Origin of the sequence: Leucobacter aridicollis (assembly GCF_013409595.1) — a bacterium.
GTDB classification, from domain to species: Bacteria; Actinomycetota; Actinomycetes; order Actinomycetales; family Microbacteriaceae; genus Leucobacter; species Leucobacter aridicollis.
Window position 1 is genome coordinate 284,862 of the sequence record NZ_JACCBD010000001.1, and the last position, 57,671, is coordinate 342,532.

Annotated in this window: 49 protein-coding genes and 1 other RNA gene (1 of these 50 only partly in view); 34 read left to right on the forward strand and 16 right to left on the reverse strand. The window is 66.9% G+C overall.

Going from position 1 to position 57,671, the window contains the following annotated elements:
- Positions 1–342 precede the first annotated feature (342 nt).
- Positions 343–2,013 carry a DUF6270 domain-containing protein gene (locus BJ960_RS01265; RefSeq protein ID WP_185985936.1) on the forward strand — a complete coding sequence of 557 codons (1,671 nt, stop codon included), beginning with the start codon at positions 343–345 and terminating at the stop codon, positions 2,011–2,013.
- Positions 2,014–2,156: 143 nt separating this feature from the next.
- Here BJ960_RS01265 and BJ960_RS17105 read toward each other — a convergent pair whose 3' ends face one another.
- From BJ960_RS17105 to BJ960_RS01300, 7 genes are read right to left on the reverse strand one after another with little or no spacing between them, the layout of a single operon-like run.
- Positions 2,157–3,179, reverse strand: a complete 1,023-nt coding sequence (locus BJ960_RS17105; protein WP_185985937.1) for a CDP-glycerol glycerophosphotransferase family protein — start codon at positions 3,177–3,179, stop codon at positions 2,157–2,159.
- 6 nt (positions 3,180–3,185) lie between these two features.
- Complete coding sequence (locus BJ960_RS01275) at positions 3,186–3,905, reverse strand: ABC transporter ATP-binding protein (protein ID WP_185985938.1); 720 nt, start codon at positions 3,903–3,905, stop codon at positions 3,186–3,188.
- Positions 3,906–3,918: 13 nt separating this feature from the next.
- On the reverse strand, positions 3,919–4,851 hold the full coding sequence (locus BJ960_RS01280; protein ID WP_185985939.1) for an ABC transporter permease: 933 nt from the start codon (positions 4,849–4,851) through the stop codon (positions 3,919–3,921).
- A complete protein-coding gene (locus BJ960_RS01285; protein WP_237463729.1) occupies positions 4,852–6,204 on the reverse strand; it encodes a UDP-glucose dehydrogenase family protein in 1,353 nt (450 codons plus the stop codon). It lies immediately after the preceding gene.
- Positions 6,201–7,259 carry a glycosyltransferase family protein gene (locus BJ960_RS01290; protein WP_185985940.1) on the reverse strand — a complete coding sequence of 353 codons (1,059 nt, stop codon included), beginning with the start codon at positions 7,257–7,259 and terminating at the stop codon, positions 6,201–6,203. Before BJ960_RS01290 ends, BJ960_RS01285 begins: the two co-directional genes overlap by 4 nt.
- Positions 7,256–8,257: a glycosyltransferase gene (locus tag BJ960_RS01295; protein ID WP_185985941.1), complete on the reverse strand. Its 1,002-nt coding sequence runs from the start codon at positions 8,255–8,257 to the stop codon at positions 7,256–7,258. The genes BJ960_RS01290 and BJ960_RS01295 overlap by 4 nt, the downstream gene beginning before the upstream one ends.
- Entirely contained in the window at positions 8,257–9,585 is a 1,329-nt protein-coding gene (locus BJ960_RS01300) for a sugar transferase (RefSeq protein WP_185985942.1), read from the reverse strand. The genes BJ960_RS01295 and BJ960_RS01300 overlap by 1 nt, the downstream gene beginning before the upstream one ends.
- A gap of 332 nt (positions 9,586–9,917) precedes the next feature.
- On the opposite strand from BJ960_RS01300, the gene BJ960_RS01305 reads away from it, so the two are divergent.
- The 4 genes from BJ960_RS01305 to BJ960_RS01320 all read left to right on the forward strand — a co-directional run bounded on the left by BJ960_RS01305 (position 9,918) and on the right by BJ960_RS01320 (position 14,726).
- Positions 9,918–11,198, forward strand: a complete 1,281-nt coding sequence (locus tag BJ960_RS01305) for a hypothetical protein (protein ID WP_185985943.1) — start codon at positions 9,918–9,920, stop codon at positions 11,196–11,198.
- A 124-nt stretch (positions 11,199–11,322) separates the two neighbouring features.
- Entirely contained in the window at positions 11,323–12,537 is a 1,215-nt protein-coding gene (locus tag BJ960_RS01310) for an NADP-dependent isocitrate dehydrogenase (RefSeq protein ID WP_121074059.1), read from the forward strand.
- A 257-nt stretch (positions 12,538–12,794) separates the two neighbouring features.
- Positions 12,795–13,670, forward strand: a complete 876-nt coding sequence (locus BJ960_RS01315) for an SDR family NAD(P)-dependent oxidoreductase (protein WP_185985944.1) — start codon at positions 12,795–12,797, stop codon at positions 13,668–13,670.
- Between the two features lie 126 nt (positions 13,671–13,796).
- Entirely contained in the window at positions 13,797–14,726 is a 930-nt protein-coding gene (locus tag BJ960_RS01320; protein WP_185985945.1) for an acetamidase/formamidase family protein, read from the forward strand.
- Positions 14,727–14,958: 232 nt separating this feature from the next.
- Here the strand turns inward: BJ960_RS01320 and BJ960_RS01325 are convergent, their stop codons facing one another.
- Positions 14,959–15,873 (reverse strand): siderophore-interacting protein, encoded by a 915-nt coding sequence (locus BJ960_RS01325; RefSeq protein WP_185985946.1) that lies wholly within the window; start codon positions 15,871–15,873, stop codon positions 14,959–14,961.
- A gap of 189 nt (positions 15,874–16,062) precedes the next feature.
- On the opposite strand from BJ960_RS01325, the gene BJ960_RS01330 reads away from it, so the two are divergent.
- From BJ960_RS01330 to BJ960_RS01345, 4 genes are all read left to right on the forward strand, one after another.
- Positions 16,063–16,905, forward strand: a complete 843-nt coding sequence (locus tag BJ960_RS01330) for an ABC transporter ATP-binding protein (RefSeq protein ID WP_185985947.1) — start codon at positions 16,063–16,065, stop codon at positions 16,903–16,905.
- On the forward strand, positions 16,902–17,978 hold the full coding sequence (locus tag BJ960_RS01335) for an iron-siderophore ABC transporter substrate-binding protein (RefSeq protein WP_185985948.1): 1,077 nt from the start codon (positions 16,902–16,904) through the stop codon (positions 17,976–17,978). The genes BJ960_RS01330 and BJ960_RS01335 overlap by 4 nt, the downstream gene beginning before the upstream one ends.
- Complete coding sequence (locus BJ960_RS01340) at positions 17,978–20,047, forward strand: iron ABC transporter permease (protein ID WP_372430609.1); 2,070 nt, start codon at positions 17,978–17,980, stop codon at positions 20,045–20,047. Before BJ960_RS01335 ends, BJ960_RS01340 begins: the two co-directional genes overlap by 1 nt.
- 141 nt (positions 20,048–20,188) lie before the next feature.
- Positions 20,189–20,980 (forward strand): enoyl-CoA hydratase/isomerase family protein, encoded by a 792-nt coding sequence (locus tag BJ960_RS01345; protein ID WP_185985950.1) that lies wholly within the window; start codon positions 20,189–20,191, stop codon positions 20,978–20,980.
- A 113-nt stretch (positions 20,981–21,093) separates the two neighbouring features.
- Here the strand turns inward: BJ960_RS01345 and BJ960_RS01350 are convergent, their stop codons facing one another.
- Positions 21,094–22,161 (reverse strand): LLM class flavin-dependent oxidoreductase, encoded by a 1,068-nt coding sequence (locus BJ960_RS01350; protein WP_185985951.1) that lies wholly within the window; start codon positions 22,159–22,161, stop codon positions 21,094–21,096.
- A 258-nt stretch (positions 22,162–22,419) separates the two neighbouring features.
- Positions 22,420–22,788, reverse strand: coding sequence for a DUF2568 domain-containing protein (locus tag BJ960_RS16935; RefSeq protein ID WP_185985952.1), 369 nt, complete (start codon positions 22,786–22,788; stop codon positions 22,420–22,422).
- Between the two features lie 197 nt (positions 22,789–22,985).
- Here BJ960_RS16935 and BJ960_RS01360 point away from each other — a divergent pair, with 197 nt between their 5' ends.
- From BJ960_RS01360 to BJ960_RS01405, 10 genes are all read left to right on the forward strand, one after another.
- Entirely contained in the window at positions 22,986–24,554 is a 1,569-nt protein-coding gene (locus BJ960_RS01360; protein ID WP_185985953.1) for an ABC transporter substrate-binding protein, read from the forward strand.
- Positions 24,555–24,605: 51 nt separating this feature from the next.
- Positions 24,606–25,589, forward strand: coding sequence for an ABC transporter permease (locus tag BJ960_RS01365; RefSeq protein ID WP_307814699.1), 984 nt, complete (start codon positions 24,606–24,608; stop codon positions 25,587–25,589).
- A complete protein-coding gene (locus BJ960_RS01370; protein WP_185985954.1) occupies positions 25,586–28,186 on the forward strand; it encodes an ABC transporter ATP-binding protein/permease in 2,601 nt (866 codons plus the stop codon). Before BJ960_RS01365 ends, BJ960_RS01370 begins: the two co-directional genes overlap by 4 nt.
- Positions 28,187–28,231: 45 nt before the next feature.
- Entirely contained in the window at positions 28,232–29,608 is a 1,377-nt protein-coding gene (locus BJ960_RS01375) for a transcriptional regulator (protein WP_307814700.1), read from the forward strand.
- 128 nt (positions 29,609–29,736) lie between these two features.
- Positions 29,737–31,260 (forward strand): aldehyde dehydrogenase, encoded by a 1,524-nt coding sequence (gene adh / locus BJ960_RS01380; protein ID WP_185985955.1) that lies wholly within the window; start codon positions 29,737–29,739, stop codon positions 31,258–31,260.
- A gap of 108 nt (positions 31,261–31,368) precedes the next feature.
- Positions 31,369–32,388: an alcohol dehydrogenase AdhP gene (adhP, locus tag BJ960_RS01385; protein WP_185988094.1), complete on the forward strand. Its 1,020-nt coding sequence runs from the start codon at positions 31,369–31,371 to the stop codon at positions 32,386–32,388.
- Between the two features lie 61 nt (positions 32,389–32,449).
- On the forward strand, positions 32,450–32,956 hold the full coding sequence (locus BJ960_RS01390) for a DUF779 domain-containing protein (RefSeq protein ID WP_185985956.1): 507 nt from the start codon (positions 32,450–32,452) through the stop codon (positions 32,954–32,956).
- A 127-nt stretch (positions 32,957–33,083) separates the two neighbouring features.
- Positions 33,084–33,653, forward strand: coding sequence for a hypothetical protein (locus BJ960_RS01395; protein ID WP_121074002.1), 570 nt, complete (start codon positions 33,084–33,086; stop codon positions 33,651–33,653).
- 60 nt (positions 33,654–33,713) lie between these two features.
- Positions 33,714–35,267, forward strand: a complete 1,554-nt coding sequence (locus BJ960_RS01400) for a flotillin family protein (RefSeq protein WP_185985957.1) — start codon at positions 33,714–33,716, stop codon at positions 35,265–35,267.
- A gap of 43 nt (positions 35,268–35,310) precedes the next feature.
- Positions 35,311–35,940 carry a PH domain-containing protein gene (locus BJ960_RS01405; RefSeq protein WP_185985958.1) on the forward strand — a complete coding sequence of 210 codons (630 nt, stop codon included), beginning with the start codon at positions 35,311–35,313 and terminating at the stop codon, positions 35,938–35,940.
- A 21-nt stretch (positions 35,941–35,961) separates the two neighbouring features.
- Here the strand turns inward: BJ960_RS01405 and BJ960_RS01410 are convergent, their stop codons facing one another.
- Positions 35,962–36,483 (reverse strand): YqaJ viral recombinase family protein, encoded by a 522-nt coding sequence (locus tag BJ960_RS01410; protein WP_237463761.1) that lies wholly within the window; start codon positions 36,481–36,483, stop codon positions 35,962–35,964.
- Between the two features lie 257 nt (positions 36,484–36,740).
- Here BJ960_RS01410 and BJ960_RS01415 point away from each other — a divergent pair, with 257 nt between their 5' ends.
- On the forward strand, positions 36,741–37,463 hold the full coding sequence (locus BJ960_RS01415) for a response regulator transcription factor (protein WP_185985960.1): 723 nt from the start codon (positions 36,741–36,743) through the stop codon (positions 37,461–37,463).
- A gap of 4 nt (positions 37,464–37,467) precedes the next feature.
- Here the strand turns inward: BJ960_RS01415 and BJ960_RS01420 are convergent, their stop codons facing one another.
- Positions 37,468–38,274, reverse strand: coding sequence for an enoyl-CoA hydratase/isomerase family protein (locus BJ960_RS01420; protein WP_185985961.1), 807 nt, complete (start codon positions 38,272–38,274; stop codon positions 37,468–37,470).
- Between the two features lie 364 nt (positions 38,275–38,638).
- Between BJ960_RS01420 and rplJ the strand changes: the two genes are divergently transcribed.
- Both rplJ and rplL read left to right on the forward strand, forming a co-directional pair.
- Complete coding sequence (gene rplJ, locus BJ960_RS01425; RefSeq protein ID WP_119281630.1) at positions 38,639–39,148, forward strand: 50S ribosomal protein L10; 510 nt, start codon at positions 38,639–38,641, stop codon at positions 39,146–39,148.
- Between the two features lie 72 nt (positions 39,149–39,220).
- Complete coding sequence (gene rplL / locus BJ960_RS01430) at positions 39,221–39,601, forward strand: 50S ribosomal protein L7/L12 (protein WP_119281629.1); 381 nt, start codon at positions 39,221–39,223, stop codon at positions 39,599–39,601.
- A 74-nt stretch (positions 39,602–39,675) separates the two neighbouring features.
- On the opposite strand, the gene BJ960_RS01435 is transcribed toward rplL, so the two are convergent.
- Positions 39,676–40,785, reverse strand: a complete 1,110-nt coding sequence (locus BJ960_RS01435) for a baeRF11 domain-containing protein (protein ID WP_121073983.1) — start codon at positions 40,783–40,785, stop codon at positions 39,676–39,678.
- Positions 40,786–40,888: 103 nt separating this feature from the next.
- Between BJ960_RS01435 and BJ960_RS01440 the strand changes: the two genes are divergently transcribed.
- Positions 40,889–41,041, forward strand: coding sequence for a hypothetical protein (locus tag BJ960_RS01440; RefSeq protein ID WP_185985962.1), 153 nt, complete (start codon positions 40,889–40,891; stop codon positions 41,039–41,041).
- A gap of 24 nt (positions 41,042–41,065) precedes the next feature.
- Here BJ960_RS01440 and BJ960_RS01445 read toward each other — a convergent pair whose 3' ends face one another.
- A complete protein-coding gene (locus tag BJ960_RS01445) occupies positions 41,066–41,203 on the reverse strand; it encodes a putative transporter small subunit (protein ID WP_183075275.1) in 138 nt (45 codons plus the stop codon).
- 10 nt (positions 41,204–41,213) lie between these two features.
- On the reverse strand, positions 41,214–42,935 hold the full coding sequence (locus tag BJ960_RS01450; protein ID WP_185985963.1) for a sodium:solute symporter family protein: 1,722 nt from the start codon (positions 42,933–42,935) through the stop codon (positions 41,214–41,216).
- Between the two features lie 564 nt (positions 42,936–43,499).
- Between BJ960_RS01450 and BJ960_RS01455 the strand changes: the two genes are divergently transcribed.
- The 3 genes from BJ960_RS01455 to ffs all read left to right on the forward strand — a co-directional run bounded on the left by BJ960_RS01455 (position 43,500) and on the right by ffs (position 47,515).
- Entirely contained in the window at positions 43,500–45,236 is a 1,737-nt protein-coding gene (locus BJ960_RS01455) for an ABC transporter ATP-binding protein (protein WP_185985964.1), read from the forward strand.
- The gene (locus tag BJ960_RS01460; protein WP_185985965.1) at positions 45,236–47,404 is read left to right on the forward strand and encodes an ABC transporter ATP-binding protein; all 2,169 of its coding nucleotides are present in this window, start codon (positions 45,236–45,238) and stop codon (positions 47,402–47,404) included. The genes BJ960_RS01455 and BJ960_RS01460 overlap by 1 nt, the downstream gene beginning before the upstream one ends.
- Positions 47,405–47,418: 14 nt before the next feature.
- An RNA gene (ffs, locus tag BJ960_RS01465) (signal recognition particle sRNA small type) lies at positions 47,419–47,515 on the forward strand.
- A 231-nt stretch (positions 47,516–47,746) separates the two neighbouring features.
- On the opposite strand, the gene BJ960_RS17110 is transcribed toward ffs, so the two are convergent.
- A complete protein-coding gene (locus tag BJ960_RS17110; protein WP_307814701.1) occupies positions 47,747–48,499 on the reverse strand; it encodes a MarR family winged helix-turn-helix transcriptional regulator in 753 nt (250 codons plus the stop codon).
- A gap of 136 nt (positions 48,500–48,635) precedes the next feature.
- Between BJ960_RS17110 and BJ960_RS01475 the strand changes: the two genes are divergently transcribed.
- The 8 genes from BJ960_RS01475 to BJ960_RS01510 all read left to right on the forward strand — a co-directional run.
- Positions 48,636–49,601, forward strand: coding sequence for a hypothetical protein (locus BJ960_RS01475; RefSeq protein WP_185985966.1), 966 nt, complete (start codon positions 48,636–48,638; stop codon positions 49,599–49,601).
- A gap of 162 nt (positions 49,602–49,763) precedes the next feature.
- Positions 49,764–51,869, forward strand: coding sequence for a phosphate acetyltransferase (gene pta / locus BJ960_RS01480; protein WP_185985967.1), 2,106 nt, complete (start codon positions 49,764–49,766; stop codon positions 51,867–51,869).
- Entirely contained in the window at positions 51,866–53,065 is a 1,200-nt protein-coding gene (locus BJ960_RS01485; RefSeq protein WP_185985968.1) for an acetate/propionate family kinase, read from the forward strand. Before pta ends, BJ960_RS01485 begins: the two co-directional genes overlap by 4 nt.
- Positions 53,066–53,436: 371 nt before the next feature.
- Positions 53,437–54,324, forward strand: coding sequence for an ABC transporter permease (locus BJ960_RS01490; protein WP_307814702.1), 888 nt, complete (start codon positions 53,437–53,439; stop codon positions 54,322–54,324).
- A 3-nt stretch (positions 54,325–54,327) separates the two neighbouring features.
- The gene (locus BJ960_RS01495; protein ID WP_185985969.1) at positions 54,328–55,110 is read left to right on the forward strand and encodes an ABC transporter permease; all 783 of its coding nucleotides are present in this window, start codon (positions 54,328–54,330) and stop codon (positions 55,108–55,110) included.
- A 48-nt stretch (positions 55,111–55,158) separates the two neighbouring features.
- Complete coding sequence (locus tag BJ960_RS01500; protein WP_185985970.1) at positions 55,159–56,214, forward strand: ABC transporter substrate-binding protein; 1,056 nt, start codon at positions 55,159–55,161, stop codon at positions 56,212–56,214.
- A gap of 42 nt (positions 56,215–56,256) precedes the next feature.
- Complete coding sequence (locus BJ960_RS01505) at positions 56,257–57,351, forward strand: ABC transporter ATP-binding protein (protein WP_185985971.1); 1,095 nt, start codon at positions 56,257–56,259, stop codon at positions 57,349–57,351.
- 45 nt (positions 57,352–57,396) lie between these two features.
- Positions 57,397–57,671 carry the beginning of a carbon-nitrogen hydrolase family protein gene (locus BJ960_RS01510; RefSeq protein WP_185985972.1) on the forward strand. The gene runs 526 nt beyond the window's last position, so 275 of the gene's 801 nt are visible here — the first part of the coding sequence; it begins with the start codon at positions 57,397–57,399; the stop codon falls past the right edge of the window.

Consider the following 57,671-nt stretch of genomic DNA (forward strand, 5'->3'; position numbering starts at 1 on the left):
GCTATAGCCGTGGGCAGATCCAGCCCGCGATCTCTGGGCTCTACGTGCTGACGCCGACGGTCGAGCGGGCGTGACAAATACGGAATTGATATCTGCCGATCCTGCATAGTCCAGAACCTGAAAGGCAATGGAATGCAACTGGTGGGTCTGATGTCTCCGAGCGAGCGTGTGGCATAGAAGCCGGGGCGTGTCCTTAGCTAGACTAGAGATAGAAAGTTAATGCAAAATACATAGCTAAATATTTGCAGGGGAACCCTGAGTCTAGTTCGCCGTGTCGCGAATGGCCTCGTTAGATGCGCTTTGGTGTGGGAGTGCTCCTCTGCGCAATCTGGAGAAAAGATCATGAAAACGCCGTCGTCTCGGATGCTTCTGACGCGCATTGATCGGGTTTCGCTAGTCGGTGGGGTTCTGGACTTTGAAGGTTACGCCGTCTTTGAAGGCGTGGCTGTCACTGGCTATGGGCAGATAAAAACATCTATAGTTTTTCACTCCATTGAAACGCAAGTGGAGACTGCGCTCGGGGGCTTTCCGAACGAGGCCTTAAATGGTTTGATGCCAAGTCACGATCACGAAGTGGACTATTCATTCGGTGGTATCACGTCTAGCGGCAGATTTGGGATACCGCTTTTCTCGCTACCAGTTGGTCGGTATCAAGTCTTGGTGAAAGCCGAGCAAGGAGGCTTTGAGGCTCGCGTCGACACTCTTGCCGTTCCCGACCACGAAGAATGGGTCCTTGAAGGGACGCGTCACTATTGCACGCGAGCAGTCGGCGGGAAGTGGGAGATTTTAGTTTTATCAGCGGTGGGCCGCCCGGCCTCCGATGCATACCATGAGCTAGCCGAAATCTCACTGGAGGGCGGCATCCTCTACCTTGAAGGGTATTTCGCTCCCCGCGGAAGAGAGATTTCCTCGTACGAATCGATCGAATTCACATTGTCCGTGGCTCCAGTTTCCGCGACAGGTCCGAACTTAAACATCTCAGCGACAATTCCGCTTGCCATTGGCAGCCGCGAGGACGTCTCAACTAGGAGCGGGGAGCCCTGGCGCAACCAGAGCAAGGGCTACTATGCCACCCCTGCCTACGAGGGGATCGAGCTGCCGACACTGGCCACTGGCGAATATCAGTTGCTTGTGACCGCGCGAATTGGTGATGATCTGCAGACGGTTGTGCTGACGCCGGTATTGAAGGTCGAGGGCACCTACTCCGGCCAAGCTGGTAAGCCCTCAATCGGGGTTATAGGTTCTTGTCTAATTCGTGACAATTTTAGATCGGACCTCGCTCCGGGGTGGCGTGATTTTTACTCTGTTCATGGAACACACTTTCAGATGTCCCTCGTTAGCTTGATGTCCCCAGCTGTAGCCACTTCAGAACATCAGTTTTACGACCTCCATGCACACTCAGCAGAGTGCACGCGGCGTGATTTCACAAAGGAATACCTGGAAGAGATCGCGCAGGGCAAACCTGACATACTGTTGATTGATGCTCGGGCGGATGCTAGACATGGTGTTATTCGGTGTGGTGCTAGCTGGGTGACGAACCACTTACTAATGCTTCGCAAGAGCGAGTATTATTCCTCGATCCGGGCGAATCACTCTATCCACATGCTCGATGATCCTCTCGAGTATTCCGCAGCTTTCCGCCAGGCTTGCGAATTGCTGCGTAGCTTCCTAGCCCGCCGTTCCCCGAAGACTCGAGTAATCTGGGTGAGCGCAAAGGGCGTTGGCCAGTACCGTGGTTTGAGTGGTGCCGGTAGATTCGTGGGCTCAAAGAACCCTGAGATCCTAAATCGCGTCTGGGCAGAGTTAGACAGTATCGCCGTTTCGGTGTTTGGCTGCGATCTAATCGATGCGATGCGCCCAAGCCTTTTCGCTTCGAGCGACTACCCGTTTGGCACAGGGCCAATTCACTACGAAAAGTTCTATTATTCAGTTTTTCGAGAGCGCTTGTTGGCAGCCCTTGACTATGAACAAAGCTGCCAGCTGGTTGTACTCCCGCCTGTGGTAGCTGCTTGAAGCTCTGTGCTAACGGAGCTCTCTTGGGTGGCGCTCGTCTGGTGTGATCTCTGGGGAAACCTGCCTCTAGCTACACGGTCTTCAAGAGTTTGGGCTTGACGCAAAGTGCGCTGAAGGTCTATCGAGAGGTCGAGCGGCGGCTCTCAACCCCGTAAGCCGCGATAGCTGCCTTCGAACGCAGCATAGTCGGGCCGAAAGAGCAGGTACTCAAGTCCAACGTGCTCGCGTTCGAGGTAGATGCTTGAGTAATCGGTGACGACTTGGGCGGCCACGCCGAAGAGTTCGTACGAAGTTATTTCCAGTGTACGTAATGACGAGCTATCGAAGACTTGGGGGCCAAAGCTGGAATAGGAATCGGCATCTTGCGGATGAACTTTCACGACGAGTGCCGCTCCAGTGGTCGACATCAACTCGAATAACTTCGCTGAAACTGTTGAGTGTATGATGCCGAGAGGCACCCCGCTCACCCGCACCTCGCGCCCGCGCCGAGTCACCCGATACGTCGGGGCCCAAACCACGAGAGGCTTCGTCGGGTCGAGCCCAAGCTTCTCAAGTATCGACGTGTCGCCCACGGACCGCCGCATGATCTCGAGGCGCGGCATGTACTCGATGACCTCGGTGTCGGGCGGCAGCTTGTACTCCTTGAGCTGCTGTTCGACCCACTGCGGCGTGATCGAGGCGAGCACGTTTGTCGGTGCGCGAAAAGTTGTGTCTGGTTTGGGGCCGCTGCCGTGCGTGAGATGGACGTGGCGCCGCTTCCTTGAGAAGTCGCGCCCGGGCAGCAGCACGTGCGTGGAGTACGTTTCGCGGCTGCGGCGGTACTCGCCGAGCAGCGCCCGGTAGCTGAGCTCACGGTATTCCAGCTGCGGCGGCACCTCGAGTTCAAGCCGCCGTGCTGCCATGCCAACGGCAATACGCGAGATCTCAGGCGACGGGGTAACGAGTACGATGCGGTCGAACTCCCCACTGTCGCCGAGGAACACTGCCTGCGCCGTCGCGTTCTCTTCGTCAGCGTTCAGCGTGACGATCGCCGCGTGACGGGGGCGCGGCCGAGTCGTGGAGAGCGTGGCCGTCGTAATGAGCGAGCGAACCTCGCGAACAGCACGGCCCCAGCCCCGCGAGACGAGGTGCCCCCGGCGCAGTCGTGCAAGCAAAGTCTCGGCCACGACCGGTTACTTCTTCTTAGGGGCGATGAGTTTGAGTGCCTCGTCGAGCGAGCCGTCGTGGATCATGCGGCCACGCTCGAGCACAATGCCTCGGTCACAGAGCTGCTTGAGCTGACCGGCGCTGTGACTCACGATGAACATCGTCTTGCCCTGCGCCTTGAGCTCCTTGAGTTTCAAGTCGCACTTGGCGCGGAACTCCGCGTCGCCTACCGAGAGTACCTCGTCCACGAGCAGCACGTCGAGCTCCGTGTGAATGGCGACAGAGAAGCCCAGCCGTGCGTACATGCCCGAGGAGTAACGCTTCACCTCGGTATCGATGAAACCGGCGAGCTCCGAGAACTCGACGATCTGGTCGAAGCGCTCGTCGGTCTCCTTCTTCGTCATGCCCAGGATCGATGCGTTCATGTAGATGTTCTCGCGCCCGGTGAGCTCGGGGTGGAAGCCAGCCCCGACCTCGAGCAGGCCCGCGATGCGCCCCCGCACACGGATCCACCCGTCGCTCGGGCGGAGTACGCCCGACAGCAGCTTCAGCGTCGTCGACTTGCCTGAGCCGTTCTTGCCCATGAGCGCGACGGCTTCGCCCGGCCGCACCTCGAAGCTCAGCCCATTGACGGCGGTGAACTCCTCGGCGATCGTGCGGCTCTGCACAGCGTCCATCACCGTTCGTTTGAGCGAGCGCGCGTGACGCAACTTGAACCGCTTCGAGACGTCCTCGAAGACGATCATCGGGTCTTGGTCGTCAGAGATTCTGGGCAAAATCACCCTCCAGTTTGCGGAACACGACCTGGCCGAGCAGCAGCGTGCCGAGGGCGATGCCCACGCCACCGATCGTGTTGGTGAGCGCGAAGTCAGGGATCTGCGGCTCGGAGACAATTGGCGCCCAGAACACCTCGTGGAAGAGCTCGACCGCAACAGTCACGGGGTTCACCATGTAGACCTGATAAACCCACGCGGGAACGACGTTGCGCAGCATCTCGTGCGAGTAGATCACGGGCGACATCCACACGGCGAACATGAGAAACACGTCGATGATGTTCTTCGCGTCGCGGTACGCGACGTTCAGGGCGCCGAACAGCAGCCCGAGGCCGAGCGTGAAGGCGAGCAGGATCGCAAGGGCAACGATGACCTTGACGATCGCAAGCCAGGAGAACGCGAAATTGCCGTACATCATGCTGACAGCCAGCAGCACGACGAGCTGCGGGAGGAAGTGGATGAACGCCGAGCCGACAGAGGAAACCGGGAAGAGCTCGCGCGGCAGGTAGATCTTCTTGATGAGCGCCGCGTTGCCCGTAATCGAGTTTGTCGCTGCCCTCGTCGCCTCGGAGTAGAAGTTGATGAGCACGATTCCGGAGAGCAGGTACAGCGGGAAAAGCTCGAGGCCGCGCGTGAGGCCGAGCACGACGCCCATGATGAAGAAGTACATGAAGAACTGCATCGCGGGCTTCACGTACGACCAGCCCCAGCCCATCACCGAGCCGTAGTAGCGCGTGGAGGTGCCCTTTTTGAGCAGCATCGCCAGTAGATGCGGGTAGCGGAATGTGTCGAGCAGCCAGCGGCTGTCGCCCGGTGCCCGATAGCGCGCGTCGTCGAGCGGCGAGAGCTTCGGGCGCGAAGCAGCGCGCCGCTCACCGCCCTGCACCACGCGCACGGGCTGGGTGTCGTCAAGCGTCATTCAGCGTCTCCCAATTCCACGGTACTTCCATCCGGCGGCTGACCATGCTTCCCGGTCAAGGCAGTTGCGCCCGTCAAACACTGTGCGACTCGCGACGAGCGTTGCCGCGCGGGCGGGGTCGAGCTGTCGGTACTCGGCCCACTCGGTAGCGAGGATGAGGCAGTCCGCGTCGCGGAGCGCGTCGTCGAGGCTCGCCTCAAGGCCCAGCTCAGGATACCGGCCGGCCACGTTCGGCAGCGCTGCCGGGTCGGTCAGGGTCAATATTGAACCAAGTCTGTGCAGCTCGCGGGCGATATCGATCGCGGGTGAGTCACGAATGTCGTCAGACTCTGGCTTGAACGCGGCGCCGAGCACGGTGACGCGGCGGCCTACGACGCTGCCGCCGAAGTGCTCAGCGACAGCCTCAACAATGCGCGCGCGCTGCCCGAGGTTGATCTCGTCGACCTGGGCGAGCAGCGCCGCCGGGGCAGCAGCGCCGAGCTCGGTCGCGCGGGCCGCGAACGCACGGATGTCCTTCGGCAGGCAGCCACCCCCGAAGCCGATGCCGGCGCGAAGGTAGTGCGGGCCGATCCGCTCGTCGTGACCGAGCGCCTCGGCGAGACCAACAACGTCGGCGCCGGCCCGCTCGGCGACATCGGCCATCGCGTTCATGAACGAGATGCGGGTGGCAAGGTACGCGTTCGCGGCACCCTTGACGAGCTCTGCGGTTGGGAGATCAGTCACGACGAGGGGCGTTCCGAGCTCGAGCATCGTGGCGTATGCCTGACGGAGTATGTCGAGGGTGCCAGAAGACTCAGCGGATGCGGGCCGCCCGCTCCCCTCAGCTGCAGACACCCCGATGACGATGCGGTCGGGCGAGAGGCTGTCGGCGATCGCGCGCCCCTCACGAAGAAACTCGGGGTTCCACACGAGCGTCGCGCCCGCGCCCTCAACGAGGCCCGAGAGCCGCGCTGCCGTGCCGACGGGAACCGTCGATTTGCCGGCAACGACCGACCCAGGCTTGAGATGGGGGATGAGTGCCTCGGTCGCGCTGAACAGCGCGCGAAGGTCTGCCGCATCGCTGCCCACGGACTGGGGCGTGCCAACGCACACGAAGTGCAGGTCAGCAGTGGCCGCCGCCCCGATGTCCGTCGAGAACCGCAGCCGGCCTGACGCGAGACCCGCGGCGAGCCGCTCGGGCAGGCTCGGTTCAAAGAAGGGTGCCTCGCCTGAAGCGAGCTGCGCGATGCGCTCGCCAGAAACGTCGATGCCGACGACGTCGTGCCCGAGCGCGGCCATCGCTACCGCGTGCACGGTGCCGAGGTAGCCGCAGCCGATCACCGAGATCCTCAGCGGCGTCGTGGGGCCGCTCATGATGCGCCTCCGTCCGGCAACGTCGCGGCACCGGGCGCCGCGACCTCGGCAGCGGCGCCGAACACATCGGCCCCGACCGGCCCGGCCGCCCCAAGCGCCTTCCGCACCGCCTGAAGTCCCGCCAGCTGCTCCCGCGCGCGGCCCGCCCGCACCGCGCCCATCGCGGCGACGAGATCCTCCCGCCGCGCTGCGAGCTCGCGCACACCGGCCGCGATCTGATCGGCCTCGGGCGCCGTGTAAAGCGCGCTGTCGCCGTAGAAGCCGCGCAGCTCGGGGAAGTCGCTCGTGAGTTGCGGGACGCCGGCGCCAAACGCCTCGTACCCGGCCCGCTGCATCGTGTGCGCGCGGGTTGTGAGCGCGACGACGCCGAGTGCGCCCCGAACGAGCGCGGCGTACTCCGCCTCGCTCACGAATCCGGTGAACGTGACGTTCGGGGGAGCGGCAGAAACGACGTGCGCGGGCGCCTTGCCCGTCAGCTTCCACTCTGTCTCGGGCGTGAGCGCCGCCGCGGTGAGGATCGCGGCCACCGGCTCGTCATTCGCGTAGCTCAGCGGGCACAGCACATAGGCGCCGGGGTGCGCAACCGCCGCAACGGCAGAAGCCCCAGCCGCCGCCGCAACAACCGCGGGCCCCTTAATCACGTCGTGCAGCACGATCGCGGGCACCCCGGCCCGCTCGCACACCTGCCGCAGGTGCGATCCGGTGACGATCGCGGTGCCGCCGATCCTGCGCATGAACCACAGCGATGGGCGTAGCGCCCACGCCCACTTCGGGTCGAGGAAGAAGCCCGTGTGGAGATCGAAGACGAGGCGCTCGGGGTGCCTCCTCCCGCCGACAAGCGCGAGCAGCGCGGGCGCGGGCGGCAGCATGAGCGCGGCGCTCGGGGGCCGCTCTTCGCGCAGGATCCTGCGGGTCGCCCGCACCTGCCTGACGTACCTGCCGAGTAGCCCGAGCCGCGAGGGCAGATAGATGTAACGCGGCTCGAGGCCGAGCGCCGGAGCGAGGTCGGCGGTGCGGCCGTTCTGCCTCGTCCAACTGATGAAGACGCCGGTCACCCGATTGCCCCCGCGAGCTGCGTGCGGTGCGCCGCGGCGGCGAGCAGGTGCTCGCGCGAGAGCTCCTCGACCGCGTGCGGGTCCCCGACCCTTGAGTCCCTGAGTAGCTGCCAGATCTGCAGCTGGTGGTCGTCGACGTGTTCCCCGTGCTGCTTGCGGCGCGGCACGACGACGGGGGAGATGCCCTCGCCGAGCAGTTGCAAGATCGTGCCGACGCCCGAGTGCGTGATCACGACGTCGGCGGCGCGCGCCTCGGCGAGGAGGTCGGCGGTGTCCATGAGCGCGTGCGTATCCCCGGGGAGGCCCGTGCGGGCCGTCTCGCCGAGCTGCCACGTGATGGTGTCGTTCTCGCCGGTGATCTCGAGGACCCTGTCGACGAGCCTGTCGAACCGGTAGGGGCGGATCGTGCCGAGCGTGACGAGGATGCGGAGCGGCCGATCCTCGTGCGGCGCCTCGATCGCGGGCTCCCGCGTGAACCCGCGCATCACCGAGTCCGTCTGCGGCCAGGCCTTCGACGCCCACGCCGCGTGCTGCGTGTAGGTCTCCGCGAGCCGCAGGCCCCGCACGAGCCGCCCGGTGAGCGAGGGCCCATTCGTGCGCGAGACGCTCTCGATGTAGCGGCGAGGGATCCCGTGGGCCTTTGCCCAGAGGAACGCCGACGCGGCGAGTGCGGCCCCCGTTGAGACGACGCCGTCAAAGGACGCCGGATCGAGCGAGTCTGCGAGCACGCGGCGGGCCCGCAGCGTGCCGGCGACGTCGCGGGGCGCGATGTAGTCGACCCAGATGACACGCTCGCCCGCGAGCATGCTGCGGCTCTGCGGTGAGTCGAACGTGACCCACGTAGCCTCAGCGCCGACGCCGGCGGCCCGAGCGAAGGTACTGAGCTGCGTGAGGTGGCCGCCGGTTGAGGCGGCGAGCAGCAGGCGCGGGGCGTCGACGTTGGCGCCTGGAGCGGTGCCGCCGAAGCCGCCGAGTGGGGAGAGAAGTCGCTGTGTCATCAGTACGCACCATCGCCCTTCGCGACCGCCCGGATCGTCCGCCAGAGGATGAGCAGGTCACCGACCAGCGACCAGTTCTCAACGTAGTAGAGGTCGAGACGCACGCTCTCGTCCCAATCGAGGTTTGAACGGCCGCTCACCTGCCAGAGCCCGCTCACGCCGGGGCGCACGAACATGCGCCGGTGCATCCATTCCTCATATCCATCGGCCTCCTGCGGCAGCGGCGGGCGCGGGCCAACGAGCGACATGTCGCCCCTCAGCACGTTGAATAGCTGGGGCAGCTCGTCGAGGCTGTGGCGCCTGATGAACTTGCCGAACTTCGTCACCCGCGGGTCGTCGCGCATCTTGAAAAGCACGCCGTTACCGTCACTCTGGTCAAGGAGTCCGACGAGCTGATGCTCGGCATCGATATGCATGGAGCGGAACTTGTACATTGTGAATGGCCTGCCGCGCAGGCCGAGGCGCTGTTGCGGAAACAACACTGGCCCGGGGCTGTCGACGCGGATGAGTATCAGGATGAGAATGAGGATCGGGCTCGTGATGATGATCCCGATGATCGCTCCGGCGATATCGAGTGCACGCTTCGCGAGGTAGCGCCAGCCCTGGAACTGCGGTGATTCGACGTGAATGAGGGGCAGGCCGGCGACGGGGCGGGTGTGGATGCGCGGACCCGCGACGTCCATAAGCGCTGTCGCGACGATGAGTCGTACGCCCATCGGTTCGAGCTCCCAGCCGAGCCGCTTGAGCCGGCGCGGCGTGAGCGCGTCGGCACTTGTGACGATGAGCGTGTCGGTCTGGAACCGCTCGATCGTGCCGAGCAAATTCTTGTAGGTATCGACGACGGTCACCCCGGGGAGCAGGTCGGACGCCTCCGCGTCGGTCGTGACAACGCCGACGATATCGAAGCCAGCGAGGGTGTTCGACCGGAGCAGCCGTGCGACGTCGCTCGACTTGCGTCGCTCTCCGACGAGCAGGGTGCGGTAGGAGTTCCGCTTGCGCCTGCGCTGCTGGTGGAGCCGCTTGCGCCAGGCCCAGCGGCCGAGGAGTAGAAGCACGATACCTGAACCGCCGGCGACGAGGAGAAAGGAGCGCTGCGGTGCGAAGTCGACGAGGTATAAGCAGAGCGTGAGAAGCCCGAGCGTCGAGAGGCTCGCGGTGAGTACGCTGTTGTACTCCTCTGGCCCAGTGCCGAAGACGGCGGGTCTACGAGAATCGTGCACCCCGAGGGCAAGGATCCAGACCAGCCAGTAGGCGAGGGTGATCGCAGCGCTGCCGAGTGCATAGGCCTCTCCTGTGAAGGGGGCGCCGACGGGGTTGCGGTGGAACATGTGCGATGCAACTACCGCGCCAGTTGCAACTGCGACGGTGACTACCGCGGCGTCAGTCCACACGAGCTTGCGTGAATATCGGAGCTCCCATGAGGGCACCGTTGAGCGGAAACGGGTGCTCGCGGTCGCGCTCAACGATTAACTCCCCCCGCTGAATTACGGGAGGCCCCCAGCCTGCAACCGTCATCGTCCGGTAATAGATGATTCATAATCATATCGAGGGCATGTCGGTATAGTAAAGTTGCTTTTCTCTTTGCCTACGCACTGGCGCTCGGGGGAAAGCTAATTCATATTCTCATCTGGAGGTGAGGGAACTGGCGCTTCGACGCAGCATGCGCGCTCATGCAAGTGATGGCGAAATCGCCGAATCGCCGCGGGTTGTCGCCCGCCGCCGCCGGATGACGTCGAAGGCGCTCACGACCTCCCTCGCTGTCGTGGCGGTGCTGCTCACTACCGGCGGGATCGCCGCGCCACAGGTGCTCTATGCGCGGGAGGCAGCGAACTTCCACGAGCTCGCCGAGCAGGTGAACGCGGAGGCGGAGAATCTCACGCAGCTCGAAATGCAGGCGGGCTCCGAGGAGCTGCTGCTTGAGCTGCGGTCCGCCGAGGTGCACGGACTTCCCGCGAAGCTTACCGCGTTAGTTAAGGGTGAGAGCGGCCCCCTGAGCCCCGAGTTCAAACGCTCGATGACGGAGGCGTCGGCTGCGCTTACCGCCGCCATCGCCGTCGACGCAGTGCCGAAGGAGCACTCGGGGGCCGCGAAGAAGGCCCTCAAGGCCCGCGAAGCCGAGGAGCCTGACCCACAGAACTGGTTCGACGTCGACTCCGAGCTGCTCGCGTTCTACGCGGACATCACCCCCGAGGGCGTCGAACGCGTCGATACGTCCGGGACAGTGACGCTCGAGCGCGTCCAGCAGACGAAACGGCTGCACGCCGAGAACCAGAAGCTCGCCGAGCAGTACGCGGCGACCGTCGACGAGGTCTCGAGTGACAACGCGGCGCTGAAAGGCGCGCTGACTGAGATCCAGGAACTCGCAACTGCTGAGGCGCAACGCGTGGCGAAGCAGATCACCGACGAACTCGCTGCCCGCGACGCTGAGGCTGAGGCTGCGGGGATCGACCCTGAAGTCGAAAAGCTTGAGGAAACGAAGCAGCTGCTCGCGGATGCGACCGAGCTGCAGGCGCGTGCGCAGGCTGCCTTCTTCGTGCTCGACGCTGATGGCAAGGTGACCGGGCTCCCTGACGGGGCGCAGGCGCCCGAGGGCACCATGCGGATTCCTGGCGGACCGGTCGTGCAGCTGCGCTACATCATGCCAAAGCTCCAGAAGGTTATCGGCTCCTATGAGGCCGAGCGGAAGGCCGTCGAGGAGGCTGCAACGGAAGCCGCCCAGGCTGAGGCGACGCAGCCGGAAGACCCGGCGATGCCCGAGCCCGAGACCCCCGCCGAGCCCGGCACGAGTAACCCGCAGCCGCAGCCAGGCACGGGCGGCCAGCCCAGCCCGCCCGTGACTTCGCCGCCCGTCACCGAAACGCCAGATCCGGGCGCCGGTGGAGGCGATACCGGCGGCGGAGATGCTGGCGGAGGCGACAACGCCGACCCGGCCGGCGCCTAGGTTCACCCCTCTCGCACAGCGATCTCGGAGTTCGATCGCCCCAGTATCTTGACGTCGAGATAAATCTAGGCGGCATCGGCTAGACTGGAACGCGGAAATTTGATCGTTGAAACAGGGAGTTACGTTGGCGAAGATCAAGGTTGAAGGCACCGTCGTTGAGCTCGACGGCGACGAGATGACGCGAATCATCTGGCAGTTCATCAAGGATCGGCTGATCCACCCGTACCTCGACGTCACGCTCGAGTACTACGACCTCGGCATGGAGCACCGGGACGCCACCGACGATCAGGTGACGATCGACGCCGCGCACGCCATCCAGAAGCACGGCGTCGGCGTGAAGTGCGCAACGATCACGCCCGACGAGGCGCGCGTTGAAGAGTTCGGCCTGAAGAAGATGTGGAAGAGCCCGAACGGCACCATCCGCAACATCCTCGGCGGCGTCATCTTCCGTGAGCCGATCATCATCTCGAACATTCCCCGCCTCGTGCCGGGCTGGAACAAGCCGATCATCATCGGCCGCCACGCGTTCGGCGACCAGTACCGCGCGACCGACTTCCGCTTCGCCGGCGAGGGCACCCTCACCGTCGAGTTCGCCCCCACCGACGGCGGCGAGCCCCAGAAGTTCGAGGTCTACCAGGCGCCGGGCGACGGCATCGCGCAGGTGCAGTACAACCTCGACGCGTCGATCATCGACTTCGCGCGCGCCTCGCTGAACTACGGCCTCTCGCGCAACTACCCGGTCTACCTCTCGACGAAGAACACCATCCTGAAGGCGTACGACGGCCGCTTCAAGGACATCTTCCAGGAGATCTTCGACACCGAGTTCAAGGAGCAGTTCGAGGCCGCGGGCCTCACCTACGAGCACCGCCTCATCGACGACATGGTCGCGTCGGCCATGAAGTGGGAGGGCGGCTACGTCTGGGCGTGCAAGAACTACGACGGCGACGTGCAGTCGGACACCGTCGCGCAGGGCTTCGGCTCGCTCGGCCTTATGACTTCCGTGCTCGCGACGCCGGACGGGAAGGTCGTTGAGGCGGAAGCGGCTCACGGCACCGTCACCCGTCACTACCGCCAGCACCAGCAGGGCAAGCCGACCTCGACGAACCCGATCGCGTCGATCTTTGCCTGGACCCGTGGGCTCGCGCACCGTGGCAAGCTCGACAACAACCAGGAGCTCATCGACTTCTCGCACACGCTCGAGGACGTCGTCATCAAGACCGTTGAGTCGGGCAAGATGACCAAGGATCTCGCGCTCCTCGTCGGCCCCGAGCAGGGTTACCAGACGACCGAGGAGTTCCTCGCGTCGATCGACGAGAATCTGCAGGCGCGCCTGGGTTAATCCGACAGCCCGCCGATGGCGGTGCGCGGCCGAGGGCCGGTGGAAGGTTTACGCCTTCCACCGGCCCTTAGTCGTTGTGGGGTTAGGCCCCAACGACGTAGTACCCGCCGGTAATCGCGTCGACGAGGATCTGCAGCCTCCTGCCCCCGCCAAACTTTTCAAACCGGCCCAATTTCCCCAGCTATTTGGGGCCTGCAAGAAAAAATGGCGCGAAGGGGATGGACCCGCCGCGCCAGCTTCCGGGCTACCATCGGGGCATGTCAGCGACGACGGACGGGCCCATCACGCCCACGGGCCACAGCGAGCGCGAGCGCGCGCACCGCACCGAGCAGACCACCCGACCGGACGGCGTCGAAGGAGCCAGCGTCGGCAGGCGTACCGCCCTCATTACCGGCGCGAGCTCCGGGCTCGGGGCAGAGTACGCGACCCAGCTCGCCGCCCGAGGCGAGCATCTCGTGCTCGTCGCGCGAGATGGCGAGGCGCTCGAGGCGCTCGCCGCCGACCTGCGGGCGAAATACGGCGTCGACGTCGAGGTGCTCGCGGTCGATCTGCTCGACGCCGACGGGCTCGGCAGGGTCGTCGCCCGGCTCGAAGCCCGGAGCAACCCCGTCGGCACCCTCGTCAACAATGCGGGGTTCGGGTTGCCCCTCGAATTCGAGACGAACGACGTTGAGGCAGAGGCCCGCCACCTCCGGCTCCACAACGAGGTGCCGATGCGGCTCATGCACGCGGCGCTGCAGGGCATGCTCGCGCGTGGGAGCGGCCGGATCCTGAACGTCGCCTCGGTTGCTGCGTTCATTCCGCGGAGCACCTATTCGGCGGTGAAGCAGTGGCTCGTCACGTTCTCGCGGTGGGCGAATGGACGCTACCGATCGCGCGGCGTCACGGTGACGGCCGTGTGCCCCGGCTACACGCACACGAACTTCCACGAGCGACTCGGCCTCCCGCCAGGCGAGGAAGGCATCCCCGGCTGGATGTGGCTGAGCGCGCCCCGCGTGGTGGCGGACTCGCTACGGGATCTCGAGCGCGGAAAAGCCATCTCGATCCCGTCCGCGAAGTACAAACTGCTCGTCGCGGCGGCCCGCGTCGCCCCGCCGGCGCTCGCGGCCCGCATGGGCGAGCGCGGACGATAGCAGCGGTCCCAGGCGGGCGGCCCAAGCGGTCAATTCGGGCCGCGCGCGCTCACTATAGTTGAGTGAGCACTGCGACACGGCGGCCCGTTTCCGCCCGCGGTCGAAACGTACACAAAGGAGCTTCGGGTGAGCTATTTCATCGGCAAGGATCAGGCGCATTCGGGATTCTCAGCGGAGGACGAGCCGGCCCTGCGGATCGATCCCGGCACCGGGGAGCACATCCAGTTCGAGACCTCCGACTACTCGTACGCCGAGACGGCCGCGAAGGGCAGCAGCGACGACCTGACCTCGCTCTTGAACCCGATCACTGGCCCGGTCTACGTGAACGGCGCGGAGCCAGGCGACACCCTCATCGTTGAAATTGTCGACATTGAGCTCGGCGACCTCGGGTGGTCCGGCTACTTCCACGGCGCGGGCGCCCTCGCCGGCGTCATGGGCGACGAGCCGTACATGCGCCAGGTGCCGATCTCGGATGGGATAGTGCACCTCACGGAAACCATCTCGGTGCCCGCCCGCCCGATGGTCGGCTGCTTCGGGACCGCGCCCGCGACGGGCCGAAACTCGTCGATGGCTCCGGTCTATTCGGAGGGCGGAAACCTCGACCTGACGTATGCAGGCATCGGCAGCCGGCTCTACCTCCCGGTGCGGGTCGCAGGGGCGTACCTCGGCCTCGGCGACATCCACGCGGTGATGGCCGAGGGTGAAGCGTCCGACGTCGCCATCGAGGCTGCAGGCACCATCACCGCAACGGTCGCCCTGACGAAGGAGTTCTCGGTCTCCGGCCCCGCGATCGAGACCGCAACCGAGGTCATCTTCGTTGGGCTCGGCGACACGATCCAGGAGTCGCTCGCGAACGGCTACCAGCGCGCCTTCCGGTTCCTCACGACCCAGCACGGCTTCAGCCGCGGCGACGCGTTCACCGTGATGAGCGCGATGGTGAACTCGGCGCTCGGTGGACCCGCGGGGTCGGCCGAGGTTCCGGCAGGATCTCCGCTCGCGGCCGGGTCGATCACGACCCACCACGTGCCGAAGTCGATCCTCACGCCCCGCGGCTAGTCCCGGCCACTTGACCGGCCGGCTCCGTGCACCCCGACGCTAGGCTCCGGCCGAACCCGCATCGATCCTCCGAGACCGCACGTGGCCCTGCGACAGGGAGTGCGGTTTCGGAGGTCGCGTGCGGTCTCAGCCGAAACCTAGGCCACTGGACAAGCCCACGCCGCCTACGAGGGCGGCCTGGCCGGGGCCGGTGGCGCTGCGTCCAGCGGCCCGACCCGCCGCCGGTGAGCGGCTAGCCCTCCGCCCGACCGATCCGCCAGTAGCCCATGAACGCGACGGCCTTGCGGTCGATTCCGAGGTCGCGCACGAGATGGCGGCGCATGCGGGTGACGACGCCCGCCTCGCCAGCGAGCCAGGCGTAGTCCTCGCCGACGACGTGCTCGGGGACGTCCCACAGCACCTCGTCTGGGTCGGCCGCCTCAGCGTCCTCGAGCGCGTCGGTCTGCGCGACAGCCCCGGCGAGCCGCCTGGCCCCCCACTCGGCGATGGCCGGTTCGAGGAAGGTGCCGTGCGGGGCGCCGTCACGGCCCAGCCAGGTCACGGTGACTCCGCTCGGGTGTGAGATGTTGAGTCGGTCGCCGGCCTCGGGCACCTCGATGAACGCCTCGCCCGAGAAGTCGTCGGGGAGCGATTCGAGGATCGCGCAGATCGCCGGAGCCGCGGTCTCGTCGCCTGCGAGGAGCACGCGCCTGGCCGGGCCCGGGTTCCATTCGATCCCGCCCGCGGGTGAGGCCGCCCGCGAGTCGGGGCCGACGATGATGAGCTCGTCGCCGGGAGCGGCGGCCTGCGCCCACGCCGACGCGGGACCCTCGGTGCCGTGCAGCACGAAGTCGACGTCGATCTCCGCGAGCTCGGGGCGAACCGCGCGGATCGTGTAGGTGCGGATCGGGTTGCGCTCCTCGTCCGGCAACTCCCGCCACCGGCGGTACCAATCGAGCATCGCGGGGCTCGGGCCGTCGAAGAGCCCGAGCTCCGGGAACGTGCCGTCGGCGCGGGGGAGCAGCAGCTTGATGCGTTGGTCGAGCCCGTCGATACCGAAGTGCTGGAGGTCGTCGCCGCCGAACGTGATCCGCGTGAAATGCGGGGTGAGCTGCGTGATTCGCAGCACCCTGGTGAGGAAGGCGTCGTAGGGCTGGCGATCGGTCATGCGGGTGGGCTCCTTGATGGTGGCGGGTGAGCTGCTGGTGGGGTGCGGTGGGTGGTGGGTCGGTCGGTCCGATCTGGCTCCTGACGGGGGCGGGGATCGGTGTTGCGCGCCTGGCGTGACCTGAAAGAACGACGCGAATCCCCACCCACTCTATTCATCAGATCATACTTAGGCTAGGCTTACTCAACTGTGAAAGCATCAATTCTTTGCGGCACAGATCTGTGCCTCGGCTACCGCGGTACCGAGGTCGTGCACTGCGCGAACCTGACGCTTCGACCCGGCAGGGTGACGGCCCTCGTCGGCCCGAACGGCAGCGGCAAGTCCACGCTATTGCGCGCGATCGCGCGGCTGCACGACACGAACTCCGGCGATGTGACGCTCGCCGCGTCGGACGCCGAGCCCCGGCGGGCGAGCGCGCTGAGCGCGAAAGAGTTCGCTCGCGAGGTCGCGATGCTCTCCCAGTCGCGCCCCCACCCGTCCGGGCTCTCGGTGCGCGACATCGTCACTTACGGTCGCCACCCGCATCGCGGGCGGTTCGCGGGCCTCCGCGATCAGGATCGCGCCGCCGTCGACACCGCCCTCGAGCTCACCGGGCTCACCCAGATGGCCGACCGCTCCGCCGATCAGCTCTCCGGCGGCGAACTGCAGCGCGTCTGGCTCGGCACCGCGCTCGCGCAGGACACCGGGGTGTTGCTCCTGGATGAGCCGACGAACCACCTCGACCTCAAGCACCAGATGGACACTCTCGATCTCATCTGCGACCTCGCCGCCCGGGGCACGGCCGTCGGCGTCGTGCTCCATGACCTCGACCAGGCCGCGGGCGTCGCGGACGAGGTCGTGCTGCTGGCCGGCGGGACCGTGCTCGCCGCCGGCGCCCCCGAAGACGTGCTCACCGGCGAGCACCTCTCCGCGGTGTACGGACTTCCCATCGACACGACAGTCGACGAGGAAACGAAACGCGTTCGGGTGTTCCCGCGCGCACGCCACCGGCAGCGCCCGCGCCGCCTTGAACCGGAAGTCTGCACCGCATGAGCACCACCCCCTCGACCACCCGCCGACGCGCGTCCCGCCTCGCGGCGATCGCCGCACCCGCCGCCGCACTCGCGCTCGCGCTTTCGGGGTGCGGCACGACCGCCGCTCCGACGGGCGAAGCGGAGACCGCCCCAGCCTCGGCGATCGCCGGTTGCGAGAACGATTCGACCGCGACGAGCACTGGCGCCGTCGAACTCACGGACTCGTTTGGCCGCACCGTGAGCCTTGACGCGCCCGCGAAGCGCGTCGCCGTGCTCGAGTGGCAGCAGATCGAAGACGTGATCACTCTGTGCGTCGCGCCCGTCGCAGTCGCCGACGCGGAGGGCTTCACCACGTGGGACACCGCGGTCGAACTCCCCGAGGGCGCGACCGACGTCGGCTCCAGGCAGGAACCAAACCTCGACGCGCTGTTCGGCACGAACCCCGATCTCGTGATCGTCGAGGCCTACACCGCCGACGACGAGATCATCGGCAAGCTCGAAAAGTACGGCGTTCCGGTGCTCGCAACCAAGGGCGCCGACGCCGCGGATCCGATCGGGAACATGAAGGACACGTTCTCGCTCATCGCCGACGCGACCGGCCGCGAGGCGCGCGCCGCAGAGGTCCTCGACGAGTTCGACGCGCACCTCGCCGACGCGAAGGGGAGCCTCGCCGACGCCGGCCTGAAGACGACCGACTTTGTCTACTTCGACGGCTGGATCGACGGCGGCAACGTCTCGCTGCGCCCGTTCGGTCAGGGATCGCTCATCGGCGAGATCGGCGAGGAACTCGGGCTCACGAACGCGTGGACCGGCGAGGTCGACCCCGCCTACGGGCTCGGCCAGACCGACATCGAGGGCATGAACGCCGTCGGCGATGCGACGCTGCTGCACACTGCGACCGAGGAGAAGTCCGAGGACGAGTTCGCGACTGCGCTTGAGACGAACCCGGTCTGGGCCGCGCTGCCCGCCGTCGCCGACGGCCGCCTCTACGCGTTCCCGACGGGCATCTGGACCTTCGGCGGCCCACGCTCAGCGCAGCAGATCATCGACGCGTACGTGTCTGTGCTCGCTGAGCCCGGCGCGGGCGAGTGATCCGCACCGCCCCCGAGCCCGTCGTCGCGGTCGCAGGTGGCCGCTCCCGTGCGCTCGGGGGCGGCGCCGCGATCGCGCTCACGGCGGTCGTGCTCGCGCTTGTCGCGGCCTGGCACCTCTCGCAGGGGACGTCGGGCGTCGGCGCTGGCGAGCTGCTGCAGGTGCTCACCGGCGGCGGCACCGACGACGCCCGCAACGTGCTGTGGGGGTCTCGGCTCCCGCGCCTCGCGGCCGGCGTTGCGGTCGGGGTCGCGCTCGGCGTCGCCGGCGTGCTCATGCAGACGCTGGCCCGCAACCCGCTCGCGTCGCCCGACACCCTGGGTGTCACGGCGGGGTCGTACCTCGCGGTCACCGCGGTCGCCGCGTTCGGGATCGCCGTGCCACTGTGGGCCTCCGGGCTCCTTGCGTTCGCCGGGGGGCTGGCCGCCGCCGGCATCGTGCTCGGCCTCGCGGGTGGCGCGGGCACCTCGAGCACGCGGCTCGTCCTCGCTGGCTCCGCGCTCGCCCTCGCCTTTCAGGCGCTCACCTCCGCGCTCCTGATCCTCTTCCAAGAGGAGACGAAGGGGCTGCTCGCGTGGGGGAGCGGGAGCCTGGCGCAACTGAACCTCGACGCGGCGCTCCGGGCTCTGCCGCTCATCGCGGTCGCCGTCGCGGCGGCCCTCCTGCTGTCGCACCGCCTCGACGTGTTCAGCCTTGGTGACGACCTCGCGAAGAGCCTCGGCGTTCCGCTCGGGTCGACGCGGGTCTCCGGGATCCTGCTCGCCGTCGCGCTCTCGGCGACCGCGGTGACACTCGCCGGCCCGATCGGCTTCGTCGGTCTGTGCGCGCCGGTGCTGGCGCGCCTCCTCGCCCGCTGGGTGCCAGCGCTCGAGCGGCACGCGTTCAGGCTGCCCGCGGCCGGGCTCATCGGCGCGGTGCTCGTGCTCGGCGCCGACGCTGTGCTGCGCGCCGTGCTCGGTGCGGCAGAGGCGGTCTCGGTGCCGACCGGAGTCGCGACGACGCTCGCCGGAGCGATCGTGCTCGTCGTCCTCGCGCGGGGCCTCCGCGGCGGTTCGACGCAGGCCGCTCGCGTGCGGGCGGCCGCGCGGAGCGCACGCAGGTTCTGGATCACGCTCGCCGTGCTCACCGCGGCGCTCGTCGCGGTCGTGGTCATCGGCGCGCTCGCAGGCAACACGCTGCTGCGCACGGGCGACGTTGCGCTGTGGCTGCAGGGCGCCGCGCCGCCGCAGATTGCGCTCGCCCTCGACGAGCGGGCGCCGCGCGTGCTCGCGGCGGTCCTCGCGGGCGCTGCGCTCGCGCTCGCTGGCGGCATCACGCAATCGATCAGCCGCAACCCGCTCGCCGATCCTGGACTGCTGGGCATCACGGGCGGCGCCGGCCTCGGCGCGGTGCTCGTCGTGACGGGCGGGCTCGCGGGCACGGTCGGGATCACGCTGGCGGCGACCGTGGGATCCCTCCTCGCGTTCGCCCTCGTCTACGGCCTGAGCTGGCGCGGGGGTCTGAGCGCCGACAGGCTGGTGCTCATCGGCATCGGAGTCTCGGCCGGCGCGACCGCGCTCACGACGTTCTTCCTGCTGCGTGCGGACCCGTGGAATACCCCGGCGATCTACACCTGGCTTTCCGGCACCACGTACGGGCGCAGCTTCGGGCAGGTGCTGCCCGTGCTCATTGTGCTCGCGGTCGCGCTGCCGCTCGTGCTCGCCGCACGCCGCGAGGTCGACCTCATTGCGCTCGACGAAGACACGCCGCGCGCGCTCGGTGTGCGGCTCGAGCGCACCCGCCTCGGCCTGCTCGCGCTCGCCGCAGTGCTCGCTGCGGCCAGCGTCACGGCGGTTGGCGTCGTCGGCTTCGTCGGGCTTCTCGCCCCGCACGCGGCACGGGCGCTCGTCGGGGCACGGACGGCCCGGTTCCTGCCGACGGCTGCGGTGCTCGGCGCCGTGCTCGTTGGGTTTGCCGACGCCGTCGGTCGCACGGTGATTGCGCCAGCGCAGCTCCCGGCCGGGCTCATGGTCGCGCTCCTGGGAGCGCCGTACTTCGTGTGGCTACTCTGGCGCACGCGGGACGCGTGAGTGGGCCCGGCCGAGGGGACGCTTGCAGGGGTGCAGTATGGGCTTCGATTGTTGCGTAATTGTTGACGGGTGTCGTTCGCTCACGTAGCCTGGCCGGGTGTCTTCGCGGCAGAGTGGCCGCGTGAAAGGGAGTGCTGATTCATGACCGACCTGCCCGTGTTTGAGACCATCCGGCTCGAGCTTGACGCTGACCTGCTGACGGCGACGCTGTCGCGGCCGAGCCGAGCGAACGCGGTGAGCCGGCAGATGCTTCGGGAGCTCATCGCGCTGGCTGACTGGCTCGACGGTAATGAGGCGGTGCGGTTCCTGATCCTCACCGGCGAGGGCCCGGTGTTCGCTGCCGGGCAGGATCTGCGCGAGATGCGCGAGCCGCTGGCCGACGAGTCGCAGACCCGGGCGGCGATGCGGGCGCTGCAACGCCTGGCCCAGGAGATGATGCACAAGCTCGAGGGCCTCGAGCAGATCGCGTTTGCCGTGATTCAGGGGTCGGCGTACGGTGCCGGGATTGCGATCGCCATGACCGCCGACTTCCGGCTCATGGCCGACGATGCGGTGCTGAACCTCCCCGAGACGAACCTCGGAATGTTCCTTACCTACGGCGCGACCCCGAGACTCGTATCGGTGATGGGGGCGAGCGCCGCAAAGGAGTTTGTGATGTTTGCGCGTGACATGCCCGCGAGCGACGCCCTGCGACACGGCCTCGTGAGCGCGGTCGCCCCGCGGGGTGAACTCATGGACGCGGCGCTGGCTCAGGTGAACGAACTCCGCGAGAAGGACTTCCGCTCGCTGCGCATCACGAAGCGGATCGCACAGGCCGCCGCGGCCGTGAACGTCGGCGACATTCTCGTCAGTGAGCCCGAACTCTGTGAGGGAGCGCTCTCTGACGGCACGACGCTCGAGCTCGTCGACAGGTTCTTCGCGAACAAACAGTAGACCGTGCCTCCCTCGATGTCGTGTCGCGCGGAGGCTCTTGCAACAGCCGCCGTGGCCTCCCCGCCCGCGAGCCCGGGGAGGCCACGGCTTCGCCGTGCGTCGAGGCGTCCGCGCTACTCGCCGAGGAGCTCCCGCACGCGCGGAATGACGTCTCGCCCGTAGAGCTCGATACTCGTCATGAGCTGCTCGTGCGGCATCGTGCCGTTCGCGTACTTCAGGTCAAAACGGTCGGCGTCGAGCGTGCGCACGGTGTTCGCGATCTTCCGCGCGACGGTCTCGGGTGAGCCGACGTAGAGCGATCCGGACTCGACCTCGGCGTCGAACTCGGCTCGGGACGCCTCGGGCCAGCCGCGCTCGCGGCCAATCCGGTTGCGGTTCGCCGCAAAGTGCTCCCACAGCTCCTCACGCGCGAGCTCGTCGGTCGCGGCGACGTGGCCGGGCGAGTGCACGCCGAGCGGCATCGGGTCGCGCTCGAGCTCCTGCTGGGCGCTGCGGTAGAGATCCGCGAACGGGAGGAACCGGGCCGGGTCGCCGCCGATGATCGCGAGCATCATCGGGATGCCAACCTGGACCGTGCGCACGACAGACTGCGGGCTGCCGCCGACGCCGATCCAAGCGGGTACACCACCGGGGTGCTCGGTCTTCGGGTGCACCTCCTGATTCACCAGTGGGGTGCGGTGCTTCCCCGCCCAGGTGACTGGCCCCTCGCTCCGAAGCTTCGCGAACAGGTCGAGCTTCTCGGCAAAGAGGGTGTCGTAATCGTTGAGGTCGTAGCCGAAGAGCGGGAACGATTCAGTGAAGGATCCGCGCCCGAGGATCACCTCGGCGCGGCCACCGCTCACGCCGTCGAGCGTTGCAAATCGTTCGTAGACGCGGACGGGGTCGTCGCTCGAGAGCACTGTGACGCCCGTGCCCAGCAGGATTCGCTCGGTCGCGCCCGCGATCGCGCCGAGCACGATCTCTGGGGAGGAGATCGCGAAGTCGTCGCGGTGATGCTCCCCGAGCGTGATCGCGTCGACGCCGAGGGAGTCTGCGAGCTTCGCCTGCTCGACAACGTCGCGGAGCACCTGCGCGGGGTGGGTGCGGCTGCCGTCAGGCTGCTGGGTAATGTCGCCGAACGTGTCGAGCCCCAGGGCAACCTTGCGTACCGCTGTGCCCTCGCTGTGCTGTGATGTGGTCATGCCCGATACAACAGCCGTGTTGAGGCGAGTATTCCGGGGCACTGGCGCGACCTCGGTCGCACCTCGGCCGCACCTCGGTCGCACCTCGGCCGCACCGTATGTGATCTGCTCAAGGTCTGCTCCGCCGGCTCATTCGGCTGCATGCGGAACGCAGATCCCAGATCCTGTGAGTGGAGGTGATGGGGAGGAGAAAGCGGAGGTGAGCCTCCCAAGGCGCTCCCTGGGAGTGAAGGTCGGCGGGAGAGGCGGCCGCCCGCGCTACTTGGTGCGGATCGAGGTGACGAAGCCGAGGGTCGCGCCAGCGATGCCGAAGACCACCGCGACGATCCAGTTGACGCCGAGCCCGAGCAGGGCGCCGACGCCAGCCGCGAGCAGCAGCAGCTCGATGAGCGCACGTCCGAAGCGGTCGGTCGCGAGCACAGGCTTGGGCGAGAGGAAGAGCGCCCAGAGCAGCAGGCTCAGCGCGAGCAGTCCGAGGCCCGTGAAGATGCCGGGGAACGGCATCTCCCAGCTCATGAAGCCCCACACCGTGATCGCGACGATCGCGATGAGGTGGAAGAGTCCGCGCACCGCCTGCTGAATCGTGTGCGAGCGGGCCTGCGAAGCTGAGGGAGTAGGGCTAGTCACTCGGTCAAGTCTACCCGGCCCTCTCCGAGTGCGAGCGCGCGGTCGGAACGTCCGAAAAAGCGCCAGCATGCACCTGCCTGTGGTTCACCCGAGCCCCGGCAATGTGGTCCACCGGTCAGGCGAATCGTAGCCTGGTGAAATAGACCAGCTCGGGGGTGTGCGGCACGTGCCGCTCCACCGGCTGCCGAGAGGAACCAATGACCACGACTTCACGGCGCGCAGTCGTCGCGCTCGCGCTCGCCGCAACACTGGGGCTCGCTGGCTGCGCCCCGGCCGCACAGGGTGACGGCGCCGAGCCCAACCCGACCGCGGGCGGCACGCTCACGTACGGCCGGCTCGCGAGCGCGAACGATCTCGACCTGCACACGCAGATCACCGCGAACAACGCCTTCGCGATCGACAAGATCTTCGAATCGCTCGTCTCGTTCGACGAGCACGGCAAGATCGTCGACTGGCTCGCGAAGAGCCACGAGATCTCGGAGGACGGCCTGACCTACACGTTCACGCTGCGCGACGGCCTCAAGTACTCGGATGGTACCGACGTGAATGCCACGGACGTGAAGTTCTCGCTCGAGCGCAACCTCGCGAAGGAGGGGCCGCTGATGCTCACCGCCCCGATCTCGGAGATCGCGGCGGACGACGACGCCGGCACCGTCGTGATCACCCTCAGCGAGGCGTACACGCCGTTCCTCTCCGAGCTCACGAGCTTCTCCGCCGGCGTCATGCCCAAGGATTTCGGCGGCAAGACCGAGGACGACTTCTTCACGGCACCGATCGGCACCGGCCCGTTCGCGATCGGCGAATGGGATCCGGCCGGTGACCTGAACCTCGTGAAGAACGAGCATTACTGGCAGGACGGCAAGCCGCTCCTTGACGGCCTCGACTACGTCTTCGTGGCAGACGACAACCAGCTGCTGCAGCGCCTGAACGCCGGCCAGATCGATGCCATCGAGCAGGTGCCGGCGGCGAACGCCGAGTCCGTGGAGAAGGGCGACACGACCAAGCTGCTGAAGAGCGACTCGTGGGCGATCGAGCAGATCTTCTTCAACACCCAGAAGCCCGAGTTCGCGGACGCGCACGTGCGCCGCGCGATCGCGCAGGCGCTCGACCTGCCCGGCATCACGCAGGCGACGACGTTCGGCACCGCCCGCGCGGCGTCCTCGCTCATTCCGCCGGCGATCGAATACAGCGCGGCCGATGCATTCGACGCGGAGCCGGTGCTCGCGTACGACGTCGACTCAGCCAGGCAGGAGCTCGCCAAGTCAGCCTTCACGGACGGCTTCGAGGCGACCATGCTCATTCCGAGCGGCAATTCCGCCCGCGCGCAAATTGCCCAGGTCGTCCAGGAATCGCTTGCTCCGCTCGGCATCGACGTGCAGATCGAGGCCATCGACCTTGCCTCGTTCCGCGAGCGCTTCAAGGCGTTCGACTACGACTTCATGATCAACTCGGGTCAGTCTGACGCGCCCGACCCCAACGGGCTCGTCACTTTCCAGGCCGACCCCGAGGGCTTCAGCAACTCGTTCTGGACGCACTACACGAACCCCGAGGTCACGAAGCTCATGCACGAGGGCCGCACTACAGCCGACGGCCCCGAGCGCGAGCAGATCTACACCGGCATCCAGCGGATCCTCGCGAGTGACGTCCCGTACATCCCCGTCTACTACTCGCCGAACCTGCACGGCACCACGGCGAAGGTGCACGGCCTCGAGTCGCTGCCGAACGGGAGCGTCAGGTTCCAGGACGCGTGGGTCGAGGCGAAGTAGCGAAGAGGGACGCCACCCAGCGCGCCGTCGCCCAGCGGGTAGAGTAATCGCGTGTCAGCGGCTCCGCGATCCCTCATCCGCCCGGTGGTGCGTGTGGTCTTGCGGGTGGGCGGAACGGTGCTGCCTGTCATGCTCGGCGTGGTGACGGCCGTGTTCTTCCTGCTCCGCCTGGTGCCGGGAGATCCGGCCGTGATGATCCTTGGCGACCGTGCGACGCCCCAGGCGCTCGCCGAGCTCCGGGCAGAGCTCGGGCTCGACGCCCCGCTGTGGCGACAGTACGCCGACTTCGTTGGCGGCGTGCTCACGCGCGGCGACACGGGAGATTCGCTCGTGACGGGGGTGCCGACCGCCGAGCTCGTGCTGTCGCGCGCGCCAGTGAGCCTCGGCATCGTCGCGCTCGCGCTCGTGCTTGTGCTCGCGATCGCCGTGCCGCTCGCGCTTGCGGCGGCGAACCGGCCAGGCGGCTGGGTGGATCAGGTCGTGCGCATCGTGCCGACGATCACGCTCGGAATGCCGCTGTTCTGGATCGGCCTCCTGCTCATCATCGTCTTCGCCGTGGGCCTGGGCTGGTTTCCCGTCGGCGGCGTCGGCTCGCCGGGGTCGGCCCCGCTGGAGCCGCTGCGCTCGCTGGTGCTCCCCGCCCTCGCGGTCGCGCTCGGTATGGCGCCGCCGCTCATCCGGTCGCTCCGCGCGCAGCTGCTCGAGGTGACCGAGGCCGAGTTCGTGACGACGCTGCGGGCCGCGCGTATCCCGGAGCGTCAGATCCGGTGGCGCCACGTGCTGCGCGGCGCGGCCCTCCCCACACTGAACCTCCTGAGCGTGAACCTCGCCTATCTCATCGGCGGGACGCTCGTCGTCGAGAAGGTGTTCGGCATCAACGGCCTCGGGACGCTCCTGTTTCAGTCAATCTCGAGCCGGGACTTCCCTGTCGTGCAGGCCGTCGCGTTGTACTGCGCGATCCTCGTCGTGCTCGTGACGCTGGTGGCGCGGCTCGCGTCTGCGCTCATCGATCCGCGGCTGCGGGGTGCACGATGAACGGGGTGCGGCGCGCGCTCGGGTCGCCGACGCTCGTCGCCGGCGCGCTGCTCCTCGCCGCGATCGCGCTCGTCGCAGTGTTCGCCCCCGCGCTCGCGCCGTACTCGCCGACGGCTCAGGATCTGTCGGCCGGACTGCTGCCCCCGTCGGCCGCGCACCCGTTCGGTACGGACCAGCTCGGCCGCGACGTGTTCTCCCGGGTGCTCTTCGCCGCCCGCACCGACCTCGGAATCGCCGCCCTCGCCGCCGTCGCCCCGTTCATCGTTGGTGTCACGCTCGGCCTCGTCTCCGGTTACTTCGGGCGCACCACCGACTGGGTGATCTCGCGCGTCACCGACACCGTGATCGCGTTCCCGTTCTACGTCCTCGTCATCGCGATCGTCTTCGCGGTCGGGGCGGGCGCCCCTGGCATCGTCGCCGCCTTCGCCCTCGTCGGCTGGGTCGGGTACGCACGGGTGATCCGCGCGCTGACCGCGTCGATGCGCGACCTCGGCTGGGTGCGCGCGGCTCGCGGCGCCGGGCTCTCGCACACCCGGATCCTCGTGAAACATCTGCTGCCGAACGTGCTGCCGCAGGCCATCGTGCTCCTTGCGACGGAGATCGTGCTCATCATGGTTGCGATCGTCACCCTTGGCTTCCTCGGGCTTGGCATCCAGCCGCCGACCCCCGACTGGGGCACCATGATCGCCGACGGGCAGGCGTTCGTGACGAGCCACTGGTGGCTCTCCGCGCTGCCGGGACTCGCCGTTGTAGTGACGGGCATCGCGTTGTCGCTCCTCGGTGACGGCATCGGCGACGCCCTCCGGGTGACGTCGGACCGGCCGCGGCGCGGGATATCCAGGGTCTCTCGGGCCTCCCGCGGGCCACGCCCCGCAGACCCAGCTCTGAAGCCTGGCGCGCTGACGGTCCACGGCCTCACCCTCGAGTTGGCAGCTGTTGTCGCTTCGCGGCCCGCAGACCGGCACCAACTGCCAACTCGCGCGCTTGTTGGCGGGGATGGCGGGGCCGAGGCTGGGGCCGGGGGCCGGGCCGGGGCCGGGGATGGCGGGGCTGGGGAAGCCGGGGCCGGGGGGATCAGCTTCGAACTCGCGCCGGGCGAGGCCCTCGGCATCGTCGGCGAATCAGGATCGGGCAAGAGCCTCACCCTCCGCGCCATCGCCGGCCTCCTCCCGAACGGAGTAGCGCAGACCGCGGGCGAGATCGCGTTCGGGGGCGCCATCGGAATGGTGTTCCAGGACCCGCTCAGCGCGCTCGACCCGCTCACCCGCGTCGGCACTCAGCTGCGCGAGGCCTGCGTCGCCGCGGGCGAGCCCGATGCCGCGGCGCGGGTGCGCGAGCTGCTCACCGAGGTCCGGCTCGACGAGCCCGAGCGCATCGCCCGCGCGTACCCGCACGAGCTCTCCGGTGGCCAGCGCCAGCGCATCGTGATCGCGATGGCGCTCGCGGGCCGGCCAGCCGTGCTGCTTGCCGACGAGCCGACCACGGCGCTCGACGCGACCGTGCAGCGCGAGGTGCTTGCCCTCCTCGCCACGCTCCGCCGAGAGCGCGGCCTCACCCTCGTGTTCGTGAGCCACGACGTCGCGGTGGTCGCGGCGATGTGCGAGCGGATCGCGGTGATGCGCGGCGGCCGCATCGTCGAGGCGGGCGCGACCGCGGCGGTGCTGACGGCGCCCGACCACCCCTACACGCGCGAGCTGCTTGCGGCGATTCCGCGTTTCCCGCGCGCGGCGGGCCAGGCCGAGGATGCCGGAGCCGCCGGTCGACAGGCCGCGGACGCACCGGCGGACCGAGACGGCGACGACACCGCCCCGGGCTCGCCGGGCGTCACTGCGTCGGCCGGCGCTCCGCGGCTCGCGGTGCGGGACCTGCGCGTGCACTATGGCCGCCGCGAGGCGGTACACGGGGTCTCGTTTGAGGTGCGCGGCGCGCTGGGGCTGATCGGTGAGTCCGGGTCGGGCAAGACGACGATCGCGCGCGCGATCGCGGGGGAGCTGCCGATCGCGGGCGGGACGGTGAGCTTCGCGGGCGAGCGGACCGGGATCCAGCTCATCCCGCAGGATCCGACGTCGTCGCTCAACCCGCGCCGCACCGTCGGCGCAACGCTGGCCGAGGCGCTCCGCGCACACGACCGCCGCGCGCGTGGGGCCGGTGACGGTGCAGGCGGTCGGCGCAGTTCACGCGGCGACCGCGTCGCGGCGTCGCTCGCGGAGGTCGGACTCATGCCGGAGCTTGCGCGCCGCTACCCCCACGAGCTGTCGGGCGGACAGCGGCAGCGCATCGCGATCGCCCGGGCGCTCGCGGCCGAGCCGACGGTGCTCATCGCCGACGAGGCAACCAGCGCGCTCGACGTGTCCGTGCAGGCGGCGATCCTCTCCCTGCTCGCGCGGCTCCGCCGGGAGCGAGGTCTTGCTCTCCTCGTGATCTCGCACGACCTCGCCGTCGTGAACGCGCTGTGCGACGACGTCGTGGTGCTGCGGGGCGGCGAGGCCGTCGAACAGGGGCCCCGGACGCTCGTTGAGCCGCGGGATCCCTACACTCGCGAGCTGCTCGACGCCGTCGTACAGCTGCCTGTCGGCTCCGGTGATGGCTCCTTCTAGCCGGATCCTGTACCCTCGGAGCACCTGAGCCAAGGGAGATCCCAGGTGCGCAACAATCGACACGCACTGCAGCGCGGCGAATCGGTCCGACAGCGCCGCCTGCTGCTTGAGCGCGCGCACGAGCGGTTCGTCGCTGACTCCTCGCTCGCCGACGACGCTGACTCGCGGCGCATGTTCGCAGCGCAGAGCGACCTCCGCCACGTCGTGCTCGACTCGTGGGTGCGGTCGAAGCGGCGCTCGATCGATCCGAACGCGACGCCCGGCGCGCGGCCGCTGTCGCCCGCCGAGCTCGAAGAACTGCAGCGCCTCCACCCGATCGCCCGGGTGCTTCCCGTCGTCAACAGGCTCCTCCTCGACGAGGCCACACAGGCCGGGTTCGTGGTCGCCATCGGCGACGCTGCGGGCAGGCTGTTGTGGGTTGACGGCGACCGGCGGCTCCGGTCCGAGGCGGAGGACATGGGGTTCGCCGCCGGCGCCGACTGGTCCGAGAACGCCGTTGGCACCTCGGCGCCGGGCTCGGCGTTGCTGCTCGGCGACTCGATTCAGGTGCTCGGCGCCGAACACTACAACCGCGCGGTACACCAGTGGAGCTGCACCGCTGTCCCCGTGCACGAGCCCGAGAGCGGCGCGATCATCGGGGTGATCGACGTGACCGGAAATGACGCGGCGGCCTCGCCGCACATCCTGCCGCTCGTCGAAGCGACGCGGGCCGCGGTCGAGGCTGAGCTCAAGCTTGTCGCGATGCGCGCCACACTCGAGCGCAGCCACGAGCGCGCGGGTCCGCGCGGCCTGCCGCCGGCGGCCCACGCCACGCCAGCGCGGGAGCCGCGGCAGGCGACGCCGCGGCTCATGCTCCTCGGGCGGGACCCGGCACTGCTGGAACACGGCGGTGGTTTCGCGGGCGTGAGCAGGCGCCACGCCGAGATCCTCACGGCGCTCGCCGAGGCCCCGAACGGGCTGTCGGCGGCGGCGCTCGCCGAGCAGGTCTACGGCGAGCCAGGGGCCGAACAGCGCCTCAGGCCGGAAGTCGTTCGGCTGCGCAAGTGGCTGAGCCAGCACGGCGTCGGGTTCGAGCTGCTGTCGCGCCCGTATCGCCTGAGCGGCCCGCTCCGCCTCGACGCGCTCGAGGCGCTCGAGGCGCTCGAGCGCGGCGCCCACCGGCTCGCCCTTGCCGCGTACGAGGGACCCCTGCTGCCGTCGTCGGACGCGCCGGTCGTTGAGCAGCTCCGCCACGAGGTTGACTCGACGCTGCGCGAGTCGATGCTGCAGACAGCCGCAGCCCCGCTGCTGTTCGAGTATGCCCAGAACTGGGCCGTCGACGACGCGCAGGTGTGGGAGGCGTTGCTGCACGCGCTGCCGCCGCTCTCGCCGAAGCGCACCCGCGTCGTCGCGCGGCTCGAGACAATCGCCGCCGAGGGCTGACCGAGGTTGCGCCGGCCCGGGCTGCCGCGCAACCTAGATGCAACGTTCGCAGACCTACGCTGACACCACGAAGCGCGGGCACCGCCCGCCTCGGAACTTCGACAACGACGTCAGAGAGAGGTAGCACCATGACTGTCTACGCATTCCCAGGACAGCCCGATTCGCTCGTCACCTTCAAGGGCCGCTACGAGCACTACATCGGCGGCGAATGGGTCCCGCCGGTGAAGGGACAATACTTCGAGAACATCACGCCGGTCACCGGCAAGGCATTCTGCGAGGTCGCCCGCGGCACTGCCGAGGACATCGAGGTGGCGCTCGACGCGGCGCACCGCGCAGCGCCCGCGTGGGGCAAGACGAGCCCCGCTGAGCGCGCCGTGATCCTGAACAAGATCGCCGACCGCATGGAGGCGAACCTCGAGATGATCGCCGTCGCCGAGACGTGGGACAACGGCAAGGCCGTGCGCGAGACGCTGAACGCCGACATTCCGCTCGCGATCGACCACTTCCGCTACTTCGCCGGCGCGATCCGCGCGCAGGAGGGCGGACTCTCGCAGATCGACGACGACACCGTCGCCTACCACTTCCACGAGCCGCTCGGCGTTGTCGGCCAGATCATCCCGTGGAACTTCCCCATCCTCATGGCGGTGTGGAAGCTCGCGCCGGCGCTCGCCGCAGGCAACGCCGTGGTGCTGAAGCCCGCCGAGCAGACGCCGGCCTCGATCCTTGTACTGTTCGAGCTCATCGGCGACCTGCTGCCACCCGGCGTCGTGAACATCGTGAATGGCTTCGGAGCGGAGGCGGGCAAGCCGCTCGCGTCGAACAAGCGCATCCGTAAGATCGCGTTCACCGGCGAGACGACCACGGGCCGACTCATCATGCAGTACGCGTCCGAGAACATCATTCCGGTGACGCTCGAGCTCGGCGGCAAGAGCCCGAACATCTTCTTCGACGACGTCGCGGCGAAGGACGACGCCTACTTCGACAAGGCGAAGGAGGGGTTCACGATGTTCGCCCTCAACCAGGGCGAGGTGTGCACCTGCCCGTCGCGCGCGCTCATTCAGGAGTCGTTCGCCGACGACTTCCTCGACGCAGTGGTGGCCCGCACCGAGCTCATCACGCGCGGCAACCCGCTCGACACCGACACGATGATGGGCGCGCAGGCGTCGAACGACCAGTTCGAGAAGATCAAGTCGTACCTCGACATCGGCCGCCAGGAGGGCGCGCAGGTGCTCACCGGCGGCGGCGTCGACGACCTCGGCGGTGACCTCGCTGGTGGCTTCTACATCCAGCCCACGATCTTCCGCGGCGACAACTCGATGCGGATCTTCCAGGAGGAGATCTTCGGCCCGGTCGTCTCGGCGACGACGTTCACCGACTTCGACGACGCGATCCGCATCGCGAACGACACGCTCTACGGCCTCGGCGCGGGCGTCTGGAGCCGCGACGGCAACACCGCGTACCGGGCGGGCCGGGCGATCGAGGCGGGTCGCGTCTGGGTGAACAACTATCACGCCTACCCGGCGCACGCGGCGTTCGGCGGGTACAAGTCGAGCGGCATCGGGCGCGAGAACCACCTCATGATGCTCGACCACTACCAGCAGACGAAGAACCTGCTCGTGAGCTACAGCGAGAACGCGCAGGGCTTCTTCTAGGCCGTACCCCGGCCGACGCACTCGCGTCACACCAACCACACCGCACTACTCCATAAGGGCTGCACCGTCGCAGCCCGCGAAAGGAACATCACAATGACCACCACGACAATGCGCGCGGCCTCGGTGCCCGCCTTCGGTTCAGCGCTCGACGTTGGCGATCAGCGCGTGCCGACCCCAGGCCCCGGCCAGGCGCTCGTGCGCGTGCTCACCACCGGCGTCTGCCACACCGACCTGCACGCCGTCGAGGGCGACTGGCCGGTGAAGCCGAGCCCGCCGTTCATCCCGGGCCACGAGGGCGTCGGGCTCGTCGAGGCCGTTGGCGAGGGCGTCACGAACGTCGCAGTTGGCGACCTCGTCGGCAATGCCTGGCTGTGGTCCGCGTGCGGCCACTGCGAGTACTGCCGCACCGGCTGGGAGACCCTCTGCGAGCAGCAGCAGAACGGCGGGTACTCGGTCGACGGCTCGTTCGCCGAGTACATGCTCGTCGACGCGACGTACGCGGCGATCGTGCCCGCCGGTTCAGACCCTGTCGAGGTCGCCCCGGTCCTGTGCGCTGGCGTCACCGTCTACAAGGGCCTGAAGGTGACCGGCGTGCTCCCCGGGCAGTGGGTCGTGATCTCGGGCATCGGTGGCCTCGGCCACATCGCGGTGCAGTACGCCGTGGCGATGGGGATGCGCGTTGCCGCCGTCGATATTGCCGACGACAAGCTCGCCCTCGCTCAGCAGCACGGCGCCGAGGTGACGGTGAACGCGCTAAATGAGGATCCGGTGGAGGCCATCCAGCGCGAGACCGGTGGTGCGCACGGTGTGCTCGTGACGGCCGTGCACCCGTCGGCGTTCGGGCAGGCGATCGGTATGACGAGGCGTGGCGGCACGATCGTCTTCAACGGGCTGCCGCCAGGGGACTTTCCTGCGCCGATCTTCGACATCGTGCTTAAGGGGCTGACGATCAGGGGGTCGATCGTTGGCACTAGGCAGGACATGATTGAGGCGCTCGATTTCTATGCCCGTGGGCTCATCCACCCGACGGTCTCGGAACGCCCGCTCGACGACGTCAACGACGTGCTCGACGAGATGCGCGCCGGCAAGATTGATGGCCGCGTGGTGCTCAGGCTCGCAGACGCCTGATCCGTGGGTCCCGGGCGGTCAGCCGCCCGGGACCGCTCCGGTGGTACGGAAGGAGAGGACAATGGTTTCGGAAGGAACGCCCGAGCCGGCAGCGACGCCCGCGACGGATGACGCGTGTGATCTTGGGGACCCGGCCGCGCTCGCGTCGGAGGACACCGCCGCGATTCCCGGCGTCGTCGACGCACGCCCAGAGGTCGCGGGCGAGCGCGCGAGCAGGCTCGCGTTCACCCCCGCCGCGATCGAGCTCATCGAGCGGCTCTGGGCGATGCACGGCCCGCTCATGTTTCACCAGTCGGGTGGCTGCTGCGACGGCAGCGCCCCCATGTGTTACCAGGACGGCGAGTTCAAGACCGGCGGGCAGGACGTGAAGCTCGGCACACTCGAGCTGCCGCCGACCGCGGGGGAGCCGCACCCGCGCGAGATCGGCTTTTGGATGTCGCGCGAGCAGTTCGCGGTGTGGGCGCATACGCACCTCACGATCGACGCCGTGCCCGGGCGGGGATCCGGTTTCTCGCTTGAGGCGCCCGAGGGGCAGCGGTTCCTCATCAGGTCGCGACTCCTCACGTAGCGGGGGCACCTGAATTGCCGTCAGTGAGTCGGCCTCGCTCCCGCGGGGCCGACTCAGCGTTCTTCCAGGTAGCGCGTGGCCTTGCTACGCTGGAGGGGATCCTGACGACTGTTACACGAGGAGCGCTATGGGAGCGATCATGGACTGGCTGAATGGCCTGCTCGACGGGTCGCTGATCGCGGGCGGCATCTTCCTCATCATCGGCGTTGTCGGCGGTGTCTTGCTGCTGCTCTCACTCGTGCTCGACGGCATCTTCGACGCGTTCGACTTCGGCGACGGCCCGCTGAGCCTCACGACCATCGCCGCGTTCACCGCAATCTTCGGCTTCACCGCGTTCGCGCTCGTGGGCGCTGGTCTGCCCACCCCGCTCGCGGGGCTCCTCGGCGCGCTCGCGGGTGTGCTCGGCGGCGCAGCGGCCTGGTGGCTGAGCAAGCTCATCAGAAGCGCCGAGTCCTCCACCGCCGTGAGCGGTGACGATCTCGTCGGTTCCGTCGCCGGCGTCGTGCTTGCCATTCCGGCCGGCGGCCTCGGCGAGGTCGCGCTGGTGCGCCACGGCGAGCGGGTCTCGCTCTCCGCGACCGCGGACACGGCAATCGCGCGCGGCACGCAGGTGCGCATCGCCCAGACCATCACCGCGACATCGGTGCGGGTCGAACCCCTCACGGCCACCGCAGACCCGAGCGCGCTGCCCAACTAACTCGCCCGCACCGGCCTAACGGTCGGCTCCACTCACAACTGAACTTCCCCGGGAGGGAACATGTTCTTCATCACCCCAGCAATCGTCGGCGTGTTCGGCGCCGTGGTTGCCCTCGTGCTCATCGCGCTCGTCATCATCAAGCGCTACCGCATCGCAAAGCCCGACGAGGCGATCATCGTCACCGGTGGCAAGGGGAAGGAAGTCAAGGCGGCAGACGGGTCGACGATCCGTGACATGTCGGGCCAGAAGGTGGTGACGGGCGGCGGCGTCTTCGTGCTGCCGTTCGTGCAGAAATCGTTCACGATCTCGCTTCGCTCGCGCCGCCTCTCGATCACCACCGAGGCGCAGACGACCGACGGCATCACCATGCAGGCACAGGCCGTCGCCGTGGTGAAGGTCGGGGGCACGCAGGAGATGATCCGGGCCGCCGCGCAGCGATTCCTCTCGAACTCCGACGAGATCGACGAGTCGACCCAGGAGGTGCTGTCGGGCTCGCTCCGTTCGATTATCGGCGGCCTAACAGTGCTGCAGATCATTCGCGACCGCGCGGTCGTCGCGCAGAGCGTGCTCGAAGCGGCCGAGGAGGCCCTCACGAAGCAGGGCCTCGTCGTCGATACGCTGCAGATCCAGGAGATCCGGGACGGCGCTGACTACATCGCGAACATCGGCCGGCCGGAAGCGGCCAAGGTGCGTCAGGCGGCGGACATCGCGGAGACGAACGCCTACCAGGCGTCGGAGGAAGCGAAGATCGCGGCCGAGAAGGTGCTGCTCGACCGCAACCGAGAGCTGAAGCTCCGCCAGGCTGAGATCCAGGCCGAGACCGACAAGGCGAACGCGCAGGCCCAGGCCGCGGATCCGCTCGAGCAGGCGATCCAGCAGCAGGCGATCGTTGAGCAGCAGCAGATCACCGCGCAGCGCGAGGTCGCGCTGCGCACCGAGAAGCTCAACGCCGACGTGCGCGCCGTGGCCGAGGCGGAGGCCTACAAGGTCGAGGCGCTCGCGAAGGCGGAGGCGGCAGCTGCCGTCTCCGCGGCCGACGGCCGCGCTCAGGCGGTCGAGCGCGAGGGCCTCGCGGCCCGCGCCGCCCGTATCGCGGCATCTGAGGCCGTCGCGGCCGAGGGCCGGGCAGAGGCAGAAGCGATCCAGGCGAAGGGTACTGCCGAGGCGATCGCGGTCGAGGCCCGCGCTCGCGCGCTCGAGACCCAGTCGCAGGCGGTGCTCGCCCAGGAGCTCATCCACAGGCTCCCGGAGATCGCGGGCGAGTACGCGCAGGCGATCGCCGGCATCGACAGCATGACCGTCGTCTCGGCGGACGGCACGTCGCGGGTCGCGGGCGACGCGATGGGCAACCTCAAGGGCCTCCTCGAGATGGCGCGCGAGACCGTCGGCGTCGACCTCGTCGGCATGCTCAACGGCGTCGTCACCGGAAGCGCCGCGGGCGCAGCGGCAGGCCGCGCCGCGTCGACCTCGACCGCGGACGAGCGTGCGTTCACCGTCGCCGAGCACGGCGCCGACACCGACGATGTCGTCCCAGCCGCGGACGTGACAGTCCCGGCAGACGAGCCTCTGGTTGGTGACGGGGCAGCCGACGCCGACGACGCAGCGACTCGCTAGCGCTTCGGCGCGAAGGCGCAGGCTGACAGGGCAGAATAGGGGCATGCGGCGTACCCGAAACACTCAGGAGACCACGGTGCTCCCCTCACAAGGGGCAGACCCGGTGTTCGGGGGACCAGCCGAGCCGGGTGCTCCCGCCGGAACGCACCCGGCCCACCCCGCGGCCGCCGGCCCGCAGGCGGGTGCGGCGCCGCAGCAGCCCGAGGAGATCGTGGTGCGGGTGCGGAGGCACGGCAGGCACCTGACGCTTCCCGTGCTGCTGCTGTTCCTGGTGGCCGGGTTCGGCGGGTTCTTTATTGGCACGTTCCCTGAGCCGTGGATGAACCTTGCCGCCGCGGGCGGCGCGGCGGCGCTCATCGCCTTCGGCGTGATCGGCCCGGTCCTGGGCTGGCTCGCTCGGCGCGCGGTGGTGACGACGAGGCGCGTGATCCTGCACCACGGCTTCTTCGTGCGGCACCGCAGTGAGATCTCGCTCGCGCGTGTGCGCGAGGTCCGCTCGAAGCAGAACCCGATCCAGCGCATGTGGGGATCGGGTGATATTGATCTGCTCGTCGGGGCGGAGGCCACTCGGATCCCGGACGCCCCTGGGGTGAAGCTCCTGCACGTCGCGCTGCAGGAGCTCTCCGAGCGCAGCTATGACGAGCAGGTGCGCGCGACGGCGTTCGGGCTGTAGCGGGCGGCGGCCCGAGCCGCCCTAGGTGGTGCGCGCGATGAGCACGTCGATGAGTTCGCTCGCAAGCTTCACGAGGCGCTCGATCTCAGACTCGTCGCGATCGATCCACCGGCATTCGGGGTCGCCGACCGGAACGAAGTTCTCGTGTCGCTCCCACACCATGAGCGTGCGCTCGGCGCCGAGCACGTACTGCTGCCACCAGATCTGTCGCAGGTAGTTGCGGGGGATGCCTCGCCACTCCTTGTTCGTCGTCTTGATCTCGGCAAGCTCGAGGGTGCCGGTCTCGCGCTCGACGACACCGTCGGGCGTGGCAAGGTGCCGCAGGTCAGTCGCCGCGTGGAACAGCGCGGAGCTCGGGCGAATGCCGTGCTCGCGCTCGACCCAGGCCGCAATCTCGGGCTCGCGGGCCTTACCGTGCTCCGTGTAGGCGTTGCCGATGAAGCTGCTGCCGTACATTTTCTCGCGCGCGGCGGTCTCAATCGAGCGCGGCGTTGAGAGCTTCGCGACGTCGGTCGCGGTAATGCCGCGGGCCCGTGCGCGCATCCAGGCCGCCCGGTCGGAGCCGTCGGTGACGATGCGGGAGAGGTGTGCACCGGAGCGGGCCGCTGGGCTGTCGGATGCAGAGATAAGCACCGAATCATTCTCGCACGACGCCCGCTGGTTCGCTGGAGGCGTGCCGCCGAGACATCCAAATTGCGTGCGTGCGGTAATGCGGGTTCGCATGTCGGTGCATGAGTATACATCTGTTTGCCAAAGTTCGCCCCCAGCCCGCCCCCAGACGCGCCAGGCACTATATATGTATGACTGCCGAGACGCTCACGAGACAAGATGGAACCATGGTGCGCGCCCTCGTCGTAGATGATGAGGAGTCGATAACCCAACTCATTGCGATGGCGCTTCGCTACGAGGGATGGGAGGTGCGCTCTGCCGCATCCGGAGAAGAAGCGCTTCAAGCGGTCGCAGAGTTTCAGCCAGATGTGGCGGTCTTCGACATCATGCTCCCCGACTTCGACGGGATGCAGCTCCTGTCACGGGTTCGCGCGAACGGTGAGATTTTCCCCGTCCTCTTCCTGACGGCCCTCGACTCCGTCGAGGAACGCGTCGCCGGCCTCACCGCGGGCGGCGACGACTACGTCGTGAAGCCCTTCAGCCTCGAGGAGCTCCTCGCCAGGCTGCGTGGCCTGGTGCGGCGTTCGCAGCTGCGGCTCGCCTCGCAGCCCAACCCGATCCTTCGCGTCGGTGACCTCGAGCTCAACGAAGACAGCTACGAGGTCTCGCGCGACGGTGAGCTCATGCAGCTGACCAACACCGAGTTTGAGCTGCTCCGCTACCTCATGCGCAACTCTGGCCGCGTGCTGTCGAAGGCCCAGATCCTCGACCGGGTGTGGAGCTACGACTTCGACGGGAAGCCGACTGTCGTCGAGCTGTACATCTCGTACCTCAGGCGCAAGATCGACGCGGGTCGCCCCGCGATGATTCACACAGTCCGCGGTGCTGGCTACATGCTGAAGCCGGCCGAGTAGCGCGCTAGCGGCCGACAAAGACGGGCTGCCGCTTCTCGAGAAACGCGGAGGCGGCCTCGACCGCGTCGCGGGTGCGCCCGCTCGAAATGTTCCTGCGAGCCTCGCGTGCGATCGCGAGCGCGAATTCCGGGGTCGTGTCCGTGAGGTTCGCCTTTACGTTGCGCAGCGCGATCGGAGGTTTTGCCGCGAGCCGCTCGGCCAGGGCGCTCGCGGCGGCGTCGAGTTCGTCGTCGGGCACGACCTGAGTAACGAGGCCAATCCGCAGCGCTTCGCGCGCGCCCACCTTGTCGTTGAGAAAGAACAGCTCCTTCGCTTTCGCCTCGCCGAGCAGGCGCGTGAGCAGCCACGTTCCGCCAAAGTCGCCCGAGAGCCCGGCGTCGAGGAACGCGGTGCGGAAGACTGCGGTATCCGAGGCCACGCGCAGGTCGCACGCAGCGGCGATCGAGAGCCCAGCCCCCGCGCAACCGCCGCGGACGGCGGCAATGGTGATGAGCGGGCTCTCGCGCAGGAGCACGGAAATCTGCGTCGCCCCGAGCAGTTCGCGCACGCTCGCTTCGAGCGAGGCGTCATCTTTCGTGAATCCGCCGGCCGAGAACTTGTCGAGATCCCCGCCGACGCTGAAGTGCGCGCCCGCCCCGGTGAGGATCAGCACACGAACCTCGCCGGATTCGACGAGGTGCTCCAGCGCGGAGCGCGTCTCGCTCACCAGCTCATCGCTGAATGAGTTTCGCTTGTCGGGGCGGTTGAGTGTCAGCGTGGCAACGGCGCCCGCGATCTCAATCGTTGCGGCGTGACTTGTCGGTGCGTGCATGAGGAAGCTCCTTTGCTTCGGACGGTGGCGGGTGAACTCGCGCTGCCCTCACCCTCGCCTGATTTCCTGGGAGTACGGTCCACGCGGGCCCCGGTTTCCGTCGCTCGCGCGGATGTGCTATTCTTCTAGCTGGCCCAAGACCGCCGGTAGAGTTCGCAAGAACTCCGGAACGCTCGCAGGATCCAGAGATGGAAAGCGCGGGGACCAGCGCAGGTACAGAACTCCTTGACATGCGAACCTCGTTCCATGAATTTGAAGCTCCGTGCGTGCGCGCCGGAGCTTTTTCCATTTCTGGGAGCTGCTTCGTGCGGCACGGCCACCCGTGAGGCATTCGCCTCACGGCTACGACAATCAAGGGAGCGCCATGGCTACGAAGGACGCTACGGTCGCCGATCTTCAGAAGCAGTTTGAAGAGTCGGGCGCCGTTCTGCTGACTGAGTACCGCGGTCTCACGGTTGCTCAGTTGCAGGAACTCCGCAACAGCATCCGCGAGCACGCGACGTACGCTGTGGCGAAGAACACGCTGACCAAGATTGCGGCCAACAAGGCCGGAATCACTGCGTTTGACGACGAGCTCGCTGGCCCGTCGGCACTCGCATTCGTGCACGGTGACACTGTCGCCGTCGCGAAGGCGCTGCGTGACTTCGCCAAGGCAAACCCTCTTTTGGTGATCAAGGCTGGCTACTTCGATGGCAAGCCTCTGACCGCCGCTGAGGTAGGCAAGCTTGCCGATCTCGAGAGCCGCGAGGTGCTGCTGGCTAAGGCTGCCGGCGCCATGAAGGCTTCGCTGATCGGTGCTGCACAGCTGTTCAACGCTCTGCCCGCCAAGGCCGCTCGCGGCTTCGGTGCGCTGCAGGAGAAGCAGAACGCTTAAGGATCGGCATCCGCCGACCGCAAACAATCTGTTCCTGCGCGATGTGCAGGGCAAACATCAAGGAGAATCATCATGGCTAAGCTTTCGACTGAAGAGCTGCTTGAGCAGTTCAAGGGCCTGACCCTCATCGAGCTCTCGGAGTTCGTCAAGGCGTTCGAGGAAGAGTTCGACGTTTCGGCTGCTGCTCCGGTTGCAGTTGCTGCTGCTCCGGCTGCTGGCGCAGCTGAGGCTGTCGAGGAGAAGGACGAGTTCGACGTCGTCCTCGAGTCGGCTGGCGACAAGAAGATCCAGGTCATCAAGGTTGTGCGCGAGCTCACCGGCCTGGGCCTCGGCGAGGCTAAGGCTCTCGTCGAAGAGGCACCGAAGACCGTTCTCGAGGCTGCCAAGAAGGACGCAGCTGAAGAGGCAAAGGCTAAGCTCGAGGAAGCTGGCGCTGGCGTAAAGCTTGCGTAAGTTTTCGCTCTAGCGAACTGAAGGTGGGCCGTCCCGAATGGGGCGGCCCACCTTTGTGTGTGTGGGAGTGTGCGCTAGACGCTGAAGCGCACCTCCGCCCCGAGCTGCGACCCGCCGGGCACCTCGCTGCCGCGCAGCGCGAGGACGCGCCCGCCGCTCGCGAGCACCTTCGAAGCGAGCTGGTCGACGAGGCTGTACCCCGGGGTGCTGTCGGCGACGAGTCCGCCGACCTGGTCGTCGAGTGTGCCCTCGGGGTGGGCATCCATGTCGACGTAGAGCGTTGAGATGGCGCCGGCAACCGCCGCACGCGAGATGTCCGACAGGTCAGTGACCGCACGCCCGGCCGACTGGAGAGTGCCGAACGCCTCCTGCCGCTCAGCGAGCTCGTCGGCGTAGTACGCGTCGAGAATCTCGCGCGCGGCCGCATCGATCTCGGCGGCGCTGAGGTTGTCGGGATTGCCGGAGATGCCTGCATCGAGCAGCTTCGCGTTCCGCGTGACAGACCTGAACACGCTATCGAGGGGCTGTGCTGCCGCGAGGATGAGCGGGCCGCGGGTGCTTCGCAGCACCGGCGCGATGGCGCGATCGACCGCGCGAGCGTAGCCGAGCAGGCGTGCGTCGTGGCCCTCGGGGCCGTGCAGCCGTCGACGGTGGGAGTCGACGCCCGGATCCTCGACGTTGAACGTATCGAGCAGGTCGCTCGGCAGCTCAGGGACGGGGAGCTCGGTACCACGGTGGTCTGGCCCGATAACAATGAGCCTGACGTCCTTCTGGCTGAGCGCGAGCACCGTCGCGTCGTGGGCGAACGTGATCGTGCGCAGCAGCGGCACGACGCGGAAGTGGTTCCCCGCGAACCACTCGGACTCGAGCTCGTTCGGGAGCCGGTAGGCGACCGTGCGCTCCGGGCTCGCGAACACGACGAGACTGTGCGACAGGTACCGCCAGAGCTGGGCGTCCTCGAGGAGGGCCCTGAGCCCCGCCTCGGTTGCAGCGATTTCCGCAGCGTCGCCGCCGTGCGCGGTGTGTTCGGCGACGGCCTCACTCACGAGGTTTCCGAAGCTTATTCGGTTCGCCTCGGCGTCGGTCGGCACCGGTGACGTTCGCAGCACGATGGTGATGAGGTTCGGGCGCTCGGTCGCTGCGAGCTGCTCGATCTCAGAACGGAGCGGAATATCGGTGTGCATGGGCGATCCCCCTTCAGCGTCGACGTGGGACTGCGGGTTCGCGCCCCACCTTGAGCATCCCGGCGGGAGACTCCCGCGGGATCCTTAGCCCCTACCTTGCCCGATGAAGCGTAAAAAGGGAATGATGCAGTTGTGCAACGCGCGTGCACGCGCGAAGGGAACGGCTCGAGCTCCCTATGCGCCGCTGCGCGCGATCGCGGCGGCGAGATCCTCAGAGGGGATCGAGGAGACGGTGCAGCAGCTCGACCTGCTGTAGCTGCCGCACCGCCTCGGAGCGGAGCTAGATAATCTGGCGCCCCTCGCGCTTCGCCTCGCGCGAGTCCTTAATGAAGGCCCGCACGATGACGAACAGCGTGCCCGTCACGATGACGGGCCAGACGAGCACGTAGGCGGTCAAGAGAACAACTTCCCAGTTCATTGGTACTCCTTTACTGCTTAGTGGACTGCGCGGTCGCCGAGACGGCGTCGGGCTGTTCCGCAGCCTGGCCGTCGGGAGAGCTGGCCTTCGCCGCGATCTCCTCGACAGGGTCGAAGTCGCCCGTGCGCAGCTTGATGAGGTCGAAATCGAACCGCTTGTTCGAGCCGAGCGTGATGAGCGTGCACAGGATCGTCGAGACCGAGTAGGCCACCAGCGAGCCCGAGAGCACCGGGTAGGTGTGCAGGAAGCCGATCGCGAACGGTGCCGCCGCCACGGTCGCGATCCCGCCGACCCAGAAGGCGACGCGCTTGCCGAAGAAGCCGAACGCCATGAGCCCGAGCACCACGCCGATCCCGATCGTGGCGAGCACGTCGAAGGCGATCGCGACCCAGCCGGTCATCGGGAGCCACTCGAATCGGACCGGCAGGAACGCTGCAAGCGCGACGACGACCGAGACGCTGAACGCGACGTTCGTCACCCGGTTCCAGTAGAAGCTCGCGATCACCGGGAACACCAGGGCGCCCCAGAGCGCACCGACGAAGACGAGCAGATCGAGGATGTTGAGCTGCGACCCAGCGAAGTACATCCCGGCGGTCATCGCGATGACCATCGTGACGCGGCCAACGAGCACCATCGTGCGCGGGTTCGGCTTGCCCTTCGCGATGTTCTGGCCGTAGATGTCAGCCATCACGATCGACGAGAGCGCCGTGAGGTCGGCGTCCGCCGTCGAAGACAGCGAGCCGATAATCATGATGAAGAACAGCGCGAGCAGCGCCGGCGGCAGGTACGTCGCAGCCATCTGCGGGATGAGGTTGTTCACATCGCCGCCGATCGGCTCGATGCCGGCGTAGAGCGCGATGACGCCGAGCATGCCGACGCCGATGATCGTGGCGCCGTAGCCGAAGGTCGCCGTGACGAAGGTCTTCTTGATGAGATCCTCGCGCACCGCGAACAGCCGCTGCGCGATGGTCTGGTTGCCGATCGCGTACGCGAGCACGGCCGCGATGTAGGGCGCACCCTGATTGAAGAACGCGTCGGAGGAGAAGAAGTTCGACTGCTGCGGGGTGAGGTTGTCGGCGCCAGCGACGAAGAGATCCGGGCCGCCGGCCGCGAAGAACACGACGGGGATGATGATGATCACCGCGCCCAGCATGAAGAGGACCTGCATGAAGTCGGTGAGCACCGACGCCCTGAATCCCGACCAGAGGGTGTAGAGCAGCACGCCGGCGCCGATCGCGAGGACGCCCTGGCCGAACGTGAATGGCGAGAGCATCGAGATGAGCGCGCCGCCCGCGATGAGATTCGAGGTCAGGCTGATGATGGAGCCGAGCACGTTCGAGCCCGCGAGCATGAGCTGGCTCGAGCGGCCGTGGCGCGCAAACATGACCTCTGCGATGGTGTGTGCGCGGGGTGCGACCTGCCTGATCCTCCGACCGAACGGATAGATGAGCAGGATCATCAGGGCTCCCCAGAGCCCGTAGTGGATCGGGCCGGAGAGCCCGTAGGTGTACCCGGAGGTCGCGGAGGCGTACATCGACGCGGCCCAAATCCACGTCGCGGTCATCGACGCGGCAGAGATGCCGAAGCCGACGCGTCCGCCGCCAGTCATGTAGCCGTCGGCGTTCTCCCGCTTCTTGCTGATGCGGAGGGAAATGATGAGACTCGCTCCAAAGAATGCGAGAAAGAGGGCGACAACGATGGGGCCCGAGAGTTGCTGGAGCTGTTCGTGCAAGGGTGCTTCCTTTCAGATTGCGGATCGGCCGAGGCCGGTGGACCGAATGTGGAAGAAAGCAGCTACGTGGGGAAGCGGAAGAGGTAGAAGGGGGATGCCTGGGTCGTGCGCTCGTGAATCTGTGCTGCGCCACAGCGGTTCGGGGCGGAGATAGGGCGTGTCCTTTCAAGTAGGCGCACGCGTACGCAGCCCCGCCGAAACGGGTAGCGCGGTGCGTGCGGGGTCACCGAAGCGACCACCGTGACGGTGGGCGACGAGTGCCTGGCGGTGCAGCACACAGATCTGTTCGTTCAGACCGGCGCATGCGAACTACCTGACCTATCAAGTAGTACATGAGATCACGGAGAACGTCTAGCCCCGCCCGGTTTCACCGCGCTTTGGCCTCGCCATTACTGCACTTCCGCTACTGCAGTTCTGCTACTGCATCGCTATGAGATTCGCTGCAAACCCTGGTGGGTTAGAAATGTCCGAGTAGTCTTGTACCATTAGCCGGTTAGCTGTGCGTGGTCGGGGGCATGCAGGCTCGCTCAGAAGATCATTTGTCGTCGCATAAGAAGGAAGCCCATGGCCCTCATTTCTTTGACCCTAAAACACGCGAAGAAGTACTGGACGTTTATCGTCGCCGTGCTCGTGCTGCAACTCCTCTCAACGATCGCAACCCTGTGGCTGCCCAGCCTGAACGCGCAGATCATTGACAAGGGTATTGCCGTCGGCGATACCGACTTCATCTGGCGGACCGGCGGCATCATGCTGCTCGCCGCGTTCGGGCAGGTGCTCGTCGCGGTCGGGGCCGTGTACTTCGGCGCGCGCTCCGCGATGGGGATCGGCCGCGACCTCCGCCGCGAGGTGTACCGCAAGGTCGACTCGCTCTCGACGCTCGAAGCAACCAAGTTCGGCGCTGGCACCCTCATCACCCGCGGCACGAACGACGTGCAGCAGATCCAGATGCTCGTGCTCATGACCCTGAACTTCATGGTCTCCGCGCCGATCATGATGATCGGCGGCATCATCATGGCGCTGCGCGAAGACGCGGGCCTCGCCTGGCTCGTGTGGGCGTCGGTCGCGGTGCTCGCCGTGATCGTGAGCCTGCTCGTCTGGCGGCTCCTGCCCCTGTTCCGCGTGATGCAGGACAAGGTCGACGCGATCAACGGCGTGCTGCGCGAGCAGATCATGGGCATCAGGGTGGTGCGCGCATTCGTGCGCGAGCCCTTCGAGACCAAGCGCTACGACGTCGCAAACCGCGAGATTACCGATGTTTCGCTGAAGGTCGGCAACATCTTCGTGATGATGTTCCCCATCATCATGATGGTGCTGCACCTCGCGACCGGAGCGGTGCTCTGGTTCGGCGGCTACCGGGTGGAAGCCGGCGACATTCAGGTCGGCTCGCTGACCGCGTTCCTGCAGTACCTCATGCAGATCCTGATGGCGGTCATGATGGGCGTCTTCATGACCATGATGATCCCGCGCGCCGTCGTGTGCGCCGAGCGCATTCGCGAGCTGCTCGATACCGAGTCTTCGCAGACGTTCCCCGACCGCGAGACGGTTGCGACGCCGGCGGCCGGCCGGATCGAGTTCGATAACGTCACGTTCGGGTTCCCCGGCGCTGAGACGCCCGTGATCAACAGCGCGAGTTTCGTCGCCGAGCCCGGAAAGACGACAGCGATCATCGGATCGACCGGCGCGGGAAAGACCGTGCTCCTGAACCTCATGCTGCGCCTGTACGACCCGCAGCAGGGCTCGGTGACGATTGACGGCGCCCCCGTCGACAAGCTCACGCGGGCGCAGCTCGCCGAGTCGATCAGCCTCGTGCCGCAGCGGCCATACCTGTTCGGCGGCACCATCGCCACGAACCTGCGCTTCGGGCGCACGGACGCGAGCGATGACGAACTCTGGGAGGCGCTGCGCGTCGCACAGGGCGAGGACTTCGTGCGCGAGAAGGAGCTCGGGCTCGACGAGCCGGTGTCCCAGGGCGGCACCAACGTCTCCGGTGGCCAGCGACAGCGCCTGTCCATCGCGCGCGCCCTCGTGGCCAAGCCGCTCGTCTACCTGTTCGACGACTCGTTCTCAGCGCTCGACGTCGCGACGGACGCCCGGCTCCGCGCGGCGCTGCCGGACGCGACCGAGGGCGCGACGACGATCATCGTCGCGCAGCGCGTCTCGACGATCACCGAAGCAGACCAGATCCTCGTCATGGAAGGCGGTGAGATCGTCGGGCGCGGTACGCACGACGAGTTGCTCACCGACAACGAGGTCTACCAAGAAATCGTCCGCTCGCAGCTCGAGGAAGCGGAGGCCGCGTAATGGCAAAGCGAGAGAAGGCCGTCAAGGCCAAGAACACCCCGGTCGAAGAAGTAGAGGAGGACTGGGAGAACTTCGAGCCCGGAAACGGCGGCGATATGTTCGGCGAGGGCGCCCCGCCGCGCAAGGCGAAGGCATTCTGGCCCTCGGCGAAGCGCCTCGTCGGGCTGCTCGCGCCCGAGAAGGGCAAGTTCGGCTTCGTTGTCGTGCTCGTCATCGGCTCGGTCATCCTGTCCGTGATTGCGCCCAAGGTGCTCGGTCGCGCGACCGACGTCATCTTTAACGGCGTGCTCGGCAAGCAGCTCCCCGCGGGGGTGCCGCTCGATCAGATCGTCGCCCAGCTCCGCGCAGAGGGCAACACCCAGTTCGCAGACATGCTCCAAGGGGCCGACGTCGTACCCGGGCAGGGCATCGACTTCGGGCTGCTCGGCATGCTCATCCTTGTGGTGCTCGGGCTGTACCTCGTCTCCTCCCTCCTGATGTGGCTGCAGGGGTTCATCCTCAACCGCCTGGTCATGCGCGTCGTCTACAAGCTCCGCGCCGACATCGAGGCGAAGATCAACCGCATGCCGCTGTCGTACTTCGACGGCAGGCAGCGCGGCGACGTGCTCTCGCGCGTCACGAACGACGTCGACAATATCCAGCAGGCACTGCAGCAGGCGTTCTCGCAGCTCGTGCAGTCGTTCCTCATGATCGTCGGCATCATGGCGATGATGTTCGTCGTCTCATGGCAGCTCGCACTGATCGCGCTCATCGCGCTGCCGCTGTCCGGCGTCATCGTCGGCATTGTCGGCGTGCGCGCGCAGAAGCTGTTCGCGGCCCAGTGGAAGCACACGGGCGAGCTCAACGGGCACATCGAGGAGTCCTTCACGGGCCACGAGCTCGTGCGCATCTTCAACCGCGATGCCGCGATGACCGAGGAATTCGACCGCCGCAACGAGGGCCTCTTCGGGGCGTCGTTTAAGGCGCAGGCGCTTTCCGGAGCGATCATGCCGTCGATGAACTTCGTGCAGTCACTCATCTACGTGCTCATTGCGGTCGTCGGCGCGCTGCGCGTGACGAGCGGCACCATGACGCTCGGCGACGTGACCGCGTTCATCCAGTACTCCCGCGAATTCGCCCAGCCAGTCGGCGAGATCGCGAGCATGGCGAACATGCTGCAGTCGGGCGTTGCCTCGGCAGAGCGCACGTTCGAGCTGATCGACGCCGAGGAGCAGGAGCCCGAGAACGCCGAGCTCGACCTCCCCGACCGTACCGACGGTCACGTCCGATTCGAGGGGGTCTCGTTCAGTTACGACCCCGAGAAGCCCCTCATCGAGGACCTCTCGCTCGAGGCGCGCCCAGGGCACACGATCGCTATTGTCGGCCCGACGGGCGCGGGTAAGACGACCCTCGTGAACCTCATCATGCGGTTCTACGAGATCGACGGTGGCAGGATCCTGCTCGATGACGCCGACATCACCAAGCTGTCGCGCGAGGAGCTCCGCTCCCACGTCGGCATGGTGTTGCAGGACGCGTGGCTGTTCGACGGCACCATCCGCGAGAACATCCGCTACGGCAGACTCGACGCGACCGATGAGGAAGTCGTCGAGGCGGCGAAGGCCACGATGGTCGACCGCTTCGTCAGGCAGCTCCCTGAGGGCTACGACACCGTGATCTCGGAGAACGGTTCGTCGCTGTCGGCGGGCGAGCGGCAGCTGCTCACCATCGCGCGCGCGTTCATCGCGAACCCGTCACTGCTCATCCTCGACGAGGCGACCTCGTCGGTCGACACGCGCACCGAGGTGCTCGTGCAGCAGGCGATGCGCGCGCTCCGCACTGACCGCACGTCGTTCGTGATCGCCCACAGGTTGTCGACTATCCGCGACGCCGACACGATCCTCATGATGGAGGCTGGACGCATCGTCGAACAGGGCTCGCATGTGGAGCTGCTCGAGAAGCGCGGCGCCTACTACGACCTTTACCAGTCGCAGTTTGCGGGCGAGGTCGACGAGGAACACGCCGAGGAGCTGCTGACCGGCGAGCCAGTTGCCGCGACCGGCGCGATCCCGGTGCCCGGTGCTGGTGCTGCCGTTGAGCCTGGTGCTGGTGCTGAGCCTGGTGCTGGTGGACCCGGCGCGGCCGGAGCGTCTGACGCGGCCGCCGATGGTGGCGCGAAGGGTGCTTCGTAATCCGCTAGACTAGTTGGTGCCCCTCACGTGGCGATATCTTTGTGAACTCCCCCAGGCCGGAAACGGAGCAAGGGTAGCGGAGCTCTATCGGGTGCGTGGGGGGCGCTTTCGCGTCTGGACGCTGCTCTGGTCGTCCCGGCCTGGCCTGGCTCCAGCCCGGCCAACACGCCGCGCCCCAGGTCCCACCGCAAGAGAGCCCCTTTCTCGCCTCAACACACGAAAATCACCGTGAATAAGGTGTGATCTCGCGAGAAAGCTGTGGTCTGGCGGGTCGCTGATCGCTGATCGCTTGCCCTCCCCGTGGGCGGGCGGCTATCGACGCCCATAGGCGTCCGCACCTTGTCAGGGTGCGGGCCAGGCGTCCGCGAGTTTCCCGATCAAGCGCAGCAATTCGGAACGTTCGCTCTCGTCCAGCGCTGCGAGGGCCGTCGCGGCTTCGTCGCGCTGGCGATTCCTCATGCCGTGGACGAGCTGTTCTCCGGCCTCTGTGAGCCGTACCCGCGTGCGCCGCGCGTCAGCGGGATCGGCTTCGCGCTCAGCGTGCCCAAGCGCCACGGCCTGCTGCACGAGGCGGGAGGCGCGCGGTTGATCCACACCGATGTGGTCCGCGAGTTCGCTAATCGAAAGCGGTTCGGGGGAGTGCGCGAGGACGCCGAGCATTCGCATGAGCGCCGCACCTCCCGCGCGACCGGCGCGTCCACCCGGGCCGCGTCCGCCGCCGTGGCCGTCGCGGTCCCAGGCTCCCCGGGACGGGGTGCCCCCTGGGTGGTGCCCGTCACGTCCGGCGCCGCGAAACCGCCAGTGCTCTCCGTGGCCAAACTCGCTGCCTTCCCCATGCTCTCCGCGGCGCCCAGGCCCATCGAATGCACCGTACGGGCCAGCTCCGCCGCGGTCGGTGGGGCCGCCATGTCCATCGAAGCCGCCGCGTTCACCGAACCCACCTGGCCCGCCGTGGCCGCCTGGCCCGCCATGACCACCGGGGCCGCGTCGGCCTCTGCGCCCGCGCATCTTAGCGAGTGCCTCGATGAGTGCGTCTGCGTCGGCCGCAGTGGGCTGGCCCGGCTGTTGGGGTTGTGAGTTCGGCGAGGAAGTCATAAAAAAAGTTTACATGTCTCTTGACATGGAATGAAATGCATGTCACTATACATATGCATGCAAAGTGACATGGAAAGTTGCGGCTCACGAACGAGGCATGCGGAGCGGGTCAGATCCCGCACGAAAGGACTTCACCATGAGTAACACTCAAGACTTCAACAACACAGGCATCAACGACACCGATGCACAGACCACCGCCACCGCCAACCAGACACCTGATGCTGGCCCGGTTCGCTCAATGCGCTACTGGCTGCGGGCGGTCGACACACTCATTGCGCGCGAGCTCGACGCCAGGTTTGCCGAGGCGGGCGCCTCGCGCCGAGACCTTCGCGTACTGACCCTGCTCGCGTCGGGTGAGCAGCTGTCCGAGAAGAAGCGCGCACGCCTCGAACGGCACAGCAAGCGCCTCTGGGCCCTCGCCGACCGCGGCTGGATCACCCGGGAGGCTCCGAACGGGGAGGCAGCTTCGTCCACAGGTTGGGTTCTCACCGACGCCGGACAGGCAGCGCGTGAGCGTCTTCAGCAGATCGCGCAGGACGTTCAGGATCGGGTCGACGGCTCCGTCTCTCATGCAGACCTCATGACCACGACCGACTCACTGCAAGCAATTGCGAAGGAACTCGGCTGGACCGAGGAGATGCGCATGCACCGCAGCGGACGCCGAGACGGTTGGGCCAACGGGCGAGGCCACAGGCGCGGTTACGGACACGGCCGCGGGCACGATGTCGATGGACACCGTGGCCACGGTCACGGCTACGCCAACCGCGGTGGTTTCGGCGGTGACTGGCACAGCCGGCCAGACTCCCTGCGCGGGCGAGAGTTCCAGGGGTGCCGCGAGCACCTCGGCCGGGACGCACGCTACGATCGCAGCGCCGACGCTGAGCGCGGCTACGGCCGAGCACGCGACTACGGTCGCGGTCAGGATCGCGGCTTCGGCCACGGCCACGGCACCGGCCATCGCGGTTGCGGCCCTGCGTTCGGCCACGCCACCGGCTTCGACCACGGACACCGCGAGGGTGGCCAGCGATCCGAGCGTCACCATGGGCGCGGGTTCGAACGCGGGTTCGCCGCGGGCTTCACGGCTGCGCGTTCGCGCGGCTAACGTGACACCCCGGTGGGGCGCTCCGATGGCCACACCGCATGATCACCCCTAACCGGGCCGGTCTCCCCGACAGGGGAGGCCGGCCCTTCGGCGTATCCGCGGGTAAGCTGCAGCTTTCACATCCGCCGCGCGCTGGGAAGGGGCGGCGAATACACTGAGGGTGTGGCAGTAAGTATCTATCTCACGTCCCCCGAAGGTCGCACGGGCAAGAGCGCGGTGGCGCTCGGCGTGCTGGATGCGCTGAAGGCTGACGTTCCGCGCGTGGGCGTTTTCCGCCCCGTCATCCGGTCTCGCGATGAGCGCGACCGCGTGCTTGAGCTTTTGCGCGGCAGGGCGACCGCCACGGCGTCGTACGACGACTGCATTGGCACCACGTACGAGGAGCTTTCGCGCGATTCCGAGGAGGCGATGGCGAGTATCGTGAGCGCCTACCGCGCGCTCCGCGAGCAGTGCGATGCGATCGTCGTCGTCGGGTCCGACTATACGGATGTTGCGGCCCCGACGGAGCTCGCGACGAACGCGAGGATTGCCGCGAACCTCGACTCTCCGGTGCTGCTGGTGGTTGGCGGGCGTGACATGGCCGATCAGGAAGTGCTTGGGCAGTCGAGCGCGCGCTCGGCGATCGAGCTCGCCAAGGTTGTCGAGCTGAGCGTTGCGGAACTTCACGACGAGCATGCGAGCGTGCTCGCGACGCTCATCAACCGGGCCGACGGAGACGCGCTTGATGCGATTGTTGGCGCGGTCTCGGCGGTCGTGCCGGAGGGGAGCGCGGTGTGGGCGATCCCAGAGGAGCCGATGCTCGTCGCCCCGCCAGTCGCCGAGGTGATGCGTGCCGTTGACGGTCAGCTGGTCCGCGGCAGTGAAGAGCTCTTGAGCCGCGAAGTGAGCCAGATTGTGGTTGCGGGCATGTCGATGACGAACGTGCTGCCGCGATTGCTTGAGGGCGCCGTGGTGATCATTGCAGCGGACCGCGCTGAGACGCTCCTCGCGGTCTCCATCGCGCACGAGGCCGAAGGGTTCCCGACGCTCGGCGCCGTCGTGCTCAACGGCGACTTCGAGATGTCGTCAGACGTCGAGCGACTGCTCGACGGCGTGGGGGCGGTGCTCCCGGTGATCCGGACCCCGCACGGGACCTTCGAAACCGCCCAGCGCGTGGTGCACGCGCGCGGGCTCCTCACCGAGGAATCGCCGGTGAAGTTCGATACCGCGCTCGCGCTTTTCGACGCGCACGTTGATACCGCGGACCTCCGCGAGCGACTGCGGTTGCACCGTGGGAGCGTGCGCACGCCCGCGATGTTCGCGTACGACCTCTTCGCCAGGGCTGCGCAGGCCAACGCCCACATCGTGCTGCCTGAGGGCCACGATGACCGGATCCTGCGCGCGACGAGCACGCTCCTCGCCCGCGGCGTCGCCCGGCTCACGTTGCTCGGCGAGGAGAGTGTCATCCGCAAGCGCGGAGCGGAGCTCGGTCTCGCGATCGACGGCGCCACGGTTATCGATCCGGCGACGTCGCCGCTCCTCGAGGAATTCGCTGCGGAGTACGCGAAGCTTCGCGCACACAAGGGCGTCACGCTCGAGGACGCGCGGGATCGCATGGTCGACGTCAGCTACTTCGGAACCATGCTTGTGCACCTCGGCCTCGCCGACGGCATGGTCTCGGGTGCCGCGAACACGACTGCGCATACGATCCGCCCGAGCCTGGAGTTCATCAAGACGAAGCCGGGCGTATCCGTGGTGTCGAGCGTGTTCTTCATGGCGCTCGCGGATCGGGTCCTCGTGTACGGTGACTGCGCGGTGAACCCGGACCCGAACGCCGCGCAGCTCGCCGACATTGCCGCCTCATCGGCTGAGACCGCCGCGCAGTTCGGCGTGGATCCGCGCATTGCGATGCTGTCGTATTCGACGGGCGAATCAGGATCGGGCGCCGAGGTTGACAAGGTCCGTGAGGCAACCGCCCTGGTTCGGGCAGCCCACCCAGACCTGCTCGTCGAGGGGCCGCTCCAGTACGACGCGGCAATTGATCCCGAGACGGGCGCGTCGAAGCTCCCTGGTTCGCAGGTTGCTGGGCACGCGACGGTGTTCATATTCCCCGATCTGAATACGGGCAACAACACGTACAAGGCGGTGCAGCGCTCGGCGGGGGCCATCGCGGTCGGGCCCGTGCTCCAGGGGCTCAACAAGCCAGTCAACGACCTCTCACGTGGGGCGACGGTCCAGGACATTCTGAACACCGTTGCCATTACGGCCGTGCAGGCGGGTGAGCGATGAACGCGGTGCTCGTGGTGAACTCGGGTTCATCGTCAATCAAGTACCAGGTGATCGACGAGCAGAGCGGCGACCGGCTTGCGCAGGGGCTTGTCGAGCGCATCGGCGAGAGCGGGCGAGGCCGCGTCGTCTATAAGGGGGCGGCCGGAGAGTCGGCGACGGAGCAGGACATTCCCGACCACTCAGCAGGCTTTGCCGCGATCGTCGAAGAGTTTAGGGCAGCGGGGACGCCAATCGACGAGCTCGGCATCGTCGCGGTTGGGCACCGGGTCGTGCACGGTGGCAGCGACTTCATCGCCCCGACCCTCATTGATGACGCGGTGGCGGCGCGAATCCTCGAACTCGCCGAGCTTGCCCCGCTGCACAACCCGGGGCACTATGCCGCCATCGTTGCAGCGCGCGCCGTGTTCCCGGAGCTGCCGCACGTCGCTGTCTTCGATACCGCGTTTCACCAGACCATGCCTGCCCGCGCATACACCTACGCCCTCGACACGCAACTCGCGGCTGACCACGGCATCAGGCGGTACGGGTTCCACGGGATCTCGCACCAGGTCGTCTCCCGGAGAGCGGCGACCCACGTCGACAAGCCGCTCGAGTCGCTGAAGCAGATCGTGCTCCACCTCGGAAACGGCGCATCCATCTGCGCCATCGACGGTGGCCAGTCGGTCGACACCTCCATGGGGCTGACGCCGCTTGAGGGGCTCGTCATGGGAACGCGATCCGGAAACATCGACGCCGGGGCCATCTTCCACCTCCTGCGCCGCGGCGTCAGCGTCGACCAGGTCGACCAGGAGCTCAACAAGCGCGCAGGTTTTCTCGGCATGACAGGCTCGAACGATTTCCGTGACGTGCGCGCCGCGGCCGCGAGCGGCGACGAGGCGGCGATCCTCGCGATCGACGTGTACGTTCACCGCGCGCGGCACTACCTTGGCGCATACCTCGCGGTGCTCGGCGGAACCGATACCGTCGTGTTTACCGCAGGACTCGGGGAGAACGGCCCAGACCTGCGCGCGCTCATCTGCGCCGGGTTCGAATGGTGCGGGCTGAAGCTCGACGCCTCCCGCAACGAGGCCGCGGGGAGTGGCGCCCGGGTCATTAGCGCCGATGACTCGGCGATCACCGTCCTCGTCGTTCCGACAGATGAGGAAGCGGAGATCGCGCAGCAGTCGATCGCGCTGGTAGCCGAGGGGATGCGTTAGCCACAGCGGGAGCTGTCCGGGCGGGGTCCGAGTGCCGAGCCGACTTTCAATTACGGCACCCATGCTTGGGCGCTGTGTTCGTCTGCCCTAGCCGGTTCTCTTCAACTCTCAAACGCACACCTCTGTTCTGCCTCGCTACGTCGAGCATGTAGGCGCACTCACGCGCCGGTCGCAAGATGGCGCCGCTCTGATCACGAAGCGTGAGAGCAGCGTGGCCGCTGCATGCTGCTTGCGTGAGCGGGCCCACCGCGATCTTCGAAAGCATTTCCGCGATCTTCCACGGAATCAGCAGCCCAACCGATCCTGTCAGCGCCGCTGACGGGCCACACTTGAAGGACACCAACGATGACTGGCAAGAGCAAAGGAGCGACGTGGCAACGACGACACGGATGATACATCTTGGTCGTAAGGAGCGCCCGAAACGCGGGTCGCTGTTACTTCTGATACCTGGAGTCGCCTCCGTCGTGCTCCTCGGCATTCTGCCCCTATTCATTGTGGCGCGGAATAGCTTCGCTGTCGCAGACGACTACGGCGGGATTGTCGGCGGGTTTACGCTCGAGCACTACGCGAAACTTCTCGACCCGGTCTACTCAAAGACCCTGTTTTTCTCGCTTGGTCTTGGACTACTCAATACCCTCGTTTGCGTCGTGATCGGCTACCTCACGTCGTATTACATCGTGTCGCGCCCTGAGGGAAAGCAAGGCTTCCTCCTCCTGCTCGTGATCATTCCGTTCTGGACCGACTTCCTCGTGCGCACGTTCGCGTGGATCACGATCCTTGGCTCCGGAGGCCCGATCGCAGGCGTGCTGGGGATATTTGGGCTTTCGGGGTTCTCGATGATCCCGAGCAACGCTGCGGTGATTCTTGGCCTGCTGTATTCCTTCCTCCCCACCGCGATCTTCCCGATCTACGCCTCGATGCGCTCCATCGACGGATCGTTGAAGGAAGCCGCGACCGACCTCGGCTGCAGTTGGTGGGGTGTACACCGTCGCGTCATCCTGCCGTTGAGCAGCCCCGGCATTCTCGGCGCTGCGCTGCTGACCTTCATTCCCACGATGGGTGTGTTTGTTATCCCGGTCCTGCTCGGCGGCGGCAAAGACCCACTCGTCGGCAATCTGATCGTCACGCTCTACACCGAGTTCCGCAACCAGCCAATGGGCGCGGCGGTCTCGATGGTCCTGCTCGTGCTGATGGTGCTGTCAATGGCGCTCGTCGGTCTCCTCCTCAAACGGGCCTCAAACAAGAAGAAGGGGGCGTAACCCATGGATCGCATTGTGAACGGCATCGCCCGTGGCGTGTTCGTCTTCCTGTACATTCCGATCATCGCGGTGATTGTGTACTCGTTCAACGCGGCCGGTACAAACACCCGATTCGAGGGGCTCACGCTCCAGTGGTACGCCGACCTGTTCCAGGATGGTGCGCTCATGCAGACACTGCGCACGAGCGCCATCGTTGCTGTGCTCGCCGCCACCGTCGCAACCGCAATCGGCATCATGTTCGCGTTGGGGCTCGCGAGGTACCGCGGACGCGGCAAGGGCGGCTTCATGGCACTCATCGCGTTGCCACTGATCGTGCCTGAGATTGTGCTCGGCGTTGCCCTGCTGAGCGTGTTCAGCGCGACAAAGGTGCCGCTCGGTATCGTAACGCTCGTGCTCGGACACCTTATCGTGTCCTTGCCTCTTGCCACCCTCGTCCTCATGAGCTCCGCGGCGATGCTTGATCCGAGTTTGCCGGAGGCTGCAACCGATCTTGGCTGCACGCCTTGGCAGACCTTCACCCGCGTTTACTTCCCGCTCTTGCGGCCCGCGGTTGTCGCTGCCTGGCTGCTGAGTTTTACGACGTCCTTCTCGAACATTGTCATGTCCACCTTCCTCAGCGGCGTCGGATCGACCACACTGCCGCTGAAGATCTACTCGAGTTTGAAGACCGGGCTCACGCCAAGCATCAACGCCCTCGGTGCACTGCTCATATTGCTTACCCTCGTCATTGTGCTCGCGGTCGGTGTCTCTCAGATGCGCCGCATTCTCGTCGACTCACGGTCCTAGCCGCATCGCCGCGGCCAGACCATACCCCTCTGTGAAAGGAACAAAATCATGAAGAAGAAGACTGTTGCAGCAGCAAGCATCTTCGCCGCGCTCGCACTCACCGGATGTTCGAGTGCGGGCGGAGATGAGGGCGCTGGGTCGCTCAACGTGTACGCGTGGGCGGACGAGATTCCCCAGTCGGTGTTTGACGCGTTTACCGAAGAAACTGGCATCACGGTCAACGTCGACAACTTCGACAGTAACGAGACGATGATCTCGAAGCTTGCCGCGGGAAACTCCGGCTACGACATCGTCGAGCCGAGCCAGTACGCGGTGCAGCAGCTCGTTGGCCAGGAACTCCTCGAACCGCTCGATAAGGCGAAGATCGAGGGGCTCGACCAGATCGCAGAAAAGTTCAAAGACCCATCGTACGATCCGGGGCTCGAGTACTCGGTGCCTTGGGTATGGGGCACGACGGGCCTGCTGTACAACGCCGAGTGCACCGGCGGCGAAGAGATCACGAGCTGGGAATCGCTGTTTGACCCGAAGTGGAAGGGCAAGGTGAACATGCTCGACAACATGCTCGCCGCCTACATTGCTGGCCTGCAGGTGAATGGGTACCCCGCCAACAGTAAGGATGAGCAGGAGATCGCTGCGGCGACGAAGTCGCTCATCGAGCAGAAGGAAATCCTGTCGGGCTACAACTCGAGCAACTACGGCGACCTCGTCGCAAACGGCGACGTCTGCATGTCGGAGGCGTGGGGCGGCACCCAGACCGCGAAGATCGTTGCCGCGAACGAGCAGGTCCACTACGTGCTCCCAGAAGAGGGCGGCAGCCTCTGGGTCGACGGCCTCTCGATCGCGAAGGGCGCTCCGAACCAGGAGGCCGCCTACGAGTTCATTAACTTCCTGCTGCGCCCCGAAATCAGTGCAATGGCGACCAACGATGCAGGTCTTGCGAGCGCGAACACCGCGGCTGCGGAGCACGTGACCGACCAGAGCCTGCTCAGCAACGCGGCGGTGTACGCCTCCGAGGAGCAGGTCGCCGAGGCAGACTTCATCGTTGACCCTGGCCCCGCAATGAAGTTCTACCAGGACGGCTGGACCCGGGTGAAGGCCTCCTAACCGGGCACCCAGATTGAGTTCGAGCGAGAAGCGAAGAGTTTTATGACTACGCAGACCACCACATCCACACCCGCCGTCGAAATCTCCGGCATATCGAAGCAGTTCGGTGACCACCTCGCCGTCCAGCCGCTCGACCTGGAGATCGGCGACAATGAGTTCTTCTCAATCCTCGGTCCCTCGGGCTGCGGGAAGACGACGCTGATGCGTATGATCACCGGATTCGAGACCCCCAGCTCGGGCAGAGTGCGTCTTGGCGGAGTTGATGTCACGGACGTGCCGACGCGCAACCGCGACCTCAACATGCTGTTCCAGAGCTACGCGCTCTTCCCCCACCTCACAGTGTTTGAGAACGTTGCCTTCGAGCTGCGGGTGCGCAAGGTGGCGAAAGCCGAGGCGAACGCCCGGGCGCAGGCCGCACTCGAACTCGTGAAGCTTGCACACCTTGGTGAGCGCAAACCTGACCAGCTTTCAGGCGGCCAGCGGCAGCGGGTCGCGCTCGCGAGAGCCGTCGTTTCGGGGCCAAAGGTGGTGCTGCTCGACGAGCCTCTCGGGGCGCTCGATCAGCAGTTGCGCAAGGAAATGCAGTTCGAGCTTAAGCGGATGCAGCGCGAGGTCGGCATCACCTTTATCTATGTCACACACGACCAAGAAGAAGCGCTGACGATGTCTGACCGCATCGCGGTCATGTCGGAGGGAGTTGTGCAGCAAGTCGCGAGCCCGGAGGAGATCTACGATCAGCCGCAGACCCGCTTCGTCGCCGGATTTATCGGCAGCTGCAACCTGATCGACGTGACTGTACCCGGCGGTGCGGCAGGGACACAGGTTGCCGCCACGGTCGCAGGGATCGGCACGCTCAACGGGGTCCTCGCCGAGGACGTCACCCGCGAACAGCAGGGCACGATGCTCATCCGCCCCGAGCGGATCGAAATGCGTCGTGGCGGGGAGGGACTTGTCGGACGAGTGGAGTCGCTGACATTCCTCGGTGAGGAGTGGCAAGTTCACGTCAATGTCTCGGGTACGACGCTGAAGGTGTCGCTGTCGAGCCTCGTTCGAGAGATTGAGCTTCCGGGCCTCGCGGTCGGAGAAGAACTCACGGTGAGCTGGCGCCCTGAGGACGCCCGAATCGTCATTAGATAACGCACCAGCCGCGCGGTGTCGCGGCGTGAAGAGAGAAGGTTCTGTATGAAAGTCGCAGTTGCGCAAACGTCTCCCGGCATCGACGTCGATGCAAACTTCGCTACGATTCGCGAGTTCACCGCCCAGGCGGCAGCAGCAGGCGCCGAGCTCATCGTGTTCCCGGAAGAAGCTGCGCTGCTCGCCGATGAATCGATCAAACCCCGTTTCACGGAGATCCTCGAGGGGATGTGGGGGCGATTCGAACAGTTGCTTCGGGAACTCGCGAGCGCTCATTCGATCGCGATCATTGCCGGCGGGTATGAGCCGGATGAGGGTGAGTT

What these genes read in the sequence shown, in the direction of transcription:
- BJ960_RS01265 (WP_185985936.1), top strand. Translation starts at nt 343, where the DNA reads ATGAAAACGCCGTCGTCTCGGATGCTTCTGACGCGCATTGATCGGGTT.
- BJ960_RS01275 (WP_185985938.1), bottom strand. Translation starts at nt 3,905, where the DNA reads ATGATCGTCTTCGAGGACGTCTCGAAGCGGTTCAAGTTGCGTCACGCG.
- BJ960_RS01280 (WP_185985939.1), bottom strand. Translation starts at nt 4,851, where the DNA reads ATGACGCTTGACGACACCCAGCCCGTGCGCGTGGTGCAGGGCGGTGAG.
- BJ960_RS01285 (WP_237463729.1), bottom strand. Translation starts at nt 6,204, where the DNA reads ATGAGCGGCCCCACGACGCCGCTGAGGATCTCGGTGATCGGCTGCGGC.
- BJ960_RS01295 (WP_185985941.1), bottom strand. Translation starts at nt 8,257, where the DNA reads ATGACACAGCGACTTCTCTCCCCACTCGGCGGCTTCGGCGGCACCGCT.
- BJ960_RS01300 (WP_185985942.1), bottom strand. Translation starts at nt 9,585, where the DNA reads ATGTTCCACCGCAACCCCGTCGGCGCCCCCTTCACAGGAGAGGCCTAT.
- BJ960_RS01305 (WP_185985943.1), top strand. Translation starts at nt 9,918, where the DNA reads ATGCGCGCTCATGCAAGTGATGGCGAAATCGCCGAATCGCCGCGGGTT.
- BJ960_RS01315 (WP_185985944.1), top strand. Translation starts at nt 12,795, where the DNA reads ATGTCAGCGACGACGGACGGGCCCATCACGCCCACGGGCCACAGCGAG.
- BJ960_RS01325 (WP_185985946.1), bottom strand. Translation starts at nt 15,873, where the DNA reads ATGACCGATCGCCAGCCCTACGACGCCTTCCTCACCAGGGTGCTGCGA.
- BJ960_RS01335 (WP_185985948.1), top strand. Translation starts at nt 16,902, where the DNA reads ATGAGCACCACCCCCTCGACCACCCGCCGACGCGCGTCCCGCCTCGCG.
- BJ960_RS01345 (WP_185985950.1), top strand. Translation starts at nt 20,189, where the DNA reads ATGACCGACCTGCCCGTGTTTGAGACCATCCGGCTCGAGCTTGACGCT.
- BJ960_RS01350 (WP_185985951.1), bottom strand. Translation starts at nt 22,161, where the DNA reads ATGACCACATCACAGCACAGCGAGGGCACAGCGGTACGCAAGGTTGCC.
- BJ960_RS01360 (WP_185985953.1), top strand. Translation starts at nt 22,986, where the DNA reads ATGACCACGACTTCACGGCGCGCAGTCGTCGCGCTCGCGCTCGCCGCA.
- BJ960_RS01370 (WP_185985954.1), top strand. Translation starts at nt 25,586, where the DNA reads ATGAACGGGGTGCGGCGCGCGCTCGGGTCGCCGACGCTCGTCGCCGGC.
- adh (WP_185985955.1), top strand. Translation starts at nt 29,737, where the DNA reads ATGACTGTCTACGCATTCCCAGGACAGCCCGATTCGCTCGTCACCTTC.
- adhP (WP_185988094.1), top strand. Translation starts at nt 31,369, where the DNA reads ATGCGCGCGGCCTCGGTGCCCGCCTTCGGTTCAGCGCTCGACGTTGGC.
- BJ960_RS01390 (WP_185985956.1), top strand. Translation starts at nt 32,450, where the DNA reads ATGGTTTCGGAAGGAACGCCCGAGCCGGCAGCGACGCCCGCGACGGAT.
- BJ960_RS01395 (WP_121074002.1), top strand. Translation starts at nt 33,084, where the DNA reads ATGGGAGCGATCATGGACTGGCTGAATGGCCTGCTCGACGGGTCGCTG.
- BJ960_RS01400 (WP_185985957.1), top strand. Translation starts at nt 33,714, where the DNA reads ATGTTCTTCATCACCCCAGCAATCGTCGGCGTGTTCGGCGCCGTGGTT.
- BJ960_RS01405 (WP_185985958.1), top strand. Translation starts at nt 35,311, where the DNA reads ATGCGGCGTACCCGAAACACTCAGGAGACCACGGTGCTCCCCTCACAA.
- BJ960_RS01410 (WP_237463761.1), bottom strand. Translation starts at nt 36,483, where the DNA reads ATGCGCGCACGGGCCCGCGGCATTACCGCGACCGACGTCGCGAAGCTC.
- BJ960_RS01415 (WP_185985960.1), top strand. Translation starts at nt 36,741, where the DNA reads ATGACTGCCGAGACGCTCACGAGACAAGATGGAACCATGGTGCGCGCC.
- BJ960_RS01420 (WP_185985961.1), bottom strand. Translation starts at nt 38,274, where the DNA reads ATGCACGCACCGACAAGTCACGCCGCAACGATTGAGATCGCGGGCGCC.
- rplJ (WP_119281630.1), top strand. Translation starts at nt 38,639, where the DNA reads ATGGCTACGAAGGACGCTACGGTCGCCGATCTTCAGAAGCAGTTTGAA.
- rplL (WP_119281629.1), top strand. Translation starts at nt 39,221, where the DNA reads ATGGCTAAGCTTTCGACTGAAGAGCTGCTTGAGCAGTTCAAGGGCCTG.
- BJ960_RS01435 (WP_121073983.1), bottom strand. Translation starts at nt 40,785, where the DNA reads ATGCACACCGATATTCCGCTCCGTTCTGAGATCGAGCAGCTCGCAGCG.
- BJ960_RS01440 (WP_185985962.1), top strand. Translation starts at nt 40,889, where the DNA reads ATGAAGCGTAAAAAGGGAATGATGCAGTTGTGCAACGCGCGTGCACGC.
- BJ960_RS01445 (WP_183075275.1), bottom strand. Translation starts at nt 41,203, where the DNA reads ATGAACTGGGAAGTTGTTCTCTTGACCGCCTACGTGCTCGTCTGGCCC.
- BJ960_RS01455 (WP_185985964.1), top strand. Translation starts at nt 43,500, where the DNA reads ATGGCCCTCATTTCTTTGACCCTAAAACACGCGAAGAAGTACTGGACG.
- BJ960_RS01460 (WP_185985965.1), top strand. Translation starts at nt 45,236, where the DNA reads ATGGCAAAGCGAGAGAAGGCCGTCAAGGCCAAGAACACCCCGGTCGAA.
- BJ960_RS17110 (WP_307814701.1), bottom strand. Translation starts at nt 48,499, where the DNA reads ATGACTTCCTCGCCGAACTCACAACCCCAACAGCCGGGCCAGCCCACT.
- BJ960_RS01475 (WP_185985966.1), top strand. Translation starts at nt 48,636, where the DNA reads ATGAGTAACACTCAAGACTTCAACAACACAGGCATCAACGACACCGAT.
- BJ960_RS01485 (WP_185985968.1), top strand. Translation starts at nt 51,866, where the DNA reads ATGAACGCGGTGCTCGTGGTGAACTCGGGTTCATCGTCAATCAAGTAC.
- BJ960_RS01495 (WP_185985969.1), top strand. Translation starts at nt 54,328, where the DNA reads ATGGATCGCATTGTGAACGGCATCGCCCGTGGCGTGTTCGTCTTCCTG.
- BJ960_RS01500 (WP_185985970.1), top strand. Translation starts at nt 55,159, where the DNA reads ATGAAGAAGAAGACTGTTGCAGCAGCAAGCATCTTCGCCGCGCTCGCA.
- BJ960_RS01505 (WP_185985971.1), top strand. Translation starts at nt 56,257, where the DNA reads ATGACTACGCAGACCACCACATCCACACCCGCCGTCGAAATCTCCGGC.